Raw genomic sequence first — 57,283 nt, forward strand, 5'->3', positions numbered from 1 at the left:
GCCGGTGTCTGGCCGCCTGTCGTATACGACTTCCGTCTAGCACCCGACAAATGCTGCTGTGCGATAATGACATGATCCCCGGCACAGGCCGAGGACGTCATTCACGTGCCTGACCAATGCGCTTGGGCAGGCGCCTTCCCATGAAGGAGCGCACACAGTGTCCGATCTTGATCAGGTCACGCTCAACGCCGGCGATAAGTCCGTCGTTCTGCCCGTCATCAAACCCACCCTTGGCAACGACTGCGTCGACATCGCGAAGCTGACCAAGGAAACGGGTTTCTTCACCTACGATTCCGGCTTCACCGCGACGGCCAGCTGCAAGTCCGCCATCACCTACATCGACGGCGACAAGGGCGTGCTGCTGTACCGCGGCTACCCGATCGAACAGCTGTCGGAAAAGTCGAGCTACGTCGAAGTGGCCTACCTGCTGATCAACGGCGAGCGCCCGAGCGCCGAGCAGCTGAAGGCCTTCACCGATGAGCTGACCGCCGAAGCCAACGTCGACGAGTCGATCAACACCCTGATCGGCAGCTTCGCCAAGGATGCCCACCCGATGGCGATCCTGGCGGCCGCGATCGCGCAGCTGTCGGCCTTCTACCACGACTCGCTGGACCTGTCCGACGCCGAACAGCGCCGCAAGGCCGCCGTGCGCCTGATCGCCAAGGTGCCGACCCTGTCGGCGCTGATCTACCGCCATGGCAAGGGCCTGCCGGCCAACAAGCCGGACACCTCGCTGGACTACGTCAGCCGTTTCCTGAAGCAGACCTTCGAGTCGGCTGACGGCCAGTACGATCTGAACCCGGACGTGGTCAAGGCACTGGACCTGCTGTTCATCCTGCATGCCGACCACGAGCAGAACGCCTCGACCTCGACCGTGCGCCTGGTCGGCTCGACCGGTGCCAACCCGTACGCGTCGGTCGCTGCGGGCGTCACCGCGCTGTGGGGTCCGGCCCACGGCGGTGCCAACGAAGCCGTGCTGAAGATGCTCGAAGAGATCGGCAGCGCCGACAATGTCGAGTCCGCCGTGGTCAAGGCCAAGGACAAGACCTCCGGCTTCCGCCTGATGGGCTTCGGCCACCGCGTCTACAAGAACTTCGACCCGCGCGCCAAGGTCATCGGCGAGATGACCAGCAAGGTGCTCAAGCAGCTGGGCGTGCAGGATCCGCTGCTGGACGTGGCCGTGAAGCTGGAACAGGCTGCGCTGCAGGACGAGTACTTCGTCGCCCGCAAGCTGTACCCGAACGTCGATTTCTACAGCGGCATCATCTACAAGGCGCTGCAGATCCCGACCGAAATGTTCACCGTCATGTTCGCCCTGGGCCGTACTTCCGGCTGGGTGTCGCATTGGCTGGAACAGCAGGTCGATCCGGAAATGAAGATCGGCCGTCCGCGCCAGGTCTACACCGGCAGCGACGTGCGCGACTACCAGGGCTGATCGCCCGCGTAGGTTGTGCCGAGAACGCCCCGCATCCGCGGGGCGTTTTTTTGTGCCCTGATCGTGTTCGACGGAGGGTGGGTGCGGACCGCTGGTCCGCACGATTCCCGGAGGGGCGCTGTAGAGCCGAGCCCATGCTCGGCTGGCGCCCGTCCACACCGCGCAGCCGAGCGTGGCTCGGCTCTACAAGAGCCCGCCTCCGGGTCTGAACGCGCTCTGATAATGAATGTCGCTTTCATGTTTTTTCGGATCTATTGCATGGGGATCACATCGAAGGCGATAGAACCTGTGCGTACTCATCCCTGTATGGAGAACGCCATGAACCGACTGATCGCCATCGCTTTCATCGCCACGCCGCTGGCCCTGCTGAGCCCGCAGGCCGTCGCGCAGTACACTGGGCCGGGGGCAGGGGCTGCTGCCAGCACTGTCGCCGACGCTCGCGCGCAACGTGATGACCATCCGGTGGTGCTGCGCGGCACCCTCATCGCCAGGATCGGTGACGAGCGCTACCAGTTCCGTGATGCCAGCGGCCAGATCGACGTTGAGATCGATGACGAAGATCTGCCGCCGCAGGCCATCGGCGCCGACACCGTGGTCGAACTGCGTGGCAAGGTCGACACGCATCGCTTCAAGCCGACCGACATCGATGTTGATCACGTCACCGTCGTGCCGGCAGGTTGAAGCGAACGGCAGCCGAGCATCGGCTCGGCTCTACAAATTCAATGCAATGAGGTTTGTTGCATTGAACCGATGAGGGAAATTGCATAACCCTCAAACATTGAGCGAATTCAAGAATTCTCCTTAACGTTCAACGTTTTAGGAATCCTTGAATGGCCTGCATGGCAATGGATTTCTAACATTCTCTCCGTCGCCCGCACCCATCCCCGCGGGCGGCGCTTCCCTCCCTTTTCTCCTTGGGGAGGGGAGCTTTCAAATTCCCCCTTGTCCGAGAGAGACAACCATGCACGCCATTCTCAAGAAGGCCGCGCTCGCTGCAGCGCTGGCTACCGCTTCGCTGTCCGCGCACGCTGTTGAAACCAAGATCTCCGTCTACGCCGACGTCGACCCGACCCTGGCCCTGCTGCGTGATGACGGCAGCGCACTGCCGGACGCCGTCACCCTGACCCACGATCCGCTGCGCGGCCTTGTGCCGAGCACCCAGCATGTGCGCATCCACTCCAACGATGAGAAGGCCGATATCGAAGCCAAGATCGGCGGTGCCTTCGCGCTGGTCAACGGTGACGGCAAGGTCACCGTGCCGATGACCGTCAGCCTCAACCGCCGCGCACTGGCGGAGAGCCCGATCGAATTCAAGGCTGCCGATCTGTTCACCGGCGCCGGCTCCACCCCCGGTGCTTCGATCTCGATGCCGCTGACGATTGCCCAGACCACCCCGGCGCCGATCACCACCAAGGGTGCCTACACCGGCATCGTCAACATCGTGCTGAACCAGAAGGCCACCACGCCGTAATCCCCGCGCCGGCCCGCACGCCGGGCCGGCCGCTTCTCCAGCGGTACTCCCATGACCCCACATGCCCCCGCCGTTACCCGGCTGGCGGTCGCGCTCGCCTTGGCGCTGGCAACGCCGCTGGTGGCGGCGCGCGGCGTCCCGCCCGGTTTCGAGGATCTGGTTGAAGGCCAGACCGAACAACTCGACATCCAGCTGTTCGGCCGCTCGGCCGGGCTGTCGCCGGTACGCGTGACCCTGGAACACGTGCAGCTGGAAGCGCCCGGGCAGGTGCTGCAGTCGCTCGATCTGTCAGCCGAGGCGCAGGCCGTGCTGCTGCCTGCGTTGTCGCAACCGATGCCGCGCAACAGCCACCTGGCCTGCCGCTTCGGTGGCGCCACGGCCGGTTGCGGCTATCTCGACCCACCGGAGGACCCCGCTGCCGTGCGCGCGCTGTACGACGAAGGCGAGGGCGCGGTGCGCCTGTTCGTTGCCCGCCAGTGGATTCCCGGCGAGCCAGCCGCAGAACGTTTCCACACCGTCAGCGCCAATGCCGAGAACGCTTTCCTGCACCAGCAGGTGATCAATGTCAGTGGCAGCCGCGATTACCAGGCGCTGTCCGCGCGTGGCACCGGCGTGCTGGGCCTGTTCGATCGCGGGCACGCCTTTGCCGAATGGAACTTCAATCAGCAGCGCTACCGCAGCCGCAGCAGCGACAGCGCGTTCCAGTTCGACAACGTCTATTACCGCCATGACCTGGGGCAGGCGCACTACCTGCAGGCCGGGCGCATGGACCGCCGCAACCTGTCCAGTCCGCAGGGCGGCACCTTCAGTTTCAGCATGCTGCCGCTGGACCGCTTCCAGGGCGTGCGCGTGGGCACCACCCAGGCCTATGTGGATGCCGATGCCGCCGTGCAGGCCACGCCGTTGACCGTGCTGCTGGCCCGCGACGCGCGCGTGGATGCCTACGACGGCACGCGCCTGCTGCAGACCTCCTACCTGCAGGCCGGCATCAACCAGATCGATACCCGCACCTTCCCGTTCGGCAACTACAACGTCACCCTGCGCATCTACGAAGACGGCGTGCTGGTGCGTACCGAAGACGCGCCCTTCGACAAGGGCGGCGACTGGACCAACAGCCAGTGGCAATGGTTCGTGCAGGGTGGCAGGCGCAACGAGCGCCGCAGTGACCGCTTCGATGGCGAGCGCGTGGCCGTGGCCGGCATGCGCGTGCCGCTGGGCCGCGACCTGGCGATGGTGGCCGGTGCCGCCGACCTGGGCGGCTTCCGCTATGGCGAACTGCGCGTGGACCTGCGCCGCCTGTATGCCACCCAGGAACTGCGCGCCAGTTTCGGTGGCATGCGCGGCAACGATGGCAGTACCGGCCAGCAGCACCAGCTCTCCTACCGTCGCACCGCGTCCTGGAACATCTACCGGCAGCGCATGCGCGGCAAGGCCTGCCAGTTCGAGGCCGATGCGCGCGACCAGCTGGGCTGCATCAATTCGCTCAGCGCCTCGATGGCGCTGCCGGTGGCCGGTGGCAGTGCCCATGTGGGCTTTACGCGGCGCCAGACCTGGCGCGCCGGGCGCACCCTGCCAGGCCTGGAAGACGATCCGCTGGCCGGGCTCGACCCGCTGCTGCCGCCACCGGCGCCGTGGCAGCCGCGTCGCGAGCCGCAGCTCAGCCGCACCTGGCAGGCCAGCTTCAACCGCAGCCGCCGCTGGCAGGATTTCAACGTATCGACCCGGGTGGGCGTGTGGCAGCAACGCAGCACGGACAGCCTGCGCGGCAGCGACCAGCGCGACCGCGGTATCTATTTCAATCTGAGCCTCACGCGTCTTCTGCGCGGCACCGCCGGCAGCGGCCAGCGCCGCTACAGCGTGGACGTGCGCCAGCCACAGCATCAGCGTCCGGATGTCACGTACAGCATTGGCCAGAGTCTGCGCCAGGAGCTGGACGCACAGTACCGCGAGGTGTCTGCCGAACTGCGCGGCAACAACAGCAATCGCTACAGCGCCACGCTCAGCGGCCAGCTGCAGAACAGCCTGGGCCAGAGCGGCGCCACCCTTGCGCACTACCAGCAGCGCGGCCGCAGCGAAACCGCCTACAGCGGTATGCACAGCTCCGGCTTTGCACTGGGCAAGCGCGGCTTCTACTGGAGCGGAAGCAACGGCGCTGACGCGGGCCTGGCCGTGCAGGTGGCCGGCTCCGACGACATCGACCTGCGCGGGGTGGCTGCCGAACTGCAGGTGGGCGGGCTACGCCGACAGCGTTTGCAGATCGGCGAGCGACGGCTGCTGCCGCTGCAGGCCTATCAGTCGCAGCGCGCTGAAGTTCAGGATGCCAGCACGCTGGACAGCATCGCCGCCATCCGCGTGACCGGCGTGGGCGGTGCACGGCCGATGTTCCTCACCCCCGGCAAGCTGATGCGCATGCCGGTGCCGATCGAAGTGACCTACACCTTCATCGGCAGCGCCAAGGACCTTGGCGGCGCGCCGCTGGGCGGCGCCCGCATCCTCAATGCGCCGGTGCCCGGCACCAGCGCCAACGGCAGCTTCGTTGCCGATTTCCCGCGTCGCGAAACAACGCTGTACCTGCTGCAGGACGACCGCCTGCTGCATTGCCCGCTGCAGGTGCGCGAGCGCCGCCAGGTGGTGCTGCTGGTCGGCGCCGTGCACTGCGAGCCGCTGGCCGTGGCCCAGCTGCCGCCCGAGATCCGCCAGCAGGCCCGCGTGACCCGCCTGCTGCAGGAACGCGCGTTGGTTGCCGCCACACCCCAGACCGCTGCTGCAGGAGGTACGCCATGAGCCGGCGTTGGATGTGTGTGCTGATGCTGGTGTGTGCGCTGGTGCTGGTGATGCCACGGGCCTGGGCGCAACGACTGCCTGAAACAGATCCGCCGAGCGGTGTGATTGGCCAGGACATAAATATGGCATGGGACCGTTCGGCGATGCCAGGGGACATTGAGATATGGGCGCCCAAGACACTTATTGCGCACGAAGGCACCGGGACCGCCGGATATGGGCATTTGTTCCTCACTTGCGCTTCGGAGACGGATTCATCTACTGGCAAGTGTGCGACAGAAGATACCCATGAGAGCGCGCGAGGGATTCTTTCCCGAGTCCCAGTTCGCCTGACGGAACGTCGTGGGGGAATGCCTGCAGAGGTCACAGTCAAGGGCGCGCTATATCGGATTGACCCTGTCACTTGGTGCAGTAGTGACTACTGGCATCGCGAGCTTTACACCCTCTATTCATCGTATGCGCAGACTTGTCTCGGAGAACCGGTTGTTGGAACCGGTGCGAGCTTGCTATTGGAAGCCGATGAACTCCAGGGACTCACCGCTGGACATTGGCAGGGCAAGCTGGAGCTCGATCTACGAAAGCCGCCATCACAGAGCCTTGCAAAGTACGTTTTCAACTTCGACTTCACAGTCACCGACTACGACGCGATCTCGATCTACTTCCCGGGCTTCGACGGCATTGCCCCACTGGTCAACATGGACCTGCGCTACGACCCCATCCGCAAGATGGTCGGCGGTTACAAGGAAGTGGACATGTGCCTGTACGACGGCGTGGGCTCGCAGAGCGAATTCCTCGGTGTCACCGTGCGCGACAGCGGGCCGCGTCCGCCACCCGGGCGTGACTTCGCGGTCTGGCACCAGGACGGTGGCAGCGACGATACCCAGCGCCTCGACTACCACGTTCGGCTGAGTTACGGCGGCAACGAGCTGGCCATGAAACACGGCGAGGAACAGCTGCTGCGCGGCATCGACAGCGCGCAGCTGCGCATGGTGCTGCTGCCGGGCATCAGCCAGCCCGTGTACTGCGTGCCCACGCCGCTGACGCTGGAGACACCGCCCACCCCCATCGCCAGCCAGCGCCCCGGTATCTATGAGGGCGAGCTGACGGTAGAGCTGCGCGTGCCGACCGCCAAACCCTGATCCCCACGGAGGCTCATCATGAAAAAACTGCTGTTCTGCCTGTTGCCGTTGAGCGCGCTGCTGGCCCAGCCGGCACAGGCCAACCTGTCCATCTATCCGATGCGTGCAGCGGTGGATGCCAGGCACGGCACGCAGATCCGCGTGTACTCGCAATCCACCCAGCCGCAGTACGTGCAGGCACGGCTGTTGCGCATCACCAACCCGGCACAGCTGGATGAGGAAGAGATCGAAGTAGAAGCCGCCGACGCGGCGATTGCCATCACGCCCGGAAAGTTCGCACTCAGCGGTGGTGGCAATCGCCTGATCCGGGTGATTCCGCTGCAGACCGTGGAAAAGGAGGCGGCGTACCGCATCTACTTCGAGGGTGTCAAAGGCCCGGATGAAGCCCCTCTGGAAGACGCTGAACAGACCGCGCAGGCCAATGTCGGCGTCAGCCTGGTCTGGGGGGCACTGGTGAACGTGGTGCCGACCAAGGGCAGCGTGGATCTGCAACTGCAGGGTGACACCCTGCGCAACACCGGCACGCTGCGTGTCGGCATTACCGGTGCATCCGAGTGCAATGCCAGTGGCGTGTGCACACCGCTTGAGCTGTCGAAGAGCCTCTACCCCGACGCTGCGCTGACCCTGCCGGTCCAGCTCCAGCCCGGCAGCACCCTGCAACTGCAGTACCGCCTGTCGAACGACGGCTATCGCGATCACGTAACGACCCTGGCGCCGAGCGCCTGACCTTCATGGCCCCGCGTCAGCGCGGGGCTTCATTTCCCTTTGGTGTTAAGGAGAACGAGCATGAATCGAATCTATCGACGTATCTGGAGTGTGGCCAAGCAGTGCTGGGTGGTTGCGGGCGAGGTCGCAAGAGTCCGCGGCAAGCGCAGCGCAAACCTGAGCGCCAACGTGGCAGTTTTATCTACATTGCCCGTCCTGCTGCTGTTCATGGGCAATGTCAGCGCCGACAATTTTGGCTCGAAATGCACAATCAATCAGTATCCGGATTGGATCTCATGTCTGCCATATGCGGGGCTGGACGACAAGTTCACCCAGGCGAGCGTGGGTCCCAATAGCGCCAGAGTCCTGGCAATGGGGAACGGAGCCTATGTGCAGGGCAGGGAATCCACGGTCTTTGGACATCAGGCCAAGAGTGTGGGTGACCGGAGCGTGGCATTCGGCTACGGCGCCCAGAACAAGCAGGGTTACAGCACCGCCTTTGGCGCACATGCTCTTACAAATGGAATTGGCGCTGTCGCATTGGGCAATGGGGCAAGTTCAACTTACATCGATGCCATTTCTATTGGGAGCGGATCTGCTGCGGGGAGGTCAGGATATTCCGGTGCGATCGCGGTGGGTGGAAACAGCAGTGCAGACTTCAATGGTGTGGCCCTTGGTTTCAAGGCGAAGGTATCGGCTGCAAATTCCGTTGCACTTGGGACAGATTCTGAAGCTCATGAGCAGGGTACTGTTTCCGTCGGCACAAGTGGAAACAAGCGGCGGATTGTCAACGTGGCTGACGCGCGCTTGAATGCAACAAGTACAGATGCGGTCACCGGTAAGCAGTTGTACGCCACGCATGTGTTGGCGCAATCAGCATCTAACCGCATCAATGCCGACTCACTTTCACTCGGCAAGGGAGCTGTCGCTGAGTCAGATGCGTACTATGGCGCAAGCACAGCGTTGGGCAACAATGCAAAGGGTTATAACGGCGCGAGCGTTGCCCTCGGTGACGATGCACGGGCAGGTGTGGATGCCGCTGGGAACAAGGCCAATGGAAGCTCGGGGGGCGTCTCGGTCGGCTCCGGTACCCGGAGTGCACACGGTGCCGTTGCCATGGGACACAAGGCCATCGCGGGAGGAAATTTCTCCGTTGCGATCGGCACCGATGCCGTGGCCAATCAAGAGTTGAGTACGGCCTTCGGAAAGAGCAGTATCGCGGGCGCTCAGCAGACGACGGCCTTGGGGCGAGGGACACAAGCAACGGCGAAATTTGCAACCGCAGTGGGCAATCTAGCCAGGGCAACGGGCATCAGTTCGCTCGCCCTTGGACACAGCGCACATGCTGGGCATGAGGACGCCGTTGCGATTGGCGCCGGTTCGGTAACCGCTTCAGCCAGCTCCGTTTCGGTCGGTAGCGCCAGCAGGAAGCGGAAGATCCAGTACGTTGCTGATGGTGTAGTGGGTTCAGGCAGCACCGATGCCATCACGGGTAACCAGCTGTTCCAGACCAATACCCGTCTCTCGGCCGTGGAGAAGACTGCAGGCGATGTCACGGGTGAACTGGCCACGGTGAAGTCAATCGCACAGGCTGCCACGAACCGCATCGACGCCACCAATGTCGCACTCGGTAAAGGCGCCACTGCAGAGAATGCGAGCTTCGGCATCAGCACTGCACTCGGCAACAACGCCAAAGCGTACAACGGCCGCAGCGTAGCGCTGGGCGACGACGCACGCGCTGGTGTGGATGCGGACGGTAACAAGGTGGCCAACCAGAACGCGGGTGTCTCGGTTGGTGCCGGGACCCGCAGCGCCAACGGCGCCGTCGCAACCGGCTTCCGTGCCAACGCAAGCGGCAACTTCTCTATTGCTGTAGGCGGCGACGCCAAGGCCGAGGCAGAGCATGGTACGGCGGTTGGTTATCTGAGCAAGGCCAGTGCCAGCCAGGCCACCTCACTGGGGCGTGGCAGCGAGGCGACGGCGCAGTTCGCCAGCGCGCTGGGCAATCTGGCCAAGGCTACGAACACCAGCTCCGTGGCATTGGGTGACCGTGCCCAGGCCTCTCATGAGAACGCTGTTGCGCTGGGTGCAGGCGCAGTGACGGCTTCGGCCAATTCGATATCAGTTGGCAGCGCCAGCAGGAAGCGCAAGATCCAGTACATCGCCGATGGCGCGGTGGGAGCCGGCAGTACCGATGCCATCACCGGCAACCAGCTTCATGCCACCAATCAGGCCGTGACCAAGGCCCAGACAGCCGCTGACGCGGCGACCACCACCGCCAATGAAGCAAAGGTGGAATCGGGCAAGGCGCTGGCCGAGGCGGTCGCGCTGGGTGGCCTGGTCAACCAGACCGCTGTCAATGGCAACGTTCGTATTGGCGAGAAGAACAGCGGCACCGTGCTGGATGTGCGCAATAGCGCGAACGCGAATCGGAACCTGACCGGTGTGGCCGACGGCGTGGTCGGCGCCAGCAGCTATGACGCCGTCAACGGCAGGCAGCTCAATGCCACCAATGACAAGGTGACGACGGTGGAGGGCGTGGCCAGGTCTGCGGGCGAAGACGCTGCTGTGGCGAAAACTGATGCAACCAAGGCACTGGCCGAGACAGCTGCGCTGGGCGGGCTGGTGGCGCAGGTATCTGCGTCTGGCGATGTGCGCCTGGGCGGGAAGAACAGCGGTACGACTTTGGATGTGCGTAACAGCGCCAATGCTAACCGGAAGATCAGTGGCGTTTCAGACGCAGATCTAGGGGAGACTAGTACGGATGCCGTATCGGGAAGGCAGCTACATGCGACGAACGAGTCAATCTCAAAGGTTCAGTCTTCAGTAGAGGGCGCTGAGCGCCGTGTTGAAGTAGTAGAAGAAACGACCAGATTCTTGTCGATCGGCTCTTCAAGTGATCGAGATGCTGCCAAGAGCGGGGTTCTGGGTATTGCTCTGGGAGAGTCATCCGAGGCGTCGATTCTATCTGAGGGGGCGGTGGCGATTGGCGCGTTCTCTCGTGCACAGGGTGAAGCATCGATCGCGATCGGTCGAGCCTCGTGGGTCCATAGCTCTGCAAGCGGTGGCTTTGCACTTGGTACTCGATCAATTGTTGAGGAGACGAATGGAGTTGCCATTGGCGCTGGGAGCTCTGTGACGAAGGGGGCGCTCAATAGCGTTGCCTTGGGGGATAGCTCGGTGGCTAACGAAAGTCGAACAGTATCTTTTGGAGATGGAGTGCTTCAGCGCCGTTTGGTGAACCTTGCCAATGGCACTGCCGACCACAACGCCACCACCGTCTCTCAGCTCAAGGACTCCCTCGCCACCCTCGGCGGCGGCGCAGGCATGGATGCCAGCGGCAGCATCATCGCCCCGACCTACGCGGTGCAGGGTGGAACGCAGAACACCGTCGAGGATGCACTGATGGCACTCGATGGCGCTGTCATCACCGCGGGCCGACGCGCGGACAAGGTGGAAGGTCAGCTCAGCTCGATCTTCCAGGATTCGCCGTCGGCCCGTGCCGATGGCATGAACCAGATCGCGCTGAATGGCGTGAATGGCATGGTGCTGACCAACCTGGCTGACGGCCGAGTGGCGCCAGGAAGCCGTGATGCCGTAACCGGCAGTCAGTTGTACGCCGCAGAGCAGAAGATCTCGCAGAATCGGAATGATCTGGAGGCGATGCGCAAGGAGCGGGAGATGGGCGCGCAGGCAATGCGTGGATTGGATGCGAGCGTCATCGATTACGGTGGTGCGCGTTTGACTGGCGTGGCCGAGGCGACTCTGTCGGCTGATAGCTCGGATGTTGTGCGTGGCAGTCAGCTCTATGAGACCAACAGCCGTGTTTCGGAGCTTGAGGATGTCGCACAGTTTGTGAGTATCGGATCAGCGCCCTTCAGTGAACGCGCCGAAGCAGGTGTGGCAGGCGTTGCGGTTGGAAATTCAGCAAAGACGGGACTGGAGGGGGGAACTGCGGTAGGCACGTTTGCGGAGGCGATGGGGAAGAACTCCACCGCAATTGGTAGAGCGGCGGCTGTCTCTGTGGACTCTGCGAATGGATTCGCAATGGGGGTCGGTGCACAGGTCGGTGGAGGCGCGGGCGGTGCGAATGAAGGTATCGCGATTGGTGCTGCCGCAAGAGTTGAAGGCGGAGCTCATGGCTCCCTAGCACTTGGAAACGGTTCCCTGGCAGATGAAGAAGGAGTCGCGTCATTTGGCGGTGTTGGCATGAAGCGCCGCCTCGTAAACATCGCCAACGGCACCGCCAACCATAACGCCGCCACCGTCGGCCAGCTGCGCGGCGCACTCTCCGCTCTCGGCAGCGAAGTCGATGCCAACGGCAACATCGTTGGCCCCAGCTTCAACGTGCAGGGCCAGTCCCAATCCACCCTCAATGGTGCATTGGAAGCGCTCGACGGCGCGGTCGTCAGCACCACCTCGCGCGTGAACCAGGTCGAGTCCCAGCTCCGCTCCGTGTTCCAGGAAACCCCCTCGGTCCGCGCAGACGGTACCCAACAGCTCACCCTGGCCGGTGCCAACGGCATGGTCATCTCCAACGTGGCCAACGGCCTGATCGCGGCTGGCAGCCGCGATGCGGTCAACGGTGGCCAGCTGCACTCGATGCAGCAGCAGCTCAACGGCCGCATGGATGGGCTGGAGCAGCGCATCGACGATCAGCCGCAGGCCCGCGCCATGGCCGCGGCATCCACGCCGTCGCCATCCACCGAAGAGATCGCGCCGACGCCGGAAACCAGCGGTTCGCCGCAGATCGCCTCTACCGGTGAAGGTGACAAGCCCACGCCGCAGCCGAAGTCGAAGCAGGACGACACGCCCAAGCCGCAGGTCGACACCGCCGAGCTGGAGAAGATGCTGGCCCGTGCCAACGAGTACACCGATGGTGCGATCAGCAATTTCGAGCGCCGCCTGGACAAGATGGACAAGCGCTTCAACCGCATGGCGGCGATGAGCAGCGCGCAGAGCGCGATGGCGATGAACACCGCCGGCCTGGCCACCTACAACCGCCTGGGTGCGGGCGTGGGCTACAGCGAGGGTGAGTCGGCGATGGCGGTGGGCTACCAGCGCGTGCTCAACGAGAAGGGCTCGGCCACCTTCAGCCTCAATGGGGCGTTCACCAACAGCGGTGAGCGCAGCATGGGCGTCGGCGTCAGCATCGGCTGGTAAGCGATGGAGCCCCGGCGTGACGCGCGTAACCCGCCCCGCCGCGCCGGGGCCCTTGCCGAGGAAATGGCCATGTACCGTTGGGTAAGCCGATTCATCAGCTATCGCACGTTCTATCTGTGGCGGGCGCGGTATTACTACTACACCCGCAATCTGGACCGCTGGCTGCTGTTCGCCCTGCTGTGCGTGGCGGGCACGTGCTTGGCGGCCTGGTACACCTGGCGGGTATCGAGCGTGCCGCCGCCGCGCGTGCATCCGGAGGCGGCCGCGCTGCGCGTGGAGAACATCACCCAGGAGGCGATCCATCGCATCGTGCTGGTGCGGCATGGCGGCCCAACCCCGGGTGAGCCGTTCACCACCCCGGAGGATGTCCGTGCTGGCACGCTGCGCACACTGCGGGTGCGGCAGCTGCTGGACAGTGCGATGGTGTGGCAGCTGAAGGCCCACATGTTGGCCGACATCGCGACGTACATCGATGCCACGGGAAGCTGCTTCCCTTTCCCGTGCTGGCAGGTGAGCCATCGGCTGGAGCTCATGCGTGCGGCGGAGGCGGAGAACGCGGCCATCAATCGGGCGCTGGAGCCGGTACTGGAGATCCCGCTGGACAGGATGCCCAACCTCAACGGCGGTGAGCGCGCGCGGATACAGACGGCGTGGTCCGATCCGTTCGGCGATGTCTACAACCAGACCTGGTTGCTGGGCGATCTGCAGAACATGCACGCGCGGATGATGATGGCGTACCCGCAGCGCGTGGGAGCTCCCTGGTTGATGCGCCTGCTTGGCGATGAGACGGAGGAGCAGCACCATGATGTCTGGTAGGGCAACGCACTTTCTGTAGAGCCGAGCCATGCTCGGCTGCTCTTCGGTCAGCTATCCGGATGCCTGATGCACCGTGCGGACCAACGGTCCGCACCTACCAGAACCTGCGCGACCGTCACCCGCCGACGTACGCGGTGATCTCCGCTTCGGCCAGCAGCTGCCGCAACTGTGCGACAGACGCGCGCCGCATCGGCTTCTCATCCACCGGGGACAGCGGCGCCTGGCGCAGCGCATCGTACGGCAGCACGGCCAGGTCGAAGGTCAGCTCCTCGGCACTGAACACCCACACTGGCACATCCAGGCTGCGCTCGCGGTCCATGCGCAGCCGGCGCGTCCGCGATTCGGCGGGGATGCCGTGCTCCTCCAGGAAGCGGTGCACGGCTTCCGGGTCGTCGCTGTGCAGGTGCAGCTGCACCGGGCTGTTGGCATCGGCGGTACCTTCCAGCACCGGGCCGGCCAGCCGTGGGGCGAAGCCGTGCAGGAACTCCAGCGCACGCATCGCGGCCTCGCGGCGGCGCTGAAGTTCGCTGCCGTGCTGGGGGCCAGCGAACAGCCGCTGGTACTCGCGCAGGGCGTCTTCGATCTCGGTGTTGCGGGGCAGGGAGGCATCGTCGTGGATGCCGAGCCGGCTGGCGGCCTTCAACTTGGCCTGGTGGTAGTCGCGGATGCCGCCTTCAGCCATCAGGCGGGCGGCTTCGTGGGCGAGGCGGTGGCGCCGCTCGCGGGTCTGGCTGGCAGCATGCTGACGGGCGCGGTGCATGCGATGACTCCTGTTGCGACCTGGCTACAGACTAGCGCACGGATGTGACATCCGCGTGGGTATTTCAAGGTGGGGATGTAGAGCCGAGCCCATGCTCGGCTGCTCTACGCGGGGGCCCTGAGCCGAGCATGGGCTCGGCTCTACAGTCGTAGCGGTGCCAACCCACGGTTGGCACCCACCTGGCCCTTCCTCAGAAGATATCGAACGCGGCGGCGTCGGCCTGCGGCGTATTGAGGTTCAGGTCGTAGTCGGTCAGGCGGTCCATGTCTTCCACCTTCACCCACTCGGTTGCGCCGTTGAGGGTGGCCTGGACCATGCCGCTGGGCGGCTCGTTCTGCGCGATCGGGGTGTCCTTCAGCGCGGTGCGCATGTAGTCGATCCAGATCGGCAGCGCCGCCTTGCCACCGTATTCGCGGTAACCCAGCGAGCGGAAGTCGTCGCGGCCCACCCACACGGTGGTCACGTACGGGCCGCCGAAGCCGGAGAACCAGGCGTCACGATGGTCGTTGGTGGAGCCGGTCTTGCCGCCCACGTCCTCGCGGCCGAGCACCTTGGCCTGCACGCCGGTACCGCGCTGGACCACGTCGCGCATCATCGACACCAGCTGGTAGGCGGTGCGGGCGTCGATCGCGCGCGGGGCGGTGCGGGCATCCGGGTTGGCCGGAGCGGCGGCAGTTTCGGTCTTGGCTTCGGCCTTGGCCGCAGCGGCCGGGTCCACCTTCGGGGCCGGGGCGCCGAAGTTGAAGCCATCCACCACCTGGTTGACCGGCTGATCGCTGCTGCCCGCACAATCGCGGCAGGCCAGTGCCGGGTTTTCCTTGAACACCAGGTTGCCGTCGCGGTCATTGACCTGGTCGATCAGCCAGGTATCCACGCGCGAGCCGCCATTGGCGAACACCGCGTAGCCACGCGCCACCGACAGCGGGGTCAGCGAGGCAGTACCCAGCGACATCGACAGGTTCGGCGGAAGCTCCGATTCGGCGAAGCCAAATTCGCTGATGTACTTGCGCGCATAGTCCACGCCCATGCCATCGAGCAGGCGCACCGAGACCAGGTTGCGCGACTGCACCAGCGCTTCACGCAGGCGCATCGGGCCGCGGAAGCCGCCGCCGTCGTTCTGCGGGGCCCAGGTCTTGCCGCGGCGATCGCGGAACACGACCGGGGCGTCGAGCACGATCGAGGCCGGGTTGTAGCCCTTGTCGAACGCTGCGGCGTAGATGAACGGCTTGAAGCTGGAACCCGGCTGGCGGCGGGCCTGGGTGGCGCGGTTGAACTTGTTGCCGGAGAAGCTGAAGCCGCCGACCAGCGCCTTCAGCGCGCCGCTGTGGGCATCCAGCGAGACCAGCGCGGATTGGCCGCGCGGGATCTGGTCCAGCAGCCACTCGCCCTCCTTGGCACCGGCGCGTACGCGCACGATGTCGCCGCGCTGCACCAGCTTGCCCGGGGTCTTGTTGGTCCACTTGGCGGCACCGGCCGGCAGCACGATCTCGGTGCGGTTGGCCAGCACCACCGTGGCGCTGCCATCGGCAGAGGTGCTGGCGACGATTGCCGGCAGCAGGCCGGCCTGGCCGTACATGCCGCGCAGGTGCTCGGCCAGCGCGGCGGTATCGTCGCCGGCGCCCAGCTGCACCTGCTTCTCCACGCCGTGCCAACCGTGGCGGTGGTCGTACAGCAGCAGGCCATCACGCACGGCCAGGTTGGCCGCAGTCTGCAGGGTGGAATCGATCGTGGTGGTGACGTGGTAACCCTTGTTGACCACGTCGCCGCCGAAGCGGGCGATCATTTCCTGGCGCACCAACTCGGCCACGTAGGGTGCATCGACCTGCACCGGCGGCTCATGCGCGGTGGCGTGCATCGGCACGGCCTTGGCCGCGTCGGCCTCGGCCTGGCTGACGAACTTCAGGTCGGCCATGCGCTGCAGCACGTAGTTGTCACGACGCTGGCGGGCACGTTCCGGGTTGGAGATCGGGTTGCCCGACGAGGGGAACTTGGGGATACCGGCCAGCGAGGCCATCTCGTCCAGGTCCAGCTCGTTCAGCTTCTTGCCGTAGTAGAACTCGGCGGCGGCGGCCACGCCGTAGGCGCGGTTGCCGAAGAAACTCTTGTTCAGGTACAGCTCGAAGATCTCGTCCTTGCTCAGCTCGGACTCGATCTTGCGCGCCAGCAGGATCTCGGCCAGCTTGCGGGTATAGCTGTACTCGGAGCTGAGGAAGAACTGGCGGGCGACCTGCTGGGTGATGGTGGAGCCACCCGGCACGCGCTTGTCGTTGGTGGTGGCCAGCAGCCAGACCGCACGGCCGATGCCCATGTAGTCCACGCCGCCATGCTCGTAGAAGCGGGCGTCCTCGGTGGCCAGGAAGGCCTGCTTCAGCCGCTCGGGCACGTCCTTCATGGTGACCGGGGTGCGCCGGGTCTCGCCGAACACCGCCATCAGCTTGCCGTCGGCAGCGTAGACGTACATCGGCTCCTGCATTTCCACGTCGCGCAGGGTCTGCACGTCGGGAAGCTTGGAGGAAACGGCATAGTACAGACCGCCCACGGCGGCCGCGCCGATCAGCGCCAGGACCAGGACAATCAGGAAGATCCAGCGCAGCCAGCGGCGGAGTCGAGTCATCGGGTTCAGATTCCGATTGCGAATTTCGTGGTCGCAGAGTATAGATTACGCAAGGTGGCGGCTGGGGTCGGCACCGGGGAGCGCAAGGGGAACAGCCAGGGGCTGCATGGTGAATCCGTGAGGGATTTCACAGCAGGGCCGTTGCCATTTGCTAAGAATACGTTATTAATGCTCGGACGCAGGTCTTGCGTCCAAGTGCCCGTCGGCAGGGGAGAAACCGTGGGGCTCATCCCAAAAAGTCAGTCGCCGCTTGTAGGCGTCGACATCAGTTCGACTGCGGTAAAGCTTTTGCAGCTGTCCCGCAGCGGCAATCGTTTCCGCGTGGAACATTACGCTGTGGAACCTCTTCCGCCGAATGCGGTGGTGGAGAAGAACATCGTTGAAGTGGAGGCCGTCGGTGAGGCCATCCGCCGGGCGATGAACCGTTCAGGCAGCAAGGCCAAGCTGGCCGCTGCCGCCGTCGCGGGGTCGGCGGTGATCACCAAGGTGATCCCGATGCCGGCCGATCTCGACGAAAACGACATGGAAGCCCAGATCGAGCTGGAAGCGGTCAACTACATTCCGTATCCGATCGAGGAAGTGAACCTGGACTTCGAGGTGATCGGGTCGATCCCGAACAACCCGGAGATGGTCCAGGTGCTGCTGGCCGCGTCGCGTTCGGAGAATGTCGAGCTGCGCCAGTCCGCACTGGAGCTCGGTGGCCTGCAGGCCAAGGTGATGGACGTGGAGGCCTTTGCGGTCGAGAACGCCTACGCCCTGGTCGCCAGCGAGCTGCCGGTGTCCATCGACGGCGTGGTTGCGCTGGTCGACATCGGCGCCACCATGACCACCCTCAATGTCCTGCGCGGCGGCCGTAGCCTTTACAGCCGCGAGCAGGTGTTCGGTGGCAAGCAGCTGACCGACGAGATCATGCGCCGCTATGGCCTGAGCTACGAGGAAGCCGGGCTGGCCAAGCGCCAGGGTGGCCTGCCGGAAAGCTACGAGATGGAAGTGCTGGAGCCGTTCAAGGAAGCCACGGTCCAGCAGATCAGCCGCCTGCTGCAGTTCTTCTATGCGGGCAGCGAATTCAACCGCGTCGATCACATCGTGCTGGCCGGCGGCTGCGCCGTGCTCGGTGGCCTGCCGGAGATGGTCGAGGAGCAGCTGGGCGTGCCGACCGTGGTCGCCAACCCGCTGGCGCAGATGACCCTGGGGCCGAAGGTGAACGCGCATGCGTTGGCCCAGGATGCCCCCGCGCTGATGATCGCGACCGGTCTGGCGCTGAGGAGCTTCGACTGATGGCACGCATCAATCTATTGCCCTGGCGCGCCGAGCGGCGCAAGCAACGCCAGCGCGAGTTCTACGCAATGCTGGGCATGGCCGCTGTCGGTGGCCTGCTGTTGTCGCTGATGATCTGGTTCTATTACGACCGCCAGGTGAGCGGCCAGATGGACCGCAACGCCTATCTGGAAGCCGAGATCGGGAAGGTCAAGGAACAGAACAAGGAGATCGATCGCCTCGACGCGCAGAAGGAACGCCTGCTGGCCCGCAAGAAGGTGATCGAGGAACTGCAGGCCAAGCGCTCGCAGATGGTCCACCTGTTCGACGCACTGGTGCGCACCATCCCCGACGGCGTGGTGCTGACCGCACTGAAGCAGGAAGGGGATGTGCTGACGCTGGAAGGTCGCACCCAGTCCAATGCCCGCGTTTCGGCCTACATGCGCAACCTGGAGACCTCCGGCTGGATGACCAATCCGGAGCTGTCGATCATCGAAGCGCGTGACCCGGAGAAGGACAAGGATGGCAAGGTCGGTCCGCTGGCCGACATCAAGGCGCTGCCCTACGTGTTCGTGGTCAAGGTGAAACTGCCGGCACAGAGCGAAGAGGTCTCGGCGACGCCGGGCCTGAACGCCGATGGCTCGGTGGCGACGGCGGCGCCGGCACCGGCACCGGTGGCTCCGTTGGCCGCAGGTCCGGATGCCGCGACGCCTGCGGCGCCGGCAGCGGGCCAGCCGGCAGCGGCTCCCGCCGCACCGGCCGCTGCACCGCCGGCCACTCCGGCCAAGCCGAACCAACCGGCCGCTCCGGCTGCCGCGCCGGCTCCGGCACCTGCCCCGAAGCCTGAGGGCAGCCGCCTGGCGCAGCCGCCGCAGGCCTTCAATGCGCTGCTGCAGGGGGATCGCGCATGAGCCAGAAGATCGACATCAAGAACCTGGATTTCAACGACATCGGCAACTGGCCGCAGAAGGCAAAGATCGTCTTCTGCTCGTTGCTGGCACTGGTCATCATGTTCGTGGCGTGGATGCTGCTGATCAGCGGCAAGCGCGAGGAGCTGGCCGGCCTGGAATCGAAGGAAGTCGAGCTGCGCACCGAGTTCACCAAGCAGCAGGAACGCGCGGTGAACCTGGAGCCGCTGAAGCAGCAGCTGGCGCAGATGGAGCAGGTGCTGCAGCAGATGCTGCGGCAGCTGCCGAGCAAGACCGAAATGCCCGACCTGATCATCGACATCTCGCAGACCGCGCTGTCCAGCGGCCTGACCAACGAGCTGTTCGAGCCGGAGCAGGAGCAGATCAAGGAGTTCTACGCCGAGAAGCCGATCAAGCTGCGCATGGTCGGCAGTTACCACCAGTTCGGCGCATTCGTCAGTGGCGTGGCCTCGTTGCCGCGGGTAGTGATCCTGACCATGCATGACATCAACCTCAAGCCCAAGGAAAAGACCGGCGGCAACGTCCGCAGCGGTGCACTGGAACTGTCCGGTACGGTCAAGACCTACCGTTACCTGGACGAGACCGAAGTGCAGGCGCAGCAGGCGGCTGACGCTGGCAAGGAGGGCAAGAAGTGATGCGCGCGCAGACCGTACGTGGTGCGATGGTGCTGGCTGTACTGCTGCTGGCCGGTTGCGGCCGTGGCGTGACCAGCACGCCCGGCGACGCACCGAACCTTGAGAAGTGGGTGGAAGGCGAGCGGGCGCGACCGGCGCAACCGCTGGAGCCGCTGCCGGTGATGCAGCAGTTCGAGACCTTTGAATACTCCGCGCAGGGCATGCGCGATCCGTTCACCGATGCCTGGACCAATCCGCAGCAGGGGAACGGCGGATTGCGACCGGACCCGAACCGGCGCAAGGAGCCGTTGGAAGGCTTCCCGCTGGATGCGCTGGACATGGTCGGCACCATCGGTACCGGTGCAGGCACCGTGGCGCTGGTGATGGGGCCGGACAAGGTCACCTACCGGGTCCGCCCGGGCGGTTACCTGGGGCAGAGCGACGGGCGGGTCACGGCGGTCTTCGAAGACCGCGTGGAGCTGATCGAACTGGTGCCGGATGGCGCGGGTGGCTGGCTGGAACGGCCGGCAACGCTCTCGCTTGAAGATCAATGATCGTTTACTGGGGATAGCACGATGACCTTTCACCAAGCCAAGGGGCTGCGTCCCATCCGGCGCTCTACCTTGAACCGTGTCAGCGCGCTGGGAGTCGCGCTGATGCTGGCCTGCGCTCCGGCGCTGGCTGCCGCACCGGCGGAAAAGCCGGTGGGCGCCACCGTGGCACCGGCCGCTGCGCCGGCAGGCCTGTCGGTGGCCAAGATCGATTTCAAGCGTGGCGATGACGGCGCCGGGCGCCTGATCGTGCAGTTCGACGGGCAGGGCGCGATCCCTGACCTGCGCACGCAGGGCAACAGCGTCGTGGTCGACGTCGGCAATGCCCGACTGCCGGCCAACCTGCAGAAGCCGATGAACGTCACCGACTTCGCCACGCCGGTACAGCGCATCGACGCCAAGCCGTCCGGTGCCGGTACCCAGCTGGTGCTGAGCACCGGGGGTGCCGTGGAGTCGCTGGCCTACCAGAGCGGCAATGAGTACGTGGTCGAGATCAGCCCGCGACAGGCCCCGGCCGCCGTCGGCGCGGTCACCGCCGGCAGCGTCACCCAGGCGGCCAAGGCCGTCGGCCAGCGTGGTTTCACCGGCAAGCCGGTGACCTTCAACTTCCAGGACGTGCCGGTGCGCACCGTGCTGCAGTTGATCGCCGAGGAGTCCAACCTGAACGTGGTTGCGTCCGACTCGGTGCAGGGCAATGTGACCCTGCGCCTGGTCAATGTGCCATGGGACCAGGCGCTGGACATCGTCCTGCGCGCGAAGGGCCTGGACAAGCGTCGCGATGGCAGCGTGATCTGGGTGGCGCCGCAGGCTGAACTGGCCAAGTTCGAGCAGGAGAAGGAAGACGCGCGCATCGCCATCGAGAACCGCGAAGACCTGCGGACCGACTACATCCAGATCAACTACCACAGCGCCACGCAGATCTTCAAAGCGCTGACCGAGGCCAAGGGCATCGGTGGCAGTGGTGGTGGTGGCAGCGGCGGTGGTTCGGGCAGCTCGTCGCAGGAAGACAGTGGCTTCCTGTCCTCGCGCGGCCGCATCGTGGCCGACGAGCGCACCAACACGCTGATGATCAGCGACATCCCGAAGAAGATCGCGCGCATGCGCGAGCTGATCAACGTGATCGACCGCCCGGTCGACCAGGTGCTGATCGAAAGCCGCATCGTCATCGCCACCGATACCTTCGCCCGCGAACTGGGCGCGAAGTTCGGTGTCAGCGGCAGCCGTGACAACGTGTACTTCAGCGGCAGCCTGGATGCCAATGCCGAGACCCGCAAGTCGCAGGTCGCAACAGACCTGGCCAACGCCAAGGCCGAGCGTGACTGGGAAGCCGGTGGCCGGGTCGGCCCGCCGCCGGTGAAGTCCGGCTCGGCGATCACCCGTGGCCTGAACTGGAACCTGCCGGTGGCCGCCGCCAGCAACCCGGGTTCGCTGGCACTGTCGATCCTCAATGCCGGCTACCTGCTGGACGTGGAACTGTCGGCCATGCAGCAGGAATCGCGAGGCGAGGTGATCTCCAACCCGCGCGTGGTCACCACCAACCAGCGCGAAGCGATGATCAAGCAGGGCAAGGAGATCGGTTACGTCACCATCAGCGGTGGTACCGCTGGCGGCGTGGCGACGCCGAACGTGCAGTTCAAGGAAGTGGTGCTGGAGCTGAAGGTCACCCCGACCATCACCAACGACAACCGCGTGTTCCTCAACATGCAGGTGAAGAAGGACGAAGTCGACCAGCTGATCCAGCTGGAGGGCTACGGCACCGTGCCGTCGATCAACCGCCGCGAAGTCAATACCGCGGTTCTGGTCGAGGACGGGCAGACCGTGGTGATCGGTGGTGTCTACGAGTTCACCGATCGCAACAGCATCAGCAAGGTGCCGTTCCTGGGCGACGTGCCGTTCCTGGGCAACCTGTTCAAGAAGCGCGGCCGCAACAAGGACAAGGCCGAACTGCTGGTGTTCGTCACCCCGAAGGTGCTGCGCGTGGCCAAGCAGAACTGAGCCATCGCTCCGAAGTCTTCGAAGAAGGGCCGCCCTGTGCGGCCCTTCCTCGTTTCCGCCGGTAGATCCACGCCATGCGTGGATGCGCTGTTCAGCCGTTCTTGATGCCAATCGCAAGGCACCCTGCGATGATGTCGGGAACCCGTGCCGTCCTGCGCCGGTCAAAGGCCCCCATGAACCTGCCACCGCCGATGCCCGAAACCATCTCGCCGCCGCCCGCGCCGGCCATCTCCCGCCTGCATGCGGCATTCACCGGACTGCGCGACGCGTTGTCGGCCGAGATCGTCGGCCAGGCGGCACTGGTCGAACGCCTGCTGATCGCGCTGCTGGCCGACGGCCATCTGCTGGTGGAGGGGGCACCGGGCCTGGCCAAGACCACGGCGATCCGTGCGCTGGCTTCGCGCCTGGAAGCGGACTTTGCCCGCGTGCAGTTCACCCCCGACCTGCTGCCGGCCGACCTCACCGGCACCGAGATCTGGCGCCCGCAGGAAGGCCGGTTCGAGTTCGTGCCTGGCCCGATCTTCCACCCGATCCTGCTCGCCGACGAGATCAACCGCGCGCCGGCCAAGGTGCAGTCGGCGCTGCTGGAAGCCATGGGCGAGCGCCAGGTCACGGTCGGCCGGCATACCTATGCGCTGCCGCCGCTGTTCCTGGTGATGGCCACGCAGAATCCGATCGAACAGGAAGGCACGTTCCCGCTGCCGGAAGCGCAGCTGGACCGCTTCCTGATGCATGTGCGCATCGGCTACCCGGACCAGGCCGCCGAATCGGAGATCCTGCGGTTGGCCCGTGAGCGTGCCCGTGGTGCATTGGGCGAGGCCGCGCCGGCGCCGGACAAGATGCCGATGCAGGACGTGTTCGATGCCCGCCGTGAAGTGCTGGACCTGCACATGGCACCGGCACTGGAGCGCTACCTGATCGAGCTGGTGCTGGCCTCGCGCGACCCCTCGCGCTACGACGCCGGCCTGGGCCGCCGCATCGCCTGGGGGGCAAGCCCGCGCGGCTCCATCGCACTGGAGCGCTGTGCCCGTGCGCGCGCCTGGCTGGCCGGCCGTGATTTCGTCACGCCCGACGACGTGCGTGCGGTCGCCGCCGACGTGCTGCGCCATCGCGTGCTGCCCAGCTATGAAGCCACCGCCGAGGGCTGGGATGGCGAGCGCCTGGTGCAGGAGCTGCTGGCCCGGGTGCCGGCACCCTGAGCCTGCGCATGACCGATCGATCCCTGGAACAGGCACCGTCTGCGCTCGAAGGTGACGGCCTGCGCCCGCAGCTGGCCGAACTGGTCGCGTTGCGCCGGCTGGCACAGCGTCCGCCGCCGCCGCGCCGTGGCCGCACCGGCAACGCCGGCCAGGCGCCATCCCCGCTGCGCGGCCGCGGCATGGAGTACGCCGAGTCGCGCGACTATGTGGCCGGCGACGACGCGCGCCACATCGATTGGCGCGTGACCGCGCGCACTGGTCGCGCGCATACCAAGTTGTTCCAGGCCGAGCGCGAGCGGATCAGCCTGATCGTGGCCGACACGTCGCCGGCGCTGTACTTCGGTACCCGCGTGCGCTTCAAATCGGTGCAGGCCGCACGCGCGGGTGCTGTTGCCGCGTGGTCGGCGCAGCGCCGTGGCGATCGCGTGGGCGCGCTGCGTGGCAGCGACCGCGAAGCGCCGATCACCCCCGCAGGTGGGCCGCGCGGTGTGCTCCGCGTGCTCGACGCGCTGACCCGCTGGTATGCACAGCCGCCGGCCGACGATCTGGGCCTGGAGCGCGCGCTGGACCATGCCGGCCGCGTGCTGCGCCCAGGCGCGCGCATGCTGGTGCTGGCCGATCCGCAGCAGGCCATCCGCATTCCGCCCGCGCGCTGGAGCGCGCTGGCCCAGCATCACGACCTAAGCCTGGTGCTGCTGGTCGATCCACTGGAGCTGCGGCCACCGTCGGCGGCGTTGCAGTTCCAGACCGCGCAGCAGCGCATCGGTCTCGACCTGCGCCGCAGCGAAGTGCAGGCGCACTGGCAGGCGCATTTTGTCGAGCCGCTGCAGGAGCTGCGGCGCCAGCTCGGCGCGCGCCGCGTCGACGTGCAGGTGCTGTCCTCCGATGCGCCCAGCGACGCCTGGCTGGCGCCGTCGCCGACCGAGGTGCCGGCATGAGCGCCGCGCTGCCGTTGCGCGATGTGCAGCTGCCGCCGGCACCGTCATGGTGGCCGCCAGCCCCCGGTTACCTGATGATCGGCGCGGTGGTCATGCTGGTGCTGCTGGTGATCGCCGTACTGATGTGGCGGCGTCGCCGCCGTCGCCAGCGCTGGTTGCAGCTGTTCGATCAGGAACTGGCAACCGCCCCCGACGCTGCGGCCGAACTGGCGGCCATCGCCGGACTGCTGCGCCGTGCCGCACGCCATGCACGGCCGGGCAGTGAATCGCTGCGCGATGACGCCTGGTGGCAACGCCTCGACCCGCAGCGCACGCTGGCCGATGACCACCGCAGCCTGTTGGCCGAAGGCGCCTATCGCCCGCGCGTCGACAACCGCGACGTGGCGGCCATACGCAGCTGGGCCCGCGAACGCTACCTGGCGATGCTGCTGGAGCGCCGCCGATGAACCTGCTGGCAAGTTACTGGCCATGGCCGGACCTGCAGCTGGCGTGGCCGCTGGCTTTGCTGGCGCTGCCGTTGCCGCTGCTGATGCGCTGGTGGAAGCGCCGTGCAGCGCCGGGTGCTGCACTACGCGTCCCCTACGCTGCCGCCGAGCTGGAAGCGCTGTCCGGTGGTGGCCGCGTCGACGTGTCGTGGCTGCGCACGCTGTTGCTTTGGCTGGGGTGGTGTGCACTGTGCATCGCGCTGGCGCGACCGCAGCAGCTGGGCGAAGCCATGACACCCCCGCAGCAGGGCCGACAGATGATGTTGGCGATGGACGTGTCCGGAAGCATGGGCGAGGGCGACATGGTGCTGGGCGACCAGGCGGTCGATCGCCTGACCGCAGCCAAGGCCGTGCTTGCCGACTTCCTTGATCGTCGTGCGGGCGACCGCGTCGGCCTGCTGATCTTCGGTGACCGCGCCTACACGCTCACGCCGCTGACTGCGGACCTGGCCAGCGTGCGCGACCAGCTGCGCGACAGCGTGGTCGGCCTGGCCGGGCGCGAGACCGCCATCGGGGATGCCATCGGCCTGGCGGTCAAGCGCCTGCGCAGCCAGCCGGAGGGACAGCGCGTGCTGATCCTGCTGACCGATGGTGTCAGCAATGCCGGTGTGCTGGAACCGCTGCGCGCCGCGGAAGTGGCGCGCGCCGAGGGCGTGCGCATCCACACGGTCGCATTTGGCGGCGATGGCAGCATGCGGTTGTTCGGCATTCCGATTTCCACCGACCAGGATCCGGTCGATGAGGCCACCCTGAAGAAGATCGCCAGCATGACCGGTGGCCAGTTCTTCCGCGCGCGTGACACCGCGCAGCTGGCCGGGATCTACGCCGAGCTCGATCGCCTGGAGCCAGTGGCCGCGAAGGGCCCGAGCCTGCGTCCGCGCGAAGAACGCTATGCCTGGCCGTTGGGGCTGGCGTTGCTGCTGGGCGTGCTGGCCTGGCTGTGGCCGGAGTGTCGCCGATGATCGCGTTTGCTTCGAATCTTCCCGACTGGAACGCGCTGCACTTCCTGCGGCCCGAGTGGTTGTGGGCGCTGCTGGCGCTGCCGCTGATCATCGCGTTGGCGCTGCACCGGCAGCGACGCAGTGATGCGTGGCGGCAGGCGGTGGATGCACATCTGTTGCCACATCTGCTGGCCGCCGGTGCGAAGCGTCGCGTGCGCCTGCCATGGGCGCTGCTGCTGGGCTGGACACTGGCATCGCTGGCGATGGCCGGGCCGAGCTGGCGGCAGCAGGCGCAGCCGATGTTCCAGGCCAGCGCGCCGCTGCTGGTGGTACTGGACCTGTCCAGCCGGATCAGCGCAACCGATCTGCCACCGTCGCGCCTGCTGCAGGCGCGCGCGAAAGTAGGCCAGCTGCTGCGCGCTCGCCAGGGCGGGCAGGTGGGGCTGGTGGTGTATGCCGATGATGCCTACACCGTGGCGCCGCTGACCGACGACGGCAGCAACGTCGCGCTGTATCTGGATGCGCTGTCGCCGGACGTGATGCCGCGCGATGGCCAGCGTGCCGACCGCGGCATCGACTGGGCAACACGGCTGATGCGGCAGATCGGTGCGCTGCAGGGGCAGATCCTGCTGGTCAGCGACCAGGCGGATGGTGAAGCTGCACTGGCGGCAGCGCAGGCACGCAGCCTGGGCCTGCAGGTGTCGGTGCTGGGCCTGGGCACGCCTGCCGGTGCGGCCTACCGCGATGGCAGCGGGCAGATCCGCCAGGCTGCGCTGGATGAGGGCAGCCTGCGCGCGGTGGCCACTGCAGGCGGCGGCCGCTATGCACGCATCGCCGCCGATGACAGCGATCTGCGTGCGCTCGGTGTACTCGACGCGCGCGAAGGCACGGCGGCGCAGCGGCCGGGCGAAGGCAAGCAGTGGCGTGACGAAGGCTTCTGGCTGCTGCCGCCGGTGATGCTGCTGGCATTGCTGGCCTTCCGCCGTCGTGCGCTGCTGGCGGCGGTGCTCGCGGTCGGCCTCGTGCCATGGATGAATGACGCGCAGGCGCAGGCACCTGCGACGCAGGCCTCGCAACCCGCGCAGGGCACGCTGTGGAAGCGTAGCGACCAGGCGCAGCATCAGCGCCTGGCCGAGGGGGTCCAGGCTTACCGCAACGGCGACTTCACCACTGCACGCAAACGCTTCGAAGGCATCGACAACGATGCCGGTTGGTACAACCTGGGCAACACGCTGGCACGCGAAGGCAACTACGACGAAGCGATCGCCGCCTACGACCGCGCGCTGGCGTTGCATCCCGGCATGGCCGATGCGGTTGCCAACCGTGCCGTGGTCGATGCCGCGCGCAAGCGCAGGCAGTCGGGTGGCAAAGGCCAGGATCATCAGAAGCCACCGCAGAGCGGGCAGCATAAGCAGCAGAACGATACCTCGGGCCAGCAGAACCCGCAGGGCCAGAAGCCGCAGCAGGGCCAGCAGAATCCCGGCCAGGGCCAGCCGCCGTCGGGCCAGCAGGGGCAGCCCAGGGCGGGTGACGACAAGAACCCGTCGAGCCCGCAGCCCGGCCAGCGCGGCCGCGATGGCCAGCAGGCGCCACCACAGGTGGAGGATGCCAAGGCACAGGCCCAGGCCGATGAGCAGCAGCGCCAGCGCATGCAGCAGGCGATGCAGCAGGCACGCGAAGGCGAGGCTGGCAAGGACGGCAAACCCGTACCGGGGGCTGAGGGCCGCACACCGCGCGAGCGCGAGGAGCAACAGGCGGTGGAAGCGTGGATGCGGCGTGTGCCGGATGATCCGGGCGCGTTGCTGCGGGCCAAGTTCCAGCTGGAAAACGAACGCAGGAAGAGGGAAGGGCGATGACGCGGGCGATCAACATGCACGGGCACTGGTCACGGCCGGTACTGGCGGCGCTGTTGCTGTGGCTGCCGCTGCTGGCCTGGGCGCATCCACGCGCCTGGCTGGATCGCGACCGCATCGCGATGGGTGATACGGTCACCCTCAATGTCGAGAGCGATCAGGGCGCTCCCGACTTCACGCCATTGCGCACCGACTTCGACCTGAGCGGCCAGACCAGCAGCCGCCAGGTGGAATGGAGCAATGGCAGCATGCAGCAGCGCAACCTGTATGGCGTGGCGCTGACGCCGCGGCGCAGTGGTGCGCTGGTGGTACCGGGCCTGCAGGTGGGAAGTGCGCGAACCGCGCCGCTGACGCTGCAGGTCGATGCGGCCGCCGTGGCCGGACCTGACAGCAATGCGATGGCCTTCATCGAAACCGTTGTCGATGACGATACGCCGTACGTGCAGCAGAGCGTGGGCGTGGTGGTGCGGTTGTATTTCGCCTCGCAGCTGGCCTCCGGCGAGCTGGTGCTGGATACCCCGGCGGGCGCGTCGTTGCAGCGGGTGGGCGATGACCGCACCGACGTACGGCAGGTGAACGGGCGCCGCTACAACGTGGTCGAACGACGTTTCCTGCTGATCCCCGAGCGCAGCGGCGCGTTGCGGCTGTCCGGTGCGCGTTTCAGCGGGCGCAGCGCCGGAGGTTTCTTCGATGACTTCTTCGGGGGCGGCGATGGCCGCATGAATGCCACCGGCGCAGACCGCACGTTGCAGGTGCAGCCACAGCCGGCACAGGCGCCGCAGCCGTGGTTGCCCCTGCAGAGCCTGCAGCTGCGCTACACCAGCGCGCCCACCAGTGCCCGTACCGGCGAGGCAGCCAACGTGGTGGTCGAAGCGGTTGCCGAAGGCGCGACCCGAGCACAGTTCACCGACCTGCCGGTCCCCGATGTCGGCGCCAACGCGCAGGTGTTCGCCGAACCGGCACAGTACGAAGAGACCTTCAACGGCAGCACGCCGCGCCTGAAGATCACCCGCCGCTATTCGATCGTGCCGCGCCAGCCGGGTTCGCTGGTGGTGCCGGGACCACGCCTGCCCTGGTGGGATGTGCGCAACGGCAAGGCACAGGAAGCGAAGCTGCCGGACCTGACGCTGGCCGTTGCGGCCGGTACCGGCGCCGCCACTGCCTCGCCGGCAGCGCTGCCACCGATCGACACCGCTGCCGCGCTGCCGGGCAGCGATGGACAGGATGGGCGTATCGCCGCGACCGATCCACGCGCCAGCGGCCTGTCCGAGCGACCGTGGCCATGGATGGCGGCGGCCATTGGCCTGGCGCTGCTGTGGCTGCTGACCCTGTTGTGGGGCTGGCAGCGAGGCCGACGCCCGCGTGTGGCGGCGCCTGCAGCCGGCAAGCCCTCTGTGACGACCGTGGTGAGCGGGCGTGCCGGCTTGGCCGAACTGCGCCGCGCGCTGGATGGTGAGGGTTTCGATCAGGTGGAGGCGCGTCTGTGTGCGATGGCGGGCGTGGAGCGCATCGAGCAGGTGATCGCCCGGCTGGATGACCCGGCCCAGCGCCAGGTGTTGCTGGACCTGCAGCAGGCGCGCTGGGGCGGGCAGGGCGAACTGGCCCCGTTGCGCATGCGCCTGCGTGAGGTCTTCCGTGACGGACCGCACTGGTCGGTGGCTACCGGCGCCGCCGACACTGGCCTGGCGCCGCTGTATCCAACGCGGCGAACCTGAACCGGCGCCGCTTGCGCGCTTTGTTAGAGTGCATTCATTTTTCGAGGAAACCCGCGCATGACAGCAGCTGCTGCCGACAAGAAGAAGTTGCCCCTGCATTGGAAGATGGGCATCGGCTTTGCGATCGGCCTGATCCTGGGACTGATCGTGCACGCCCTGGGCGGCAGCGTCGATGGCCTGCAGGCCGGTGCCAAGTGGGTCATGGACTACGTCACCACCCCGGCGTCGGGCCTGTTCCTCAACCTGATCTTCATGCTGATCGTGCCGCTGATCTTCTCGGCGCTGATCATGGGCGTGTCGGAGATGGGCGACATCCGCGCCCTGGGCCGCATCGGCTGGAAGACCCTGGCCTATACCGTGCTGCTGTCCGGCATTGCCGTAGGCATCGGCCTGGTGCTGGTCAACCTGCTCAAGCCGGGCGCCGGCGTGGATCCGCAGGTCGCCGCGATGATGCTGTCGGAGAACGCCGAGCGCAGCAAGGAAATCGTCGCTGGCATCCATGGCACGCCGAAGGGCATGGACATGCTGCTGTCGATCGTGCCGAGCAATGTGCTGCAGGCCGCGTCGGACAACGGCGCGATCCTGTCGCTGATGTTCTTCGCGCTGATGTTCGGCATCGGCATGGTACTGACCGACAATGAGAAGGTCGCCCCGTTGCGCCGCGCCATCGAAGGCGTGTTTGAAATCTCGATGACCCTGATCAACCTGGTCATCCGCCTGGCCCCCTATGCGGTGGCCTGCTTCATGTTCAATCTGGCCGCGCTGTTCGGCTTCGAGCTGATCATCCGCCTGGGCGCGTACGTGGGCGTGGTGGTGCTGGCGCTCGGCCTGCACATGGTCGTGACCTACGGTACTGCCGTATGGCTGTCCGGCCGCTCGCCGCTGTCGTTCTTCCGCGATACCCAGGAAGCGACGGTGATGGCGTTCTCCACCGCCTCCAGCAACGCGACCCTGCCGACCGCACTGCGCGTGGCGGACCAGATGGGCCTGCCGCAGCGCGTGTCGCGCTTCGTGCTGACCGTGGGTGCCACCGCCAACCAGAACGGCACCGCCCTGTTCGAGGGCGTGACGGTGATCTTCCTGGCCCAGTTCTTCGGCGTGGACCTGAGCATTGGCCAGCAGATCATGGTGATGGCGGTCTGCATCCTTGGCGGCATCGGCACGGCGGGCGTGCCGTCGGGCTCGCTGCCGGTGGTGGCGATGATCTGCGCGATGGTCGGTGTGAACCCGCTGGGCATCGGCCTGATCCTGGGCGTGAACCACTTCCTGGACATGTGCCGTACCGCCCTGAACGTGACCGGCGACCTGGCCCTGACCACGTTGGTGGCCAAGGGCGAGTCCCATGACGGACCGGCGCTGGGCACGCCCCTCGATTGAACGCGCCCTGAATGCCATGGATACTATCCCGACGCATGGAAGGCGTCGGGATTGGCGCCGTGCGAAAGGGAGCAGAAATGAGGATTTCGTACGTGATGGTCGCCGCCCTGGGCCTGCTGGCTTTCGACGCCAGTGCCCAGAAGGCCTGTGAAACCAACTACACCAAGACCGGCAGCTTCTTCGCCGGGCGCACCTTCACCACCTGGGACGTGGTGCCCAACGTTACCCCGGCCGACGCTCTCAAGCGTATCCAGATCGAGGGCGTGAAGTCGGGCCTGAAGGTCGCCAGCGTGGACAAGGACCTGGGCATGCTGACCCTGGAACAGAACGTCCAGTTCAATGGTGGCCAGACCACCCTGCCGTGGAACGTGCTGGTTGAAGCCGAGGGCAAGGGTTCCAAGATCACCGTGACCAAGACCACCCCGGCTACCTACGCCACTGGCGAGGACTTCCAGAAGAAGTCGATGTGTGGCGTGATCGAGGCTGCCGCGCCCAAGTAAGGGGTTGGCGGGACCAGATCCCTTTCACTGGCAAGGGATCTGGTCCTACGCCTGAACCCGGCCCCGCGTCTGTGGGACAATAGGCCGCCCGCACGTCCGCGGCCGCCTCCCGATTCCGACAGAACCATGACGCAGCCTACCCGTCGCCAGTTGGCCAACGCCATCCGCTTCCTCGCCGCCGATGCGGTTGAAACCGCAAAGTCCGGCCACCCCGGCATGCCCATGGGCATGGCCGACATCGCCGAAGTCCTCTGGAACGACTACCTCCGCCATAACCCGAGCAACCCGCACTGGTTCAACCGCGACCGTTTCGTGCTGTCCAACGGCCACGGTTCGATGCTGCAGTACGCGCTGCTGCACCTGAGCGGTTACGACCTGCCGATCGAGCAGCTCAAGCTGTTCCGCCAGCTGGGCAGCCACACCGCAGGCCATCCGGAGCGCCACGAGACCCCGGGCGTGGAAACCACCACCGGCCCGCTGGGCCAGGGTTTCGCCAATGCCGTGGGCTTCGCCCTGGCCGAGAAGCTGCTGGCACAGCGCTTCAACCGCCCGGAGCTGGAAGTGGTCGACCACCGCACCTGGGTGTTCATGGGTGATGGCTGCCTGATGGAAGGCGTGTCGCACGAAGCGGCCTCGCTGGCCGGCACCTGGGGCCTGCACAAGCTGGTCTGCTTCTGGGACAACAACCACATCTCCATCGACGGCAACGTCGAGGGCTGGTTCACCGACAACACCCCGGAGCGTTTCGAGGCCTATGGCTGGAACGTGATCCGCGATGTTGACGGCCACGACCCGGACAGCATCAAGGCCGGCATCGAGGCCGCGCTGTCGCAGAGCGACAAGCCGACCCTGATCTGCTGCCGCACCACCATCGGCTTCGGTTCGCCGAACAAGGCGGGCAAGGAATCCAGCCACGGTGCTCCGCTGGGCAAGGACGAGCTGGAAGCCACCCGCAAGCAGCTGGGCTGGGAATACGGCCCGTTCGAGATCCCGCAGGCGATCTACGACGGCTGGCGCGCCAATGGCGCCGGCACCCTGCGCCAGGCCGAGTGGGAACAGCTGTTCGACAAGTACGCCAGCCAGTATCCGGCAGAGGCGGCTGAGCTGACCCGCCGCTCGCACGGCGAGCTGCCAGCCGACTTCGTTGCCAAGGCCGATGCCTACATCGCCCAGGTGGCCGCTGAAGGCCCGACGATTGCATCGCGCAAGGCCTCGCAGCTGGCCATCGAAGCCTATGCGCCGCTGCTGCCGGAAATCGTCGGTGGCTCGGCCGACCTGGCGCACTCCAACCTGACCCTGTGGAAGGGCAGCAGGTCGGTCGCCAGCGACGACGCCAACGCCAACTACGTGTACTACGGCGTGCGCGAGTTCGGCATGACCGCCATCGCCAATGGCCTGGCCCTGCACGGTGGCTTCATTCCGTTCGACGCCACCTTCCTGGTGTTCAGCGATTACGCCCGCAACGGCGTGCGCATGAGCGCGCTGATTCCGGCCCACGCCATCCACGTCTATACCCACGACTCGATCGGCCTGGGCGAAGACGGCCCGACCCACCAGCCGGTGGAGCACCTGGCCTCGCTGCGCTACATCCCGAACAACGACGTGTGGCGCCCGTGCGATGCGGTCGAGTCGGCGGTGAGCTGGAAGGCCGCGATCACCCGCCAGGACGGCCCGAGCTGCCTGGTGTTCAGCCGCCAGAACCTGCCGCACCAGCCGCGCAGCGCCGAGCAGATCAAGCAGATCGAGCGCGGCGGTTACGTGCTGGCCGATGCCGCCGGTACCCCGGACGTGATCCTGATCGCCACCGGTTCGGAAGTCTCGCTGGCTACCGAAGCCAAGGCCCAGCTGGATGCGGCCGGTATCAAGACCCGCGTGGTCTCGATGCCGTCCACCGACGTGTTCCTGCGCCAGGATGCGGCCTACCGTGAATCGGTGCTGCCGAACGCGGTGCGCAAGCGCGTGGCCGTGGAAGCTGGCGTCACCGGTTTCTGGCGCCAGTTCGTAGGCCTGGACGGTGCGGTGATCGGTATCGACACCTTCGGTGCCTCGGCCCCGGCCGACCAGCTGTACAAGCACTTCGGCATCACCACGGCGCACGTGGTGGAAGCGGCCAAGGCGCTGTAAGCAGCGACATGGAGTGATGAAGGAAAGGCCGGCGCAAGCCGGCCTTTCTCTTTTTCTGTGGGGCGAAACGAATCGGTCGTCTTGCCAGTAGATCCACGCCGTGCGTGGATAAACGCTACATCGCCTCGCGCACGTCCATTAACGCGAACCCCAGCAGGTTCAATCCGCGCCACTGTGCCGGGTTGTGCGCGTCGGCGTGGTCCTTGGCCAGGCCGATGCCCCAGATGACGTCCACCGGGCTGGCTTCGACCAGCACCCAGCCTTCGGTAGAGCGCAGGAACGCGCCCAGTTCCGGGTTCTGCGCGAACTTGGCCTTGTTGCCCTCCACGACTAGGTCGTAGCGTGCCTGCGTCCAGAGCGCCTCGTCGAAGCCTTCGATCTTGCGGCCGAGCGCCTTGGCCTTGTCCGGCGTGGCGCTGGCGATGATCGTGTCGAGCAGGCCGGTGGCACCGAACAGGCGCGCCTTGCCGGCCATCATGTAGTGCTCGGCGGTGCGGTAGTGCATGCCATCGATGTCGAAGCCTGCGTCATACCACTGGCTGAAGCACGAGGCGGACACACCGATGCGCGGCGGCTGGTGGCCCCAGAAGCAGAGGTAACGCAGGTCTTCGCCTGCGGCCTGGCGCTGCTGCAGGTCACGCAGGAAACGGGAGTCGTCTTTCATCGCTACAGGATACCGCGTCAGCGACGGCGCTCCGGGAGCTGCCAAGCTTGGTTGGCAGCGATCCCCATTCGCCGGGCATGGCCCGGCGCCACCAGTGCTTACGCAGTGCGCGCCAGTGCCAGGCGCAGCAGTCGCGCATCCAGGCGCTCTGCGAAATCCTTCGGTGCCTGCAGACCCATGCGCTGCAGGTACACCGCATCGCCGTCGCCGGCCGGTTGCCGCAGCGCTGCCCAGACGGTGCGCAGCTTGTCGCTGCGGGTCTGCGTGTTGGCCTTCAGCCACGCCAGCGCTTTGACCAGCACCTGCTCGATCTCGTTGAAATCGCTGCCCAGCGGGTAGTCCGGCAGGCTGCCATCGGCGCGGAATGGTGCCAGTGCCGCCGCCAGCGCCTGGGGCGTGTTGCGCTGCAGGCGCTGCGGGTCGGGCTGGGATGCCGCCAGCAGCTTGCGCGAGGCCTGTGCCTGCTGCAGCAGATCGCCCTGGAAGGGCGCTTCGGTAATTGCGGTCATCGCATGCACGCAGTCCTCGTCGGTCAGCCCGCGCAGATCGGCGATGCCGTACTCGTTGAGGTAGATGTCACGCAGGTGGCGAGGGATGGTGGTGTGGCCGTAGTTCCAGCGCACGTTCGATTCCCGGCGGCCCTTGTCATCGCGTGCGGCACGGAACATCAGCACGCTGCGCGCTTCCGGCAGGGCATGTGCCATCGCCACGAAGTTGTACTGGCCGCCCACGCCGGACACCACGCGTCCATCGTCCAGCGCATCCGATACCGCCGCGCCGAGCGCGGTAGCCATCATGCAGGAATTGAAGAAACGCGCATGGCGGCGCTGCAGGCGCTCCAGTGCCTCGTTACCGCCATACAGCTGGTTGATCTCGCTGATGCGGCGCATGCCGATCGCACGGCATTCGTCTTCCGGCAGCGTGCGCAGCCACTCGTAGAACTCCGGCGAGCCCAGGTAGAAGGCGCCATGCAGGTACTCGCCTTCCGCGGCGAGGGTGGCGTGGTCGATCGACAACGTGCTGCCATTCTCGATGCGTTGCATCAGCGCCAGGTCGTCGTGCACCTTGCGCCTGATCACCCCGGTCTGCACCAGGCGGCGGAAGCCCTCATTGAGCATCTCGCTGCAGCCGTACAGGCCCACCTCGAACGGATCCACGCCGCCGATCTCCTGCACCAGCGGGTGGCTGGCCAGCTGCGGATCCAGCGCGTGCAGCACGCGGCGGTAGCGCGCGTTGTCGGTGTGGCGCAGCACCAGCGCATGGCTGAGGGCATCGGCCAGCGTGCCGATGCCGATCTGCAGGGTGCCGCCATCGCGTACCAGGGTGCTGGCATACAGGCCGATGGCGTAGTCGGCGTCGCCGACCGGCTGCCGCGGCAGCCCGAACAGCGCCGGGTACGGCGGAGGCGGAGTGATCACCAGATCGAAGAACGACACATCGACCGTCGCCGAGCCGCCCAGATAGGGCAGCTGCGGATCGATCTCGGCAATCAGCAACGGGCGTGGCAGGCCACGCGCGGTCATCGCATCGAGCGTGTCCTGGGTGATGTCGTTGTTGCACGACAGCGAAAGCCGACGGTCATTCGGCCGCATCGCCACCTTCTGCACGATGACCTGCGGCGCGCGCTGCGCGACCGCGTCGGCGGCATGGGTGTAGTTCAGGCTGGTATAGCTGGATTGCGCCTGCCGCGAACCGAGCAGGGCGCCGGACTGCATGTAGAACTCTTCCACCTGCACGTGCGCTGGCAACGCGTCGCGCGCGATCGCATCGGCATAGGCCAGGCGCGGGAAATCGTCGCCGAAGTGGCGCTGCGCGAACGGCGCAAGGAAGCGTGCCTCCAGGCCGTTGCCACGCGCTTTCGGCGGGTTCAACGACAGCGCGGTATACAGCTGCAGCGGCCGTGAGGGATCGTGCTCGACGCGCGCATACAGGGCGTTGAGCAGCCGATGCGGCTTGCCCAGCGCCAGCGGTGCCCCGATCCGCAGCGGCCCGTCCACGCGCGCAAACAGCCAGTCGACGGCGGCGTCCAGGTCGGTGAGGTGTTCGGTCATGCGCGGCGGTCCTGCGTGTGGGGGAGTGCGGGCATTACAGCATGTCGGGCTTGAACCGCCGTCGACGCGAGACTTCTGCGCCGGACACCATGAACTGCCCATCGCCGCGGTAATGCACCGTGCGCGGCAGTTTCGGCCGGGGCGCAACATGGGCGCGCACGATCTCCCAGATGAACAGATTGCTCGACGCCACCTGGCTGTCGTCGTACAAGCGGCATTCGAAGTTCGAGTGGCACTGCCCGACCAGCGGCGCGCCGACCTCGCGCGCGGGCAGCGCATCGAGCCCGAAACGGGCGAACTTGTCGACCTCGCGGCCGCTGCAGTTGCCGATGTCCACCACGGTATCGAGCAGTTCCACGCCGGGTACGTTGATCACGCACTCGCCACTGCCGACGGCCAGTGCATGGCTGTGGTTTTCATTCCACAGGTAGGTGGCGACCAGCGACGGCGAGAAGCCCATCACCATGTGCCAGCCCATCGTCATCAGGTTGTGCTGGCCGCGCCAGGCGGTGCTGACCAGCACGATCGGGCCGGGTTCGAGGAAGCGGCGGGCCTGCTCGACCGGGAATTCCTTCTTGGGAAGCGCTTTCATCCGGGGCCTCGGCTGGGAGGGCTCGATGCTGGCGCAAAGCCGATGAATCCGGAGTCGAGGGGCTTGACAGCTGGTTCGATTACGTGCGTAATCGATCTGTCGATTACGGATGTAAATCATGACCCCGATCAGCGAAGCCGAAGCCGTTGTGATGGAGGTGCTGTGGCATCAGGCACCGCGTAGTGCCGACGAAGTGGTCGCCGCGCTGGCCCACCGTGACTGGGCCGAGCCGACCATCAAGACCCTGCTCAACCGCCTGCTGACCAAGGGCGCGATCGCCGCCGAGCGCGATGGACGGCGCTATCTGTATCGCCCGCTGTTGCAGCGCCAGGCCTGGGTGGAGGCGCAGAGCCAGGACTTCATCGGCCGTGTCTTCGAAGGGCGCGTGGCGCCGCTGGTGGCGCACTTCAGCGAGCGCGGCCAGCTGAGCGCACAGGACATCGCCGAGCTGAAGAAGCTGATCCAGGAGCTGGATCATGACTGAGCTGCTCGGTGGACTGTGGCAGGCCAGCGTGTGGCTGGCCATGGGGGTGATCCTGCTGGCCGTGCTGCGACCGCTGCTGGTGTGGATGGGGGGCGCTGGACTGGCTTATCGCAGCTGGTGGTTGTTGCCGATGCTGCTGGTGACCTTGCTGCTGCCGTTGCCGCAGGCTGCGCTGTTGCAGCACGTGCCGACAGTGCCGCTGAAAGTCGAGCCAGGGGCGGTGGACGAACTGGCAGGGCCGTCGCTGCCATGGGCACCGCTGTTGCTGCTGGCATGGGCGCTGGGCATGGGCATCTGCCTGCTGCGCGACCTGCGCGCACAGCGTCGTTTCGAACGGCGCATGGGCCCGCTGAAGCCGCGCGCCGATGGCAGCTGGCAGGCCAGTAGTGATCCAGGCCTGCCAGCACTGGTTGGCCTGTGGCGGCCGCGAATCGTGGTTGGCCCGGACTTCGATCAACAGTTCAGCGCACAGGAACAGGGGCTGATCCTGCAGCACGAGCGCAGCCACCGTCGCAATGGCGATCACTGGGCCAACGGCGCGTTGCTGCTGGCGCGCGCGGTGTTCTGGTTCCACCCGCTGCTGTCCTGGGCCGCACGCCGCTTCCTGCGCGACCAGGAACTGGCCTGCGATGCCCGTACCATCGCCCCGCAGCCTGCGCTGCGCGGCCTTTATGCCGGCACGCTGCTGAAGGCGCAGCTGGTCCACCCGGTTGCGCCAGCGGTCTGCCATTGGCGCAGCCAACCCGTGTTGAAGGAGCGTATCGCCATGTTGAAGCAGTCCAAGCGGAAGGCATTGCCGTGGGTATCGGGGCAGGTGCTGGTCGTCGGGTTGTGCCTGGGAATGGGCGCAGTAGCGTGGGCCAGCCAGGGCGGTGCGATGGCCGGCCGCCCGGCAGCGGCGGTCACGGATCGGGAGATCCAGGTCGTCAAGATGCCACCGCCCTCCTATCCCAGGTCCGCGTTCGAGCAACGCCAGGTGGGCGTGGTGAACCTGCGCGTGGAAGTGGACGCCAGCGGCCAACCCACCGATGTCAGAGTGCTCAGTGCCACCAATCCGGGCGTGTTCGACGCGGTGTCGATCACCGCAGCGCGCAGCTGGACCTATCGGCCGGCGATGAAGAACGGCAAGCCGGTGGCAGGCGCAGTGAAGATTCCGATCACCTTTGCGATGGACAACAGCGAGGACGCCCAGTGAAGTCCGCGCCGCTGCTCGTGGTGGCGGCGCTGATGGTGGGGTGTGCGAGCCAGGAACGGCTGGCCACCGTGCACACCCGCAGCGAGAATGTCGGCCACCAGCGACTGCAGCCGCAGGCGGGCGGTGGCAGTGGGCAGTTGCAGGCGTATTCGCTGGGTGCGACCGAGGGCTACCGGATGCCGCAGTTGTATGCGGCACCGGACCCGGAGGTCGGTGATCGCGACCCGCGCGCGGAACTGGCGCCGACCACCATCTGCCTGCAGGTAGTGGTGGATGAGCAGGGCGGTGTCGAACGCAGCATGCCGCTGACCGATCGCCAGGACTGCGCCGCAGGAGCCGCACGCGAGAATGCGCCCCTGATTGAGGCTGCGCAGGAGGCCGTGGCGATGTGGAAGTACTCGTCCGCAGCGGTCTGCCACTTCGCCGCTGGCAAGGTGCCTGCCGACCGCGGCGACTGTCGCGGCGCCGAGCGCGTCGAGCCGGTGGCGGTCACCCTGCAGTACGCCTTCACCTTCGAGATCGTGAAGGGCCAGCACGTGGTGCGTACGCAGGGAAAATGATCGCTCGCGATGACCGGGGTAGCGCCGGGCCATGCCCGGCGGGCGCAGCGGCGTGGATCAGGCTCCACCCTGGATGTTGGCCTTCACCGCCGGTTGCATCAGCTTCGGTTCTTCCAGCGTGGCATCGCGGGCCTGGCGCACGCTGACGAACTCTGCCTCGGCCACGCCGTCATGCACGTGGATGTTGTGCGCGCGCTGTTCGCCGATGGTGGTTTCGTTGGCGAAGTCGCGGCCGCCCGGGCCGTAGTCGTGGCAGACGAACACGCGGGTGGCATCGGGCAGGGCCAGCAGGCGCTGGATCGAGCGGTACAGCTGTGCGGCATCGCCACCCGGGAAATCGCAGCGTGCGGTGCCTCCGTCGGGCATGAATAGCGAGTCACCGGTGAACAGTGCATCGCCGATCAGGTAGGCGATGCTGTCGCTGGTGTGGCCGGGCACGGCGATCACCTGTCCTTGCAGCTCGCCAATGGCAAAGGTTTCGCCGTCGCTGAACAGGTGATCGAAGATCTCATCGGCGGCCGGAAGCTGCAGGCCATAGCGCGGCGCGAACGTTGCCTGCACCGCGCGGATGCCTTCACCGATGGCCAGCGTGGCCTGCGGGAAGCGCTGCTTGAGCCGGCGCCCGGCCGATACATGGTCGGCATGGGCATGGGTTTCCAGCAGCCAGCGCAGCTGAAGGTCCTGCTGTTCGATGGCCTGCAATGCCCCGCGCAGCGGTGATTCGCTGCTGGCGTCGGTGTCCGGGTCGTAGTCCAGGACCGGGTCGATCAGCGCCGCCTCACCGCTGGCCGGATCGCTGACCAGGTAGCTGAAGGTATTGCTGTCACGGTGGAAGAACGACTGCACCTGGACCGGCATCGGAATTCTCCTCAGCGCGTGCCTAGCACGCGATTCAGCAACTGCGCCAGGTTTTCACCGGCCAGTCGCAGCTGCGCTTCGGCCAGCGGCCGGTAGCGCTCGGTGTATTCGTCACCGATTTTATGCGACGCCGGATAAACGCCAGCTTGCATGGAGATGCGGCAGCTGGCTTCGGCCCAGGCCTGCGGGTCGCGCTGCGGGTTGGACTGGCGCGCCAGCTTTGGCGCGCGCTGGCCCTGCAGCACCGGCAGGTAGCCGGCATCGTCCAGCTTGCGGGTGTTGAGCATGCCGCTGTCCCACAGCGAGTGCAGGTTGGTACCGCGGTTGCCGAACTGCAGCTGGAAATCGTTGCCGCCCTTGTCGTGGGCGTAACCGGCGTGCATCGGCTGGTGGATATCGCCGACCAGGTGCACGACGAACTTCAGTGCCTGCAGGCGCTCGCCATCGGTCAGGCTGCGATCACCGAGGATGGCGCTCTGTGCCTTCAGGGCCTCGACGATGCAGTTGCCGTTCTTGCAGTGCTTCGGTGCTTCGTAGTGGCAGTCGTCTTCGGCGATGTTGACGTAGTGCCAGCCGGCCGAGCGACGGCCCAGACCCGGGTCCTTGGCGCGCAGCTGGTCGGCCCAGGGCGCGATGCTGGCCAGCGTGGCGTCTGGCTCGATGGCCAGCAGGCGGTCCACTTCGGCGCGGGCGGCGGGGTTGAGGCGGGCGTCGGCGACTTCGGCAACCAGGCGGTGGCCTTGCGCGCCCCAGGCATGGGCGGGGGCGGAGACGGACAGCAGGGCCGGCGCCAGGGCGGCGGCGAGGAACAGGGAGTGCAGGGCTTTCATGCACACATTCTAGCGGGGTAGGTGGATTGAGGAGCGGCGCGTTCCTGTTCCGAAGTGGGAGCGCAGAGGGAGGGGCGGCGGGACACGCCGTAAATCCGTCCCTGGAGGCTCGATGGCGCCATCCATGGCGCCAACGGTCCCGCAGCGCCTGCCCCTGCAGCCCCATCCAACATGGCCGCGGAGGCGGATGCAAACGTCAAAGGCAACATCAAGAACAAATGCAGGATCAAAATCCGCCTTTTGCAATTGCAGGCAACCATTACGCCTCGGATGTACAGGCTCTGCTCCCCGCCTCGCCCCAGCTCCGGAACCGCTTCAGTCTCAGGCACAAAAAAGCCCCGGCAATCACCGGGGCAACATGCTGCGAGGGTTTGTGCGTGCAGCGGGGGAGCGGGGGCGAAGCCCCCGCAATCAACACACCGCTTAGAACTTGAAGACGTAGGACGCGCCGTAGACCAGCGGATCGATGTTGACGGTGCCGATCTTCTCGCCGTTCAACTTCACCTTGCTGTCGATGTCGATCCAGCGCATGTCCACGCGCAGGGCGCCCTTCTCGCCGATCGCGAAGTCGATGCCCGCATGCGCGGCCAGGCCCCACGAATCCTGCAGCTTCAGCTTGCTGCCGGCCAATGCACCGGTGGTGTCTTCGCTGAAGAAGGTGGTGTAGTTCACGCCCGCGCCGATGAACGGCGACACCTTGCCCTTGCTGTTGAAGTGGTACTGCACGGTCACCACCGGCGGCAGCTGCTTGGTGCTGCCGACGCGGCCCAGGCCGTTGATGTTGATGTCGTGCTTGAACGGCAGTGCGGCCAGCACTTCGATGCCCAGGTTGTCGGCGATGAAGTACTCGCCGGTGATGGTCGGCTTGACGTCGTTGTCGACGTCGACCTTCAGGGTGCCGCCGGCCAGCCAGCCGTTGTTCGACTTCGGCGCCACCTGGTGCACGCCGGCCGAAACGGTCCAGTCGCCCTTGGACTGGGCCATGGCCGGGGCGGCGGCGAGGGACAGGGCGGCGGCCAGGCTGGCCACGATCAGGGGGGAGGTCTTGCGCATGGGGGTGTTCTCGTTGCTGGGTGGATGGCGACAGTCTCGGCCTCACGCCGCGCTAACGCTTTGATCCGGATCAAATCCTGTCCGCCGACCTGCTGGCGGCCCGGCCTGGCCCACGGTGGCCAGCCTCGGCCTGCTAGACTTGTGGGCCCTATCCATCCCGCCGCACCCGTCGCGGCTGCAGGAGCTTGAGAAATGGCAATCAAGGTTGGTATCAACGGTTTCGGTCGCATCGGGCGTAACGTCCTGCGCTCGGCGGTGCTGAACTTCGGCGACGACATCGAAATCGTGGCCATCAACGATCTGCTGGAGCCGGATTACCTGGCCTACATGCTCAAGTACGACTCCGTGCACGGCCGCTTCGAGGCCGACGTGGCGGTGCAGGGCAACGACCTGCTGGTCAACGGCAAGAAGATCCGCCTGACCCAGGAGCGCGACCCGGCCAACCTGAAGTGGGACGAAGTCGGCGCCGACGTGGTGCTGGAAGCCACCGGCCTGTTCCTGACCAAGGAAACCGCGCAGAAGCACATCGATGCCGGCGCCAGGAAGGTCATCATGTCGGCCCCGTCGAAGGACGACACGCCGATGTTCGTGTTCGGCGTGAACGACAAGACCTATGCTGGCCAGGCAATCATCTCCAACGCCTCGTGCACCACCAACTGCCTGGCCCCGCTGGCCAAGGTCATCAACGACAAGTGGGGCATCAAGCGCGGCCTGATGACCACCGTGCATGCGGCCACCGCCACCCAGAAGACCGTCGATGGCCCGTCCAACAAGGACTGGCGCGGTGGCCGTGGCATCCTGGAAAACATCATTCCCTCGTCCACCGGTGCGGCCAAGGCCGTCGGCGTGGTCATCCCGGAACTGAACAAGAAGCTGACCGGCATGAGCTTCCGCGTCCCGACCTCGGACGTGTCGGTGGTCGACCTGACCGTCGAGCTGGAGAAGGAAGCCACCTACGCCGAGATCTGCGCTGAAGTGAAGGCACAGAGCGAAGGCGCGCTGAAGGGCATCCTGGGCTACACCGAAGACAAGGTGGTGGCCACCGATTTCCGCGGCGAGACCTGCACCTCGGTGTTCGACGCCGACGCCGGTATCGCCCTGGACGGCACCTTCGTCAAGCTGGTGACCTGGTACGACAACGAGTGGGGCTACTCCAACAAGTGCCTGGAAATGGCCAAGGTCATCGCCGCCAAGTAAGGCCGGTGTGGATCGAAGACGGACCCCGGCCTGGCCGGGGTTCGTCGTTTATGGGCCCCACCCTGTCGTAGCATGGGGCGGTCGACCGCCGCCGCTGGGGCGCGGGATCGCATTGGAAGCACGCAATGGAAGCACTGATAGCCCTGGTCGTACTGGTTCTTCTGGCCATCCCGCTGTTGCTGGTGGTCGCGCTGGTGATGATTGCCGGCCTGCGCCGCCGCGTCGCTGCGCTGGAAAGCGCGATGGCCGCCGCGCCGGCCGCCGTCAGGCCGGCCGCCACCGCACCCGCGCCTGAACGGCCTGGGGCCGCACCTGCTGCCAGCGCCGATCCACCGTTCCTGCGGCCGGCCGCCGCTGCTGTGCCTCAGCCCCCGCAGCCACCGGTGCGCGAAGCAACGCCCACCGGGGTGCCTGTCCCCCGTCCTGCTGCGCCACCGCCGGTGCCACCGGTGCCGGTGCAGCCGCCGCTGCCTTCCGAACCGGCACTGCCCAATGTCATCGAGCGTGGCATCGGTGCGGTCAAGCGCTGGTTCACCGAAGGCAACGTGCCGGTCAAGATCGGCATGCTGGTGCTGCTGGCCGGTGTCGCTGCGCTGCTGAAGTACGTCAGCGACCAGGGCTGGCTGGTGCTGCCGATCGAACTGCGCCTGGCCGGCGTCACCGTGGCTGCGCTGGGCCTGCTGGCCTTCGGCTGGCACCAGCGCGAACGCCGGCGGCTGTTTGCGCTGGCGCTGCAGGGCGGTGCCATTGGCGTGCTGTTGCTGACCATCTTCGCCGCATTCAAACGGTTCGAGCTGCTCAACCCCGGGTTTGCCTTCGCCAGTTCGATCGCGCTGGTGGCCGGCCTGTGCGTGCTGGCGGTGGTGCAGAACTCGCGCACGTTGGCGGTACTGGGCATCCTGGCCGGCTTCATGGCACCGCTGTGGCTGTCCACCGGCAGTGGCAACCACGTGGGGCTGTTCAGCTACTACGCGGTGCTCAACGCTGGCATCTTCGCCATCGCCTGGTTCCGTCCGTGGCGTGCGCTGAACCTGCTTGGCTTCGCTTTTACCTTCGGCATCGGTACGTTCTGGGGCGTGTTGCAGTACGCGCCGGACAAGTTCAGCAGCACCGAGCCGTTCCTGCTGCTGTTCTTCGCCTTCTACCTGTTGATCCCGCTGCTGTACGCGCGCCGGCAGCCCGCCGGGCGACGTGACCTGGTCGACGGCAGCCTGGTGTTCGGCACGCCCTTGGTCGCCTTCTCGATGCAGGCAGGCATGCTGCACGCGCAACCGATGACGCTGGCGCTGTGCGCGCTGGGCCTGGCGGCGATCTATGCGGTATTGGCCCGGGCGCTGATCGCACGTGCGTCGTACACCGTGCTGGCGCAGTCGCATGCGGTGCTGGCGGTGGGCTTCGCCACGCTGGCGGTGCCGCTGGCATTGTCGGCGCGCGCCACCGGCGCCGTGTTTGCACTGGAAGGTGCTGGCCTGGCGTGGTTGGGGCTGCGCCAGAAGCGCTGGCTGCCGCAGGTCTCCGGCGCGTTGCTGCAGATCGGCGCCGCATTCGCCTTCGTTGCCGGTGGCGATCACTGGCACGAAGACCTGCGCTTCCTGATCAACCCGACCGCCATTGGCGCGCTGCTGCTGGCCCTGGCCGGCTTCGCGTCGGCGTGGAGCTACCAGCGCAGGCCGCGTCATGAGGTCGCACTGGTGTATTACCTGTGGGGCCTGCTGTGGTGGCTGGGCGGCCTGGTCCATGAGATCACCCGCTTCTTCCCGTACCGCACCGAAGTGGACGCGTTGCTGGTGCTGGCCGCGGTCACTGCCTGGCTGGCGGCCGAAGCGCAGCGTCGCCAGCCGGCGCGTGCGCTGGGCGTTACTGCGCTGGCCATGCTCGCGCTGGGCTTCCCGCTGGCCCTGATGCAGAGCGATGCACACCACCAGCCGTTCGCCGGTCATGGCGCGCTGGCCTGGGCGGTGTTCGCGGTGCTGGGCGTGCGGACCCTGCTGTGCCTGCGCCAGGGCGGCGATACCGTGGCCCGCATCGCGCAGTTCCTGTGGTGGCTGCTGTGGCCGTCGCTGCTTTCGCTGCTGGCCTTGTGGGGTGGTGGCGAGGCCGGCCTGGCGCAGGGTTGGACGACCCTGCTGGTGACCTTGCCGTGGCTGCTGATGGCGGCGCTGTCGCTGTGGCGCTGGAACGCATTGCGCTGGCCGCTGGGCGCGGCCTTCGACAGCGTGCGCGTCCCGCTGCAGTGCGTGCTGTTCGGCCTGCTGGCGATCGGCTGGCTGTTCGGCCAGCTGCTGCCGGGCGACGCCGCACCGCTGCTGTGGCTGCCGGTGCTGAATCCGGCGGAGATCGGCCAGTGGCTGAGCTTGTTGCTGCTGGCGCGCTGGCTGTACGGCGATCAGCAACCGCAGGCGCCGCAGGCATTGCTGAACATCCGCATGCCGCTGCTGGCATTGGCGGCCTTCCTCGCGTTGACCAGCCTGGTGCTGCATGGCGTACACCAATGGGGTGGACTGGCGTGGAATGCGTCGATGATGCGCTTCAGCCTGGCGCAGACCAGCCTGACCGTGTTGTGGAGCGTGCTGGGTGTGATTGCCTGGGTGTGGGGTTCGCGTCGCAGCCAGCGTGTGTTGTGGATGGTCGGTGCCGTGCTGATGGGCGTGGTGCTGGCCAAGCTGGTTATTGTCGATCGCCAGCACCTGGGCAACCTGCTGGGCATCGCATCGTTCATCGCCTACGGCCTGCTGTGCACGGTAGTGGGTTATCTGGCACCGGCACCGCCAAGCGCGGCGCCGACCGTGGAGGAAACGCAATGAGGAAGTGGAGCAGGGCGCTGCTGCCGGCGATGTTCGGCATGCTGGCCGCCGTCGTGGTACAGGCGGCTGATTACCGCACGCAGTATGCCGAGCAATGGCCGCTTACATTGTCCAGTGCGCAGTCCGGTGCCTACCGTATCGTGCTGGAGCCGGCGATCTACCGCCGTGCCGTAACCGCCGATCTCAGCGATCTGCAGGTGTTCAACGCGGCCAGCCAGTTGTTGCCGTCGGCACTGCTGGCGCCGGACCAGCCGCTGGCGCAGTCGCCGGTGCAGCGTGAACTGCCGTGGTTCGTGCTGCCGCCGCTGGCCGATGCCCAGCGCAACGACCTGCAGCTGCTGACCGAGCGCGATACCGATGGGCGCGTGCGCCGGGTCGAAGCGCGGGTGGGTGGCGGGGCAGCGGCGAGCGGGCAGGGCGGCTGGCTGATCGACGCCAGCATGCTCGACCAGCAGCCGCTGGCGGCACTGGTGCTGGACTGGACCGACAGCGGCCAGCCGCTGCAGGCGCAGGTGCAGCTGGATGCCAGTGACGACCTGCAGCACTGGCGATCGATTGGCCGCGACGTGCCGCTGGTGGATCTGCAGCGCGCCGGCAAGCGCCTGCTGCAGCGCCGCCTGCAGGTGGACGGCGCTGCACGCTACCTGCGCATCCTGGCGCAGGGCGACTCGCGCCTGCCGACCCTGCGCGGCGTACTGGCGGAACTGCCGCCAGCACCGGCCACGCTGCCTTGGGAATGGCTGTCGCTGGAGCCGACGTCGTTGGGCAAGGGCGAGTACACCTTCGAGATGGATGGCCGGTTCCCGGTGGCGCGTGCCGATGTGGCCAGCACCGATAACAGCCTGGTGCAATGGACGCTGTTCAGCCGCGATGACGAGAGTGCGGAATGGCAACGTCGCAGCGCGCCGTGGATCGCCTACCAGGTACAACAGGGCACGCAGGGCCAGCGCCAGCAGTCGGCGGCACAGCCGCTGGGCGGGGTGCACCGCGACCGCTACTGGAAACTGGTGGCGAATCCGGCGGAAACCGCCACCGCGCCGACACTGCGGTTGGGCTACCAGCCGGAAGTGCTGGTGTTCCTGAGCCAGGGTGCGGCGCCCTACGCACTGGCGGTGGGCAGCGCGACCGCGCGCCGCACGGACGCGCCGATCGGGGTGCTGATCGAGGAACTTCGGCAGCGCAACGATCCTTCGTGGCAGCCGACACTGGCGCGCCTGGAAGGCAGCCCGGAGCCGCTGGCCGGCGATGCAGCACTGAAGCCGCAGCGCGATTGGAAATCGTGGTTGCTATGGGCGTTGCTGGGCCTGGGCGTACTGGTGGTGGGTGGCCTGGCGCTCAGCCTGCTTCGGCAGAAGCCTGCGCCTTCGGAATAGGTTCCAGCGAACGGCGCAGCCCCTCGTGGGTGGGCGGTTGGTCGCGTAAAGCAAAAGCAAAAGCAGCGCTTGGCCGGGCGGGGCGGGTTCGCGGGGGACGCCGCAAGTACGTCCTTGTAGGCTTGGCAGCCGCATCCATGCGGCTGACACCCTCGCGAACCCACCCCGCCCGGCGTCTGACAATTTCCGTGTGCGTCCACCCACGGAAAGAAAAAAAGAAGAGCAAAAGCTGCTTGGCAGGGCGCTCTTTGTAGAGCCGAGCCCATGCTCGGCTGCTGTTCGCGATAGACCCAGCCGAGCACGGGCTCGGCTCTACATTTTTCTCCGGCACCAGAAACCGCTCTTGCCCTTTGCCATCTGCATCACCTCAGGTGCCTGTCGAGGCCGGGGCGGTGTGGGCTGACACCCCTGCCAGCCCACACCACCCCGGCCCACTCACAGCACCACGAAGCGCCAGCGCTTTGGCCGTTGCCGTTGCTGTTGCATTTGCCCTGCGCCTCTGCCTGCCGCAGGCATCGGCCCTCCCACCAGCCGCACCCGATACAATGGCCGTCTGCCGCAGTCCGGCATCCCGTCCCCGAGCCAAAGAGTTGCCCATGTCCATTGTCCGCATGACCGACCTCGACCTCTCCGGCAAGCGCGTGCTGATCCGCCAGGATCTGAACGTGCCGATCGAGAATGGCCGCATCACCTCCGAACAGCGCATCACCGCTTCGCTGCCGACGCTCAAGCGCGCGCTGGAGCAGGGCGCGGCGGTGATGGTCACCTCGCACCTGGGGCGCCCGAAGGAAGGCGTGTGGAGCGAGGCCGATTCGCTGGCACCGGTCGCCCAGCGCCTGTCCGAGCTGCTGGGCCGCGAAGTTCCGCTGGTGCGCGACTGGGTCGACGGCGTCGACGTGCAGCCGGGCCAGCTGGTGCTGCTGGAAAACTGCCGCATGAACGTCGGCGAGGGCAAGGATGACGAGGCCCTGTCGAAGAAGTACGCCGCCCTGTGCGACGTGTTCGTGATGGATGCCTTCGGTACCGCGCACCGTGCGCAGGCTTCCACCCATGGTGTCATCCGCTTCGCACCGGTCGCGGCCGGTGGCCCGCTGCTGATGGCCGAGCTGGACGCGCTGGCGCAGGCGCTGGATGCACCGGCCAAGCCGCTGTTGGCCATCGTCGCCGGCAGCAAGGTCAGCACCAAGCTGGAGTTGCTGGCCAATCTGGTTGGCAAGGTCGACCAGCTGATCGTCGGTGGCGGCATCGCCAACACCTTCATCGCCGCAGCTGGCTACAACGTCGGCAAGTCCCTGTACGAGCCGGACCTGCTGGACACCGCGAAGAAGATCGTGGCCGATGCCAAGGCACGCGGCGCCGACATTCCGCTGCCGGTTGACGTGGTCACCGCCAAGCAGTTCCTGCCCGACGCTGCCGCAGAAGTGAAGGCGGTCGATGCCGTTGCCGAAGACGACCTGATCCTGGACATCGGCCCGCAGACCGCCGCGCAGTACGCGCAGCTGATCGAGAAGGCCGGCACCGTGGTCTGGAACGGCCCGGTCGGCGTGTTCGAGTTCGAAGCCTTCAGCAAGGGCACCGAAGCGCTGGCCCGCGCGATCGCCAGCTCGAAGGCGTTCTCCATCGCCGGCGGTGGCGATACCCTGGCCGCGGTCGACAAGTTCGATATCGCCGGCGACGTCAGCTACATCTCCACTGGTGGTGGTGCGTTCCTGGAATTCCTGGAAGGCAAGACCCTGCCGGCTGTCGCCGCACTCGACGCGCGCGGCGCATGAGTGCCGAGCGCGGCAAGGATGTGCTGTTCTTCGATCTCGACGGCACGCTGATCGATTCGCAGGTGGGCATCACCGCCTGCATCGCCTATGCGCTGCAGAAGATGGACCATCCGGTGCCGCCGCAGGAAACCCTGCTGGGCTGGATCGGTCCGTCGCTGCGCACTACCTTCGCGCCGTTGTTCGTCGAACCGGCGCGGGTGGAACAGGCCGTGGGCTACTACCGGGAGCGCTTCGACGTCGAAGGCTGGCGCGAGCACACGGTGTACCCGCAGGTGGAAGGCACGCTGCGCACGCTGCATGGCCGTGGACACCGGCTGGCGGTGGTCACCGCCAAGAACGAGCCGCACGCACGCCGCATCCTCGCCCACCTGCCGTTTGGTGGGCTGTTCGAGGAGATCGTCGGTTCAACCCTGGATGGCTCGCGCAGCCACAAGCCGGAACTGGTCGGCGAAGCACTGCGCCGGCTGCAGGTGCAGCCGGCACAGTGCTGGATGATCGGCGACCGGCGCATGGACATCGAAGGCGCGCGCCACCATGGCCTGCGCAGTGTCGGCGTGCTGTGGGGCTTTGGCGGAGAGGCGGAATTGACGGAAGCCGGTGCCAGTCAGCTGGCACGTGAGCCGGCGCAGCTGGAAACGCTGCTGGCCTAGCTTCCTGTAGAGCCGAGCCCATGCTCGGCCCCACAGAACCGCCCCTGCGCCAGCGTATGTCCGGACGATGTCCGCTTCATGACCCGCGAAGTCAGGCGGCACAAGGCTGTAACCGTATACATGCGGCGTGAAGGATGTGCTAATTTCCGTTCTTTACCGGGAGAGGCCCATCCACCATGTTCGAGCGTCAGCGTCGCACCAAGATCCTTGCCACCCTCGGTCCGGCCACTGACCCGCCGGGCGTGCTGGAGGATCTGTTCCGCGCCGGCGTCAACGTGGTGCGCCTGAACTTCAGCCATGGCGATCCGTCCGGCCAGGCCAAGCGTGCCGCCGAAGTGCGTGCCGCTGCGGCCCGCGTGGGCGTGGAAGTGGGCATCCTGGCCGACCTGCCGGGCCCGAAGATCCGCATCGAGCGCTTCGCCGAAGGCAAGGTGCAGCTGAAGGCGGGCGACCGCTTCGACCTGATCGCCAGCGAGAACGCCGGCCCGGGCACTGCCAGCGAGGTGGGCGTGAGCTACCTTGGCCTGCCGCAGGACGTCGGCCCGGGTGATGTGCTGCTGCTCGACGACGGCCTGATGCAGTTGCAGGTGGTGGAAGTGCAGGGCGACCGTATCGTCAACACCGTGCTGAATGATGGTGTGTTGTCCGACCGCAAGGGCCTGAACAAGCAGGGCGGCGGCCTCTCGCTGGGTGCGCTGACCGAGCGCGACAAGGAGCTGATCGGCATCGTTGCCAAGATCGGCGTGGACTTCATCGCCGTGTCGTTCTGCCGCAATGCGCAGGACATGAACGATGCGCGCGACATCGCCCGTTCGCACGGCTGTGATGCCGCGCTGGTGTCGAAGATCGAGCGCACCGAGGCAATCGAGAACCTGGAAGAAATCGTCGAGGCCAGCGACGTGGTGATGGTCGCCCGTGGCGACCTGGGCGTGGAAATCGGCGATGCCGAGCTGCCGGGCCTGCAGAAGAAGATCATCAAGGCCTCGCTGGCGCAGAACAAGGTGGTGATCACCGCCACGCAGATGCTGCAGTCGATGGTGGAAAGCCCGATCCCGACCCGCGCCGAAGTACTGGACGTGGCCAACTCGGTCATCGACGGCACCGACGCGGTGATGCTGTCGGCGGAAACTGCCGCTGGCGCCTACCCGGTCAAGGCCGTGGAGGCGATGGCACGCATCTGCCTGGGGGCCGAGCGCCAGTTCCAGACCGAGACCGACTTCAACGCGTCGCCGCGCAACCTGGAACGTGCCGACCAGGCGATTGCCATGGCCACCATGTTCCTGTCGCAGCACGTGGGCGTGCGCGCGATCGTGGCGATGACCGAATCCGGTGGCACCGCACGTTACCTGTCGCGTTTCCGCGCCAAGGCGCCGGTGTTCGCGGTGACCCGCCATGATGGCGCGCGCCGCCAGATGGCGCTGATGCGCGATGTGTTCCCGATCAACTTCGACAGCCGCGGCCTGACCCCGCGCGAAGCCGCGCGCGGCAGCATCCGCCTGCTGGTTGAATCGGAACTGCTGCAGGCCGGTGATCGCGTCGTGTTCACCAGTGGCGAGCACATGGAAACCCACGGTGCCACCAATACCCTGCGCCTGCTGGAAGTGGGTGAGGACGGCCGCGCCATCGGCCTGGGCGACCTGTAAGTAGTGCTGCCCTGGGGCCGGCGCCGCGTTGCGGATCCGACCCCGGGGTCAGACCCCCGCAGAGGCCCTGACCCCCGACGGCGGGACACGGCGTGTCCGGTGCGGACATTGGAAGCGTTTCCATCCTGTCCTCCACGGCGAGGCAACGGGCCGCGGGGCTATACTTGTGTTTTTCCCGCACCCGCCACAGGAAATACATGAGCATCGAACAGCTGGCTGAAACCGCCCAGGCCATGGTCGCCCCGGGCAAGGGCATCATCGCGATCGACGAATCCACCGCTACCATCGCCAAGCGTTTCGCCGGCGTCGGTATCGAGAACACCGAGGAGAACCGTCGCGCCTACCGCGAGCTGCTGCTGACCACGCCGAAGCTCAACGAGCACATTTCCGGCGCCATCCTGTTTGACGAAACCATCCGCCAGTCGACCAAGGACGGCGTGCCGTTCGCCAAGTACATGGCCGACCACGGCATGATTCCGGGCATCAAGGTGGACAAGGGTGCGCACCCGCTGGCCGGCTGCCCGGGCGAGCTGGTGACCGAAGGCCTCGATGGCCTGCGTGAGCGCCTGCAGGAGTACTACAAGCTGGGCGCGCGCTTCGCCAAGTGGCGTGCGGTCATCAACATCGGCGAGAGCATCCCGTCGGGCACCTGCATCGAGTCCAACGCCCATGCGCTGGCCCGCTATGCAGCGCTGTGCCAGGAATGCGGCCTGGTGCCGATGGTCGAGCCGGAAGTGATCATGGACGGCGATCACGACATCGAAACCTGCTACGAAGTCACCGAAGCCACCCTGCGTTCGCTGTTCGACGCCCTGTACCAGCAGAACGTGCTGCTGGAAGGCACCATCCTGAAGGCGTCGATGGTCATCTCCGGCAAGGGCTGCGATGAGCAGGCAGACGTCGAGGAAGTGGCCGAATCGACCGTGATGTGCCTGAAGAGCACCGTGCCGGCGATCCTGCCGGGCGTGGTGTTCCTGTCCGGTGGCCAGAGCGACGAGCAGTCCACCGAGCACCTGAACGCGATGAACCAGCTGGGCAACCTGCCGTGGCCGCTGAGCTTCTCCTACGGCCGCGCCATGCAGCAGGCCGCGCTGAAGCTGTGGGCCAAGGACATGAAGGGCAACTACGCTGCTGCCCAGAAGACCGTGTACGAGCGCGCCAGGGACAACGGCCTGGCGGCGCTGGGCAAGTGGAACGGTTGATCCGTCCCATCGCTGGATGAACAAGGCAGCGCCGGCATCACGCCGGCGTTTGCTTTTGCGGGTATCTTTTCCGCCCCCATGCGCCCGGTCGGTGCGTGGGAACCACATGGAAGGCCAAGGAGAAACAACATGCGTTTGGCAGCAATCACACTGGCCGTAGCCACGGTCCTGGTCGCCGGCGGGTGCAACCGCATCGGCGGCGGCGCGGATGCGGGCAAGGCCGCGTCGCTCGATTTCGACAAGCCGGTCTCCGGCGAGATCACCTCGCGCAGCGGCATCAACTTCAACGACGGCAGCCATCACCAGCTCTACCAGATCAAGCTGGAAGACAGGGATCTGGTCGGCCTGAAGCTTACTGGTGCCCTCAGCGGCTCGATTGCGGTGTTCAACAACGGCAGCCTGGTATCCACCAGCAACACCGGCTATGAGCGCGAGGGGGACGTCTCGCTGGCTTTCCGCGCCAACGGCAGTGGTACCTACCAGGTGGCAGTCAACGCCGATGGCCCGACCGCGTTCGGCCCTTATCGCCTTCGCGCCGAGAAGCTGAAGCCGTACGACGGCAAGCCGCTGGTGGGCAGTGGCGAGATCGTCGATATGCTGGCCAGCAACTCGCAGGACTACACCTTGCAGGTGGACAAGGCGGGCCTGTACGAGATCCGGCTGGTCTCGGATGCCTTCGACCCGGTGCTGAAGCTTTCCGGGCAGGGCGTGGATGCCGAGAATGACGACGGCGGCGACAGCACCAACTCGCGCCTGACCCTGTCACTGAAGCCGGGCAAGTACACGCTGACCGCGCGCGGCCTCGGCGACGGCGTCAGTGGCATGTTCACCTTGTCGGCCAATCGCATCGAGCTGCCGGGCAACCTGGTCGATCGCGATGGCACCGCATTGCCGAAGTCCGGCAGCGTGTACACGATGCTCGACAACGATGGCGTCCGCCGCTTCCTGCTGACGTTGGACCGTCCGACCAATGTGCGGTTGGATGCGATCTCCGGCCAGCTCGATACCGTGCTGCGCGTGGTTGGCGGCGATGTCGAACTGACCGACGATGACGGTGGCAGCGATACCAACGCACGCCTGGAAGAAGCATTGCCGGCTGGTCATTACACCGTCGAGGTGTCCAGCCTGAGCAACGGCGCGGGCATGGTGGAAGTACGCGTGCAGGTGGACGGCGCCAGCGCCGACGAGGCTGCGGCCTCGGCGGCAAGTGCCGCTGCCGACGCCGCCGCTGCTGTGGCCGATGACGCCACCGCGGTGGAAGCTGCCAGCCGTTGAACGTGTTCCACACTCCGTGGGAGTGTGGACAACGGTGCTACAGGAAAGGCCGGGCAATGCCCGGCCTTTCCTTGACGCTGACCGCCGGATTCAGTGCGCGGCGGCAAGGCCCGCATCACCCAGGGGCGGCAGCAGCGACCCACGCGGTTCGCTGTCAGCACTTTGCCCGGCGGCGCTCAACGCCTGCTGGTAGGCCTTGGCCGTTGCGGTATTGAACGCCACCAGCACGATGCGCATCGGTTGCGCATGGCTGCGCTGCCAGGCCAGTGTTTCGGTGACAGCGATCTGCGCGGCCTGGTACAACGGGTAGCCATACACGCCGCAGCTGATCGCCGGGAAGGCGATGGAGTGCACGCCCAGTGATTCGGCCAGCTGCAGTGACTTCCAGTAGCAGTTGGCCAGCAACGCCGGTTCATCGCGCTGGCCGTCGTGCCAGACCGGGCCTACCGTGTGCAGTACATGGCGCGCCGGCAACGCATGGGCACCGGTGGCGCGCACTTCACCCGTCGGGCAACGCACGCCCGGGCGCAGCTCCGGCAACTGCTCGCATTCGGCCCGCAAGGCGGGCCCGGCTGCACGATGGATCGCGCCGTCTACACCGCCGCCACCGAGCAGCGTTTCATTGGCCGCGTTGACGATCGCATCCACCGCCAGGGTCGTGATGTCGCCCTGCCAAACCTCGATCTTCATGCGTCCGTCTCCTGCCTGTGAGGTGATCCGCGCAGCATCTGCGCCGGCTGTTCCCACGGTAGGGGACAGGGCATCGATGCTGCGTCATGACCGTCTCACGCGCTGCGATCCAACGGCCTTCGCGCACGATGGCGGGCGACGCCTTCACGCAGGCTGAAGCGGGAAGGGGGCGGATCCTTTTCCGAATGGAATAGGCTCTGACCCCGGCTGTTACGGCAGGCCGGCCAGCCAGTCGTCGTCGGATCCTTCGTTCACATCGGCGAACAGCGGTGTGGAGAAGTAACGTTCACCAGTATCCGGCAGCATCGCAAGGATCACCGAGCCCGGTTCAGCGCGGGCAGCGATGTCCAGTGCGCTGGCCACGGTGGCGCCGGCGGAGATGCCGACGAAGATGCCTTCCTCGGCGGCCAGGCGACGCGCGGTGGCGATCGCGCGATCATCTTCGACCGAGACCAGTTCATCCACCACGTCGCGGTTGAGCACGTCCGGCACGAAGTCCGGGGTCCAGCCCTGGATCTTGTGCGGCTTCCAGTCATCCCCCTTGAGCAGGGCGGCGCCGGCCGGTTCGGTGGCGATGATGCGGGTCTGCGGGCGTGCCACCTTCAGCACTTCGCCTACGCCAGTGAGCGTGCCGCCGGTGCCCCAGCCGCTGACGAAGTAATCCAGCCGCTTGCCGGCGAAGTCGCGCAGGATCTCGGCAGCGGTGGTGTTGCGGTGATACGCCGGGTTGGCCGGGTTGGCGAACTGGCTGGCCAGGAACCAGCCGTGCTGCTCGGCCAGCTCGGCCGCCCTGCGCACCATGCCGCTGCCGCGCTCGGCGGCCGGGGTCAGGATCACCTTGGCGCCGTAGGCACGCATCAGCTTGCGGCGCTCGACCGAGAAGGTTTCGACCATGGTGGCCACGAACTTGTAGCCGCGCGCGGCGGCGACCATCGCCAGTGCTACGCCGGTGTTGCCCGAGGTGGCCTCCACGATCGTGTCGCCCGGCTTGAGCAGGCCACGTGCTTCGGCATCGAGGATGATCGCCAGTGCCAGGCGGTCCTTCACCGAGCCGCCCGGGTTGAACGACTCGACCTTGGCGTAGACGCTGACCTGCGGGGGCGCCAGGCGCTGCAGCCTGACGATGGGGGTGTTGCCGACGGTATCGAGGATGGAGTCGTACAGGGCCATGGGAGCGCTCCGGAAACGGGGCCGCGCCGGGTTACGGCGGGCGAAGGGGGGAGGGCTGGCCGTTCAGGCCAGCGGCTGCCGGCTGACCGTAGCGCCGGCATATGACGCCCGGAAATGACCAGATACCTTTCTTAAACAACCTTTGGTTATAAGCTGGTGACGGCAATTGACCCTAGAGTGGACTTCCGCCCCATGCCGCCTGCCTGCCCATGACGCTGACCCAGCTGCGCTACCTGGTAGCCATCGCCGACGCCGAGCTGAACATCACGCTGGCCGCCTCGCGCGTGCACGCCACCCAGCCCGGCCTGTCCAAGCAGCTCAAGCAGCTGGAGGACGAGCTCGGCTTCCTGTTGTTCGTGCGCAAGGGGCGCAGCCTGGAGTCGGTTACCCCGGCCGGAACCGAAGTCATCGCGCGTGCCCGCGCGGTGCTGGCCGAAGCCAACAACATCCGTACGTACGCGGCAAACCAGCGGCGCGAAAGCCAGGGCCAGCTGATCCTGACCACCACGCACACCCAGGCGCGCTTCGTGTTGCCGCCGGCGGTGGCGGCGATCAAGCAGGCCTATCCGCAGGTCAGCGTGCACCTGCAGCAGGCCGGTGAAACCGACGCGCTGGACCGCTTGAACCAGGGTGACGCCGATATCGCCATCATCAGCACCGCAGGCGGTGAGCCAACCGATGGCATCGCAGTGCCGCTGTTCCGCTGGCGACGCCTGGTGGTGGTACCCAAGGGCCACCCGTTGGACCGCGCCGGCCGCGCACCGGACCTGGCCGCGCTGGCCCGCCAGCCGCTGATCAGCTACGAATCCTCAACCCGACCGAACTCATCCCTGCAACGCGCCTTCGCCACCAATGGGCTGGTGCCCGACCTGGCGCTGACCGCGCTCGATGCCGACCTGATCAAGACCTACGTGCGCACGGGGCTGGGCGTAGGCCTGCTGGCCGAGATGGCGGTCAGTTCCAATGACGAAGACCTGAGGTCGTGGCCGGCGCCGGATCCGATCAGCGAGTGCATCGCCTGGGCGGTGCTGCCGCGCGACCGCGTGCTGCGTGATTACGCGCTGGAGCTGGTGCACGTGCTGGCACCGCAGATTGATCCGCGCGACCTGCGCAGGGTGCTGGATGGCAACCAGGCCGCAGCGTGGCCGGTGCCCCCGACGTGGGAATCATTGACCCAGACCATCACGGTGTGAGGGGTTGGTCGAGCAGGGCTTGCAGCCCTGCACCCGCCGAATCAATGGCAACAGCCGAAGCAACAGCAACAGCTGGCTTCCGTGGGGGGCGGGGCGGTGTGGGCAGGCAGGACACGCCTTAAACCCATCCTTGGGGGCTCGATGGCGCCATCCATGGCGCCAACGGTCCTGCCTGCCCACACCGCCCCGCCTCTGACAGATCCCGATGGCTGTTGGTAGGTGTCGACCTTGGTCGACACAGTAGATCCACGCCATGCGTGGATGCTTTTCGATTCCAATTCGAAATATTCGATTCCGATGGAGATTCATCCACGCATGGCGTGGATCTCCTGCAGATCGCGGGAAGCTGTCGAAGGCGGGGTGGGTCCGGTTGCGGGGGCGTGAGCCGCATGGGCCCGAGGCATGCCTCGGGCGGGTTGGGCAGGACGCCCAACCCCGGTCTTGCCGTGTGCGCAGGACAGCGCACACGAGCAAGCGGCGACCGAGCCTACATGGACGTATTTACGGCGTCCCCCGCAACCGGACCCACCCCGCCTACCTACAGGAAGCCCGCTTTTGCTTCGGCTGTTGCTGTTGCTCCAGCTCGCAGCGGGTGCAGGGCGCAGCCCTGCCGATAAACCCCCTCCTGCGACGGTTCGTCGCACAGGGCAACCCTGGACCTGCCT

The 57,283-nt window shown here is 66.5% G+C and carries 44 protein-coding genes; 34 read left to right on the plus strand and 10 right to left on the minus strand.

Annotated features, from left to right (window positions below):
• Positions 1–157 precede the first annotated feature (157 nt).
• The 8 genes from RCF13_RS06195 to RCF13_RS06230 all read left to right on the plus strand — a co-directional run bounded on the left by RCF13_RS06195 (position 158) and on the right by RCF13_RS06230 (position 13,510).
• A complete protein-coding gene (locus tag RCF13_RS06195; RefSeq protein WP_134968545.1) occupies positions 158–1,435 on the plus strand; it encodes a citrate synthase in 1,278 nt (425 codons plus the stop codon).
• 318 nt (positions 1,436–1,753) lie between these two features.
• Positions 1,754–2,116 carry a NirD/YgiW/YdeI family stress tolerance protein gene (locus tag RCF13_RS06200; RefSeq protein ID WP_134968546.1) on the plus strand — a complete coding sequence of 121 codons (363 nt, stop codon included), beginning with the start codon at positions 1,754–1,756 and terminating at the stop codon, positions 2,114–2,116.
• A gap of 280 nt (positions 2,117–2,396) precedes the next feature.
• Entirely contained in the window at positions 2,397–2,906 is a 510-nt protein-coding gene (locus RCF13_RS06205) for a CS1 type fimbrial major subunit (RefSeq protein ID WP_134968547.1), read from the plus strand.
• 51 nt (positions 2,907–2,957) lie between these two features.
• A complete protein-coding gene (locus RCF13_RS06210) occupies positions 2,958–5,690 on the plus strand; it encodes a TcfC E-set like domain-containing protein (RefSeq protein ID WP_231352279.1) in 2,733 nt (910 codons plus the stop codon).
• 143 nt (positions 5,691–5,833) lie between these two features.
• The gene (locus RCF13_RS06215) at positions 5,834–6,826 is read left to right on the plus strand and encodes a CfaE/CblD family pilus tip adhesin (RefSeq protein ID WP_308140962.1); all 993 of its coding nucleotides are present in this window, start codon (positions 5,834–5,836) and stop codon (positions 6,824–6,826) included.
• 18 nt (positions 6,827–6,844) lie between these two features.
• Positions 6,845–7,552: a pilus assembly protein gene (locus RCF13_RS06220; protein ID WP_134968924.1), complete on the plus strand. Its 708-nt coding sequence runs from the start codon at positions 6,845–6,847 to the stop codon at positions 7,550–7,552.
• 60 nt (positions 7,553–7,612) lie between these two features.
• A complete protein-coding gene (locus tag RCF13_RS06225) occupies positions 7,613–12,694 on the plus strand; it encodes an ESPR-type extended signal peptide-containing protein (RefSeq protein ID WP_134968923.1) in 5,082 nt (1,693 codons plus the stop codon).
• Positions 12,695–12,763: 69 nt separating this feature from the next.
• On the plus strand, positions 12,764–13,510 hold the full coding sequence (locus RCF13_RS06230) for a hypothetical protein (RefSeq protein WP_134968922.1): 747 nt from the start codon (positions 12,764–12,766) through the stop codon (positions 13,508–13,510).
• A gap of 115 nt (positions 13,511–13,625) precedes the next feature.
• On the opposite strand, the gene RCF13_RS06235 is transcribed toward RCF13_RS06230, so the two are convergent.
• Together RCF13_RS06235 and RCF13_RS06240 are read right to left on the minus strand one after the other, a co-directional pair.
• Entirely contained in the window at positions 13,626–14,270 is a 645-nt protein-coding gene (locus RCF13_RS06235) for a hypothetical protein (RefSeq protein WP_061479340.1), read from the minus strand.
• 190 nt (positions 14,271–14,460) lie between these two features.
• The gene (locus RCF13_RS06240; protein WP_134968921.1) at positions 14,461–16,884 is read right to left on the minus strand and encodes a penicillin-binding protein 1A; all 2,424 of its coding nucleotides are present in this window, start codon (positions 16,882–16,884) and stop codon (positions 14,461–14,463) included.
• 219 nt (positions 16,885–17,103) lie between these two features.
• Between RCF13_RS06240 and RCF13_RS06245 the strand changes: the two genes are divergently transcribed.
• The 14 genes from RCF13_RS06245 to tkt all read left to right on the plus strand — a co-directional run bounded on the left by RCF13_RS06245 (position 17,104) and on the right by tkt (position 33,362).
• The gene (locus RCF13_RS06245) at positions 17,104–18,162 is read left to right on the plus strand and encodes a pilus assembly protein PilM (protein WP_014038321.1); all 1,059 of its coding nucleotides are present in this window, start codon (positions 17,104–17,106) and stop codon (positions 18,160–18,162) included.
• Positions 18,162–19,052: a PilN domain-containing protein gene (locus tag RCF13_RS06250; protein ID WP_231352277.1), complete on the plus strand. Its 891-nt coding sequence runs from the start codon at positions 18,162–18,164 to the stop codon at positions 19,050–19,052. The genes RCF13_RS06245 and RCF13_RS06250 overlap by 1 nt, the downstream gene beginning before the upstream one ends.
• Positions 19,049–19,705, plus strand: coding sequence for a type 4a pilus biogenesis protein PilO (gene pilO / locus RCF13_RS06255; RefSeq protein ID WP_049411380.1), 657 nt, complete (start codon positions 19,049–19,051; stop codon positions 19,703–19,705). The genes RCF13_RS06250 and pilO overlap by 4 nt, the downstream gene beginning before the upstream one ends.
• The gene (locus tag RCF13_RS06260) at positions 19,705–20,238 is read left to right on the plus strand and encodes a pilus assembly protein PilP (RefSeq protein ID WP_005418914.1); all 534 of its coding nucleotides are present in this window, start codon (positions 19,705–19,707) and stop codon (positions 20,236–20,238) included. The genes pilO and RCF13_RS06260 overlap by 1 nt, the downstream gene beginning before the upstream one ends.
• Before the next feature lie 21 nt (positions 20,239–20,259).
• Entirely contained in the window at positions 20,260–22,230 is a 1,971-nt protein-coding gene (locus RCF13_RS06265) for a type IV pilus secretin PilQ family protein (RefSeq protein ID WP_308140959.1), read from the plus strand.
• A gap of 173 nt (positions 22,231–22,403) precedes the next feature.
• On the plus strand, positions 22,404–23,429 hold the full coding sequence (locus RCF13_RS06270; RefSeq protein WP_049411374.1) for a MoxR family ATPase: 1,026 nt from the start codon (positions 22,404–22,406) through the stop codon (positions 23,427–23,429).
• A gap of 8 nt (positions 23,430–23,437) precedes the next feature.
• Complete coding sequence (locus RCF13_RS06275; protein WP_231352276.1) at positions 23,438–24,367, plus strand: DUF58 domain-containing protein; 930 nt, start codon at positions 23,438–23,440, stop codon at positions 24,365–24,367.
• Complete coding sequence (locus RCF13_RS06280; RefSeq protein ID WP_231352275.1) at positions 24,364–24,813, plus strand: DUF4381 family protein; 450 nt, start codon at positions 24,364–24,366, stop codon at positions 24,811–24,813. Before RCF13_RS06275 ends, RCF13_RS06280 begins: the two co-directional genes overlap by 4 nt.
• Positions 24,810–25,814, plus strand: a complete 1,005-nt coding sequence (locus RCF13_RS06285) for a VWA domain-containing protein (RefSeq protein ID WP_134969406.1) — start codon at positions 24,810–24,812, stop codon at positions 25,812–25,814. Before RCF13_RS06280 ends, RCF13_RS06285 begins: the two co-directional genes overlap by 4 nt.
• Positions 25,811–27,649, plus strand: coding sequence for a tetratricopeptide repeat protein (locus RCF13_RS06290; protein ID WP_231352274.1), 1,839 nt, complete (start codon positions 25,811–25,813; stop codon positions 27,647–27,649). Before RCF13_RS06285 ends, RCF13_RS06290 begins: the two co-directional genes overlap by 4 nt.
• Positions 27,646–29,361, plus strand: coding sequence for a BatD family protein (locus RCF13_RS06295; protein WP_308140960.1), 1,716 nt, complete (start codon positions 27,646–27,648; stop codon positions 29,359–29,361). The genes RCF13_RS06290 and RCF13_RS06295 overlap by 4 nt, the downstream gene beginning before the upstream one ends.
• A 57-nt stretch (positions 29,362–29,418) precedes the next feature.
• Complete coding sequence (locus RCF13_RS06300) at positions 29,419–30,738, plus strand: dicarboxylate/amino acid:cation symporter (protein ID WP_065185312.1); 1,320 nt, start codon at positions 29,419–29,421, stop codon at positions 30,736–30,738.
• A gap of 77 nt (positions 30,739–30,815) precedes the next feature.
• Positions 30,816–31,238, plus strand: a complete 423-nt coding sequence (locus RCF13_RS06305; RefSeq protein ID WP_227837915.1) for a hypothetical protein — start codon at positions 30,816–30,818, stop codon at positions 31,236–31,238.
• 126 nt (positions 31,239–31,364) lie between these two features.
• Positions 31,365–33,362, plus strand: coding sequence for a transketolase (gene tkt / locus RCF13_RS06310; RefSeq protein ID WP_134968090.1), 1,998 nt, complete (start codon positions 31,365–31,367; stop codon positions 33,360–33,362).
• 115 nt (positions 33,363–33,477) lie between these two features.
• Here the strand turns inward: tkt and RCF13_RS06315 are convergent, their stop codons facing one another.
• The 3 genes from RCF13_RS06315 to RCF13_RS06325 all read right to left on the minus strand — a co-directional run bounded on the left by RCF13_RS06315 (position 33,478) and on the right by RCF13_RS06325 (position 36,669).
• Positions 33,478–34,026 carry an NADAR family protein gene (locus tag RCF13_RS06315; RefSeq protein WP_061479329.1) on the minus strand — a complete coding sequence of 183 codons (549 nt, stop codon included), beginning with the start codon at positions 34,024–34,026 and terminating at the stop codon, positions 33,478–33,480.
• A gap of 98 nt (positions 34,027–34,124) precedes the next feature.
• A complete protein-coding gene (locus RCF13_RS06320) occupies positions 34,125–36,077 on the minus strand; it encodes an acetyl-CoA hydrolase/transferase C-terminal domain-containing protein (RefSeq protein ID WP_134968091.1) in 1,953 nt (650 codons plus the stop codon).
• A 34-nt stretch (positions 36,078–36,111) separates the two neighbouring features.
• Positions 36,112–36,669, minus strand: coding sequence for a flavin reductase family protein (locus tag RCF13_RS06325; RefSeq protein WP_005418896.1), 558 nt, complete (start codon positions 36,667–36,669; stop codon positions 36,112–36,114).
• A gap of 118 nt (positions 36,670–36,787) precedes the next feature.
• On the opposite strand from RCF13_RS06325, the gene RCF13_RS06330 reads away from it, so the two are divergent.
• Genes RCF13_RS06330 through RCF13_RS06340 form a run of 3 tightly spaced genes read left to right on the plus strand, consistent with a single transcriptional unit; the run spans position 36,788 to position 38,908 of the window.
• A complete protein-coding gene (locus RCF13_RS06330; protein ID WP_061479327.1) occupies positions 36,788–37,153 on the plus strand; it encodes a BlaI/MecI/CopY family transcriptional regulator in 366 nt (121 codons plus the stop codon).
• The gene (locus RCF13_RS06335; RefSeq protein WP_134968092.1) at positions 37,146–38,348 is read left to right on the plus strand and encodes a TonB family protein; all 1,203 of its coding nucleotides are present in this window, start codon (positions 37,146–37,148) and stop codon (positions 38,346–38,348) included. Before RCF13_RS06330 ends, RCF13_RS06335 begins: the two co-directional genes overlap by 8 nt.
• Positions 38,345–38,908 carry a hypothetical protein gene (locus tag RCF13_RS06340; protein WP_134968093.1) on the plus strand — a complete coding sequence of 188 codons (564 nt, stop codon included), beginning with the start codon at positions 38,345–38,347 and terminating at the stop codon, positions 38,906–38,908. The genes RCF13_RS06335 and RCF13_RS06340 overlap by 4 nt, the downstream gene beginning before the upstream one ends.
• Before the next feature lie 57 nt (positions 38,909–38,965).
• Here the strand turns inward: RCF13_RS06340 and RCF13_RS06345 are convergent, their stop codons facing one another.
• The 3 genes from RCF13_RS06345 to RCF13_RS06355 form a co-directional block, all read right to left on the minus strand.
• The gene (locus RCF13_RS06345) at positions 38,966–39,766 is read right to left on the minus strand and encodes an MBL fold metallo-hydrolase (RefSeq protein ID WP_061479324.1); all 801 of its coding nucleotides are present in this window, start codon (positions 39,764–39,766) and stop codon (positions 38,966–38,968) included.
• Positions 39,767–39,777: 11 nt separating this feature from the next.
• A complete protein-coding gene (locus RCF13_RS06350; RefSeq protein WP_061479323.1) occupies positions 39,778–40,596 on the minus strand; it encodes a S1/P1 nuclease in 819 nt (272 codons plus the stop codon).
• Between the two features lie 423 nt (positions 40,597–41,019).
• On the minus strand, positions 41,020–41,649 hold the full coding sequence (locus RCF13_RS06355; RefSeq protein ID WP_061479321.1) for an OmpW family outer membrane protein: 630 nt from the start codon (positions 41,647–41,649) through the stop codon (positions 41,020–41,022).
• 192 nt (positions 41,650–41,841) lie between these two features.
• Here RCF13_RS06355 and gap point away from each other — a divergent pair, with 192 nt between their 5' ends.
• The 8 genes from gap to RCF13_RS06395 all read left to right on the plus strand — a co-directional run bounded on the left by gap (position 41,842) and on the right by RCF13_RS06395 (position 53,565).
• The gene (gene gap, locus RCF13_RS06360; RefSeq protein WP_061479320.1) at positions 41,842–42,846 is read left to right on the plus strand and encodes a type I glyceraldehyde-3-phosphate dehydrogenase; all 1,005 of its coding nucleotides are present in this window, start codon (positions 41,842–41,844) and stop codon (positions 42,844–42,846) included.
• A 125-nt stretch (positions 42,847–42,971) separates the two neighbouring features.
• Positions 42,972–45,650: a DUF2339 domain-containing protein gene (locus RCF13_RS06365; protein WP_231352272.1), complete on the plus strand. Its 2,679-nt coding sequence runs from the start codon at positions 42,972–42,974 to the stop codon at positions 45,648–45,650.
• On the plus strand, positions 45,647–47,023 hold the full coding sequence (locus RCF13_RS06370; protein WP_061479318.1) for a DUF3999 domain-containing protein: 1,377 nt from the start codon (positions 45,647–45,649) through the stop codon (positions 47,021–47,023). The genes RCF13_RS06365 and RCF13_RS06370 overlap by 4 nt, the downstream gene beginning before the upstream one ends.
• A 596-nt stretch (positions 47,024–47,619) precedes the next feature.
• Positions 47,620–48,795 carry a phosphoglycerate kinase gene (locus tag RCF13_RS06375; protein ID WP_061479317.1) on the plus strand — a complete coding sequence of 392 codons (1,176 nt, stop codon included), beginning with the start codon at positions 47,620–47,622 and terminating at the stop codon, positions 48,793–48,795.
• Positions 48,792–49,445: an HAD hydrolase-like protein gene (locus RCF13_RS06380; RefSeq protein WP_049413168.1), complete on the plus strand. Its 654-nt coding sequence runs from the start codon at positions 48,792–48,794 to the stop codon at positions 49,443–49,445. Before RCF13_RS06375 ends, RCF13_RS06380 begins: the two co-directional genes overlap by 4 nt.
• Before the next feature lie 176 nt (positions 49,446–49,621).
• Positions 49,622–51,088, plus strand: coding sequence for a pyruvate kinase (gene pyk, locus RCF13_RS06385; RefSeq protein WP_005418863.1), 1,467 nt, complete (start codon positions 49,622–49,624; stop codon positions 51,086–51,088).
• 197 nt (positions 51,089–51,285) lie between these two features.
• Positions 51,286–52,290, plus strand: a complete 1,005-nt coding sequence (locus tag RCF13_RS06390; protein ID WP_005418861.1) for a class I fructose-bisphosphate aldolase — start codon at positions 51,286–51,288, stop codon at positions 52,288–52,290.
• A 129-nt stretch (positions 52,291–52,419) separates the two neighbouring features.
• Entirely contained in the window at positions 52,420–53,565 is a 1,146-nt protein-coding gene (locus RCF13_RS06395) for an ABC transporter substrate-binding protein (RefSeq protein WP_134968094.1), read from the plus strand.
• Between the two features lie 90 nt (positions 53,566–53,655).
• Here the strand turns inward: RCF13_RS06395 and RCF13_RS06400 are convergent, their stop codons facing one another.
• Together RCF13_RS06400 and cysK are read right to left on the minus strand one after the other, a co-directional pair.
• Positions 53,656–54,255 carry an O-acetyl-ADP-ribose deacetylase gene (locus RCF13_RS06400; protein WP_065185299.1) on the minus strand — a complete coding sequence of 200 codons (600 nt, stop codon included), beginning with the start codon at positions 54,253–54,255 and terminating at the stop codon, positions 53,656–53,658.
• Between the two features lie 210 nt (positions 54,256–54,465).
• Complete coding sequence (cysK, locus tag RCF13_RS06405) at positions 54,466–55,425, minus strand: cysteine synthase A (protein WP_061479314.1); 960 nt, start codon at positions 55,423–55,425, stop codon at positions 54,466–54,468.
• 209 nt (positions 55,426–55,634) lie between these two features.
• Between cysK and RCF13_RS06410 the strand changes: the two genes are divergently transcribed.
• Positions 55,635–56,618 (plus strand): LysR family transcriptional regulator, encoded by a 984-nt coding sequence (locus RCF13_RS06410; RefSeq protein ID WP_061479313.1) that lies wholly within the window; start codon positions 55,635–55,637, stop codon positions 56,616–56,618.
• The last annotated feature ends 665 nt before the right edge of the window (positions 56,619–57,283 follow it).

Origin of the sequence: Stenotrophomonas maltophilia group sp. RNC7 (genome assembly GCF_030910085.1) — a bacterium.
Classification (GTDB): domain Bacteria; phylum Pseudomonadota; class Gammaproteobacteria; order Xanthomonadales; family Xanthomonadaceae; genus Stenotrophomonas; species Stenotrophomonas sepilia.

What these genes read in the sequence shown, in the direction of transcription:
- RCF13_RS06350 (WP_061479323.1), bottom strand. Translation starts at nt 40,596, where the DNA reads ATGAAAGCCCTGCACTCCCTGTTCCTCGCCGCCGCCCTGGCGCCGGCC.
- RCF13_RS06375 (WP_061479317.1), top strand. Translation starts at nt 47,620, where the DNA reads ATGTCCATTGTCCGCATGACCGACCTCGACCTCTCCGGCAAGCGCGTG.
- RCF13_RS06370 (WP_061479318.1), top strand. Translation starts at nt 45,647, where the DNA reads ATGAGGAAGTGGAGCAGGGCGCTGCTGCCGGCGATGTTCGGCATGCTG.
- RCF13_RS06400 (WP_065185299.1), bottom strand. Translation starts at nt 54,255, where the DNA reads ATGAAGATCGAGGTTTGGCAGGGCGACATCACGACCCTGGCGGTGGAT.
- RCF13_RS06290 (WP_231352274.1), top strand. Translation starts at nt 25,811, where the DNA reads ATGATCGCGTTTGCTTCGAATCTTCCCGACTGGAACGCGCTGCACTTC.
- RCF13_RS06200 (WP_134968546.1), top strand. Translation starts at nt 1,754, where the DNA reads ATGAACCGACTGATCGCCATCGCTTTCATCGCCACGCCGCTGGCCCTG.
- RCF13_RS06315 (WP_061479329.1), bottom strand. Translation starts at nt 34,026, where the DNA reads ATGAAAGACGACTCCCGTTTCCTGCGTGACCTGCAGCAGCGCCAGGCC.
- RCF13_RS06345 (WP_061479324.1), bottom strand. Translation starts at nt 39,766, where the DNA reads ATGCCGGTCCAGGTGCAGTCGTTCTTCCACCGTGACAGCAATACCTTC.
- RCF13_RS06300 (WP_065185312.1), top strand. Translation starts at nt 29,419, where the DNA reads ATGACAGCAGCTGCTGCCGACAAGAAGAAGTTGCCCCTGCATTGGAAG.
- RCF13_RS06240 (WP_134968921.1), bottom strand. Translation starts at nt 16,884, where the DNA reads ATGACTCGACTCCGCCGCTGGCTGCGCTGGATCTTCCTGATTGTCCTG.
- RCF13_RS06275 (WP_231352276.1), top strand. Translation starts at nt 23,438, where the DNA reads ATGACCGATCGATCCCTGGAACAGGCACCGTCTGCGCTCGAAGGTGAC.
- RCF13_RS06380 (WP_049413168.1), top strand. Translation starts at nt 48,792, where the DNA reads ATGAGTGCCGAGCGCGGCAAGGATGTGCTGTTCTTCGATCTCGACGGC.
- RCF13_RS06235 (WP_061479340.1), bottom strand. Translation starts at nt 14,270, where the DNA reads ATGCACCGCGCCCGTCAGCATGCTGCCAGCCAGACCCGCGAGCGGCGC.
- RCF13_RS06305 (WP_227837915.1), top strand. Translation starts at nt 30,816, where the DNA reads ATGAGGATTTCGTACGTGATGGTCGCCGCCCTGGGCCTGCTGGCTTTC.
- RCF13_RS06225 (WP_134968923.1), top strand. Translation starts at nt 7,613, where the DNA reads ATGAATCGAATCTATCGACGTATCTGGAGTGTGGCCAAGCAGTGCTGG.
- RCF13_RS06410 (WP_061479313.1), top strand. Translation starts at nt 55,635, where the DNA reads ATGACGCTGACCCAGCTGCGCTACCTGGTAGCCATCGCCGACGCCGAG.
- RCF13_RS06265 (WP_308140959.1), top strand. Translation starts at nt 20,260, where the DNA reads ATGACCTTTCACCAAGCCAAGGGGCTGCGTCCCATCCGGCGCTCTACC.
- RCF13_RS06325 (WP_005418896.1), bottom strand. Translation starts at nt 36,669, where the DNA reads ATGAAAGCGCTTCCCAAGAAGGAATTCCCGGTCGAGCAGGCCCGCCGC.
- RCF13_RS06365 (WP_231352272.1), top strand. Translation starts at nt 42,972, where the DNA reads ATGGAAGCACTGATAGCCCTGGTCGTACTGGTTCTTCTGGCCATCCCG.
- tkt (WP_134968090.1), top strand. Translation starts at nt 31,365, where the DNA reads ATGACGCAGCCTACCCGTCGCCAGTTGGCCAACGCCATCCGCTTCCTC.
- RCF13_RS06395 (WP_134968094.1), top strand. Translation starts at nt 52,420, where the DNA reads ATGCGTTTGGCAGCAATCACACTGGCCGTAGCCACGGTCCTGGTCGCC.
- RCF13_RS06355 (WP_061479321.1), bottom strand. Translation starts at nt 41,649, where the DNA reads ATGCGCAAGACCTCCCCCCTGATCGTGGCCAGCCTGGCCGCCGCCCTG.
- RCF13_RS06270 (WP_049411374.1), top strand. Translation starts at nt 22,404, where the DNA reads ATGAACCTGCCACCGCCGATGCCCGAAACCATCTCGCCGCCGCCCGCG.
- cysK (WP_061479314.1), bottom strand. Translation starts at nt 55,425, where the DNA reads ATGGCCCTGTACGACTCCATCCTCGATACCGTCGGCAACACCCCCATC.
- RCF13_RS06280 (WP_231352275.1), top strand. Translation starts at nt 24,364, where the DNA reads ATGAGCGCCGCGCTGCCGTTGCGCGATGTGCAGCTGCCGCCGGCACCG.
- RCF13_RS06230 (WP_134968922.1), top strand. Translation starts at nt 12,764, where the DNA reads ATGTACCGTTGGGTAAGCCGATTCATCAGCTATCGCACGTTCTATCTG.
- RCF13_RS06320 (WP_134968091.1), bottom strand. Translation starts at nt 36,077, where the DNA reads ATGACCGAACACCTCACCGACCTGGACGCCGCCGTCGACTGGCTGTTT.
- RCF13_RS06390 (WP_005418861.1), top strand. Translation starts at nt 51,286, where the DNA reads ATGAGCATCGAACAGCTGGCTGAAACCGCCCAGGCCATGGTCGCCCCG.
- RCF13_RS06260 (WP_005418914.1), top strand. Translation starts at nt 19,705, where the DNA reads ATGCGCGCGCAGACCGTACGTGGTGCGATGGTGCTGGCTGTACTGCTG.
- RCF13_RS06295 (WP_308140960.1), top strand. Translation starts at nt 27,646, where the DNA reads ATGACGCGGGCGATCAACATGCACGGGCACTGGTCACGGCCGGTACTG.
- RCF13_RS06210 (WP_231352279.1), top strand. Translation starts at nt 2,958, where the DNA reads ATGACCCCACATGCCCCCGCCGTTACCCGGCTGGCGGTCGCGCTCGCC.
- RCF13_RS06215 (WP_308140962.1), top strand. Translation starts at nt 5,834, where the DNA reads ATGCCAGGGGACATTGAGATATGGGCGCCCAAGACACTTATTGCGCAC.
- RCF13_RS06330 (WP_061479327.1), top strand. Translation starts at nt 36,788, where the DNA reads ATGACCCCGATCAGCGAAGCCGAAGCCGTTGTGATGGAGGTGCTGTGG.
- pilO (WP_049411380.1), top strand. Translation starts at nt 19,049, where the DNA reads ATGAGCCAGAAGATCGACATCAAGAACCTGGATTTCAACGACATCGGC.
- gap (WP_061479320.1), top strand. Translation starts at nt 41,842, where the DNA reads ATGGCAATCAAGGTTGGTATCAACGGTTTCGGTCGCATCGGGCGTAAC.
- RCF13_RS06285 (WP_134969406.1), top strand. Translation starts at nt 24,810, where the DNA reads ATGAACCTGCTGGCAAGTTACTGGCCATGGCCGGACCTGCAGCTGGCG.
- pyk (WP_005418863.1), top strand. Translation starts at nt 49,622, where the DNA reads ATGTTCGAGCGTCAGCGTCGCACCAAGATCCTTGCCACCCTCGGTCCG.
- RCF13_RS06205 (WP_134968547.1), top strand. Translation starts at nt 2,397, where the DNA reads ATGCACGCCATTCTCAAGAAGGCCGCGCTCGCTGCAGCGCTGGCTACC.
- RCF13_RS06250 (WP_231352277.1), top strand. Translation starts at nt 18,162, where the DNA reads ATGGCACGCATCAATCTATTGCCCTGGCGCGCCGAGCGGCGCAAGCAA.
- RCF13_RS06220 (WP_134968924.1), top strand. Translation starts at nt 6,845, where the DNA reads ATGAAAAAACTGCTGTTCTGCCTGTTGCCGTTGAGCGCGCTGCTGGCC.
- RCF13_RS06335 (WP_134968092.1), top strand. Translation starts at nt 37,146, where the DNA reads ATGACTGAGCTGCTCGGTGGACTGTGGCAGGCCAGCGTGTGGCTGGCC.